This is a genomic window from Rhizobium sp. FY34, from assembly GCF_005222845.1.
GTDB lineage: Bacteria > Pseudomonadota > Alphaproteobacteria > Rhizobiales > Rhizobiaceae > Neorhizobium.
Window position 1 is genome coordinate 173,015 of the sequence record NZ_STFZ01000001.1, and the last position, 57,066, is coordinate 230,080.

The 57,066-nt window shown below is 60.5% G+C and carries 52 protein-coding genes (2 of these 52 only partly in view); 21 read left to right on the forward strand and 31 right to left on the reverse strand.

Translation table 11 applies throughout. The features are described 5' to 3' along the window. From E8M77_RS00730 to E8M77_RS00745, 4 genes are all read left to right on the forward strand, one after another. Nucleotides 1-681: the 3' portion of an ABC transporter substrate-binding protein gene (locus E8M77_RS00730; RefSeq protein WP_137128687.1), read on the forward strand. The gene continues 507 nt to the left of window position 1, outside the view; 681 of the gene's 1,188 nt are visible here — the last part of the coding sequence; its start codon lies off the left edge, out of view; it ends in the stop codon at nt 679-681. Between the two features lie 114 nt (nt 682-795). Continuing rightward, on the forward strand, nt 796-2,691 hold the full coding sequence (locus E8M77_RS00735) for an ABC transporter permease (RefSeq protein ID WP_137128688.1): 1,896 nt from the start codon (nt 796-798) through the stop codon (nt 2,689-2,691). Next, nucleotides 2,688-3,464 carry an ABC transporter ATP-binding protein gene (locus E8M77_RS00740; RefSeq protein ID WP_137128689.1) on the forward strand — a complete coding sequence of 259 codons (777 nt, stop codon included), beginning with the start codon at nt 2,688-2,690 and terminating at the stop codon, nt 3,462-3,464. Before E8M77_RS00735 ends, E8M77_RS00740 begins: the two co-directional genes overlap by 4 nt. Before the next feature lie 3 nt (nt 3,465-3,467). Continuing rightward, complete coding sequence (locus E8M77_RS00745; RefSeq protein WP_137128690.1) at nt 3,468-4,169, forward strand: ABC transporter ATP-binding protein; 702 nt, start codon at nt 3,468-3,470, stop codon at nt 4,167-4,169. Nucleotides 4,170-4,219: 50 nt separating this feature from the next. On the opposite strand, the gene E8M77_RS00750 is transcribed toward E8M77_RS00745, so the two are convergent. Both E8M77_RS00750 and E8M77_RS00755 read right to left on the reverse strand, forming a co-directional pair. Further along, the gene (locus E8M77_RS00750) at nt 4,220-5,863 is read right to left on the reverse strand and encodes a sensor histidine kinase (protein ID WP_170975693.1); all 1,644 of its coding nucleotides are present in this window, start codon (nt 5,861-5,863) and stop codon (nt 4,220-4,222) included. 132 nt (nt 5,864-5,995) lie between these two features. After that, nucleotides 5,996-7,540 carry a gamma-glutamyltransferase gene (locus E8M77_RS00755; protein WP_137128754.1) on the reverse strand — a complete coding sequence of 515 codons (1,545 nt, stop codon included), beginning with the start codon at nt 7,538-7,540 and terminating at the stop codon, nt 5,996-5,998. A 272-nt stretch (nt 7,541-7,812) separates the two neighbouring features. Between E8M77_RS00755 and E8M77_RS00760 the strand changes: the two genes are divergently transcribed. Further along, a complete protein-coding gene (locus E8M77_RS00760; RefSeq protein WP_137128692.1) occupies nt 7,813-8,523 on the forward strand; it encodes a GntR family transcriptional regulator in 711 nt (236 codons plus the stop codon). On the opposite strand, the gene E8M77_RS00765 is transcribed toward E8M77_RS00760, so the two are convergent. Then, complete coding sequence (locus tag E8M77_RS00765; protein WP_137128693.1) at nt 8,505-8,918, reverse strand: nuclear transport factor 2 family protein; 414 nt, start codon at nt 8,916-8,918, stop codon at nt 8,505-8,507. The genes E8M77_RS00760 and E8M77_RS00765 overlap by 19 nt on opposite strands. Nucleotides 8,919-8,997: 79 nt before the next feature. On the opposite strand from E8M77_RS00765, the gene E8M77_RS00770 reads away from it, so the two are divergent. From E8M77_RS00770 to secD, 3 genes are all read left to right on the forward strand, one after another. Further along, on the forward strand, nt 8,998-10,239 hold the full coding sequence (locus tag E8M77_RS00770) for an amidohydrolase family protein (protein ID WP_137128694.1): 1,242 nt from the start codon (nt 8,998-9,000) through the stop codon (nt 10,237-10,239). An 85-nt stretch (nt 10,240-10,324) separates the two neighbouring features. Next, nucleotides 10,325-10,726, forward strand: a complete 402-nt coding sequence (locus E8M77_RS00775) for a hypothetical protein (RefSeq protein WP_170975694.1) — start codon at nt 10,325-10,327, stop codon at nt 10,724-10,726. Between the two features lie 87 nt (nt 10,727-10,813). Next, nucleotides 10,814-13,333, forward strand: coding sequence for a protein translocase subunit SecD (gene secD, locus E8M77_RS00780; RefSeq protein WP_137128696.1), 2,520 nt, complete (start codon nt 10,814-10,816; stop codon nt 13,331-13,333). A gap of 42 nt (nt 13,334-13,375) precedes the next feature. Here secD and E8M77_RS00785 read toward each other — a convergent pair whose 3' ends face one another. Then, complete coding sequence (locus tag E8M77_RS00785; protein WP_137128697.1) at nt 13,376-13,675, reverse strand: helix-turn-helix transcriptional regulator; 300 nt, start codon at nt 13,673-13,675, stop codon at nt 13,376-13,378. A 91-nt stretch (nt 13,676-13,766) separates the two neighbouring features. On the opposite strand from E8M77_RS00785, the gene E8M77_RS00790 reads away from it, so the two are divergent. The 6 genes from E8M77_RS00790 to mnhG are packed head-to-tail and all read left to right on the forward strand — an operon-like array spanning nt 13,767 to nt 19,752. Continuing rightward, nucleotides 13,767-16,688 (forward strand): monovalent cation/H+ antiporter subunit A, encoded by a 2,922-nt coding sequence (locus E8M77_RS00790; RefSeq protein ID WP_137128698.1) that lies wholly within the window; start codon nt 13,767-13,769, stop codon nt 16,686-16,688. Further along, the gene (locus tag E8M77_RS00795) at nt 16,688-17,026 is read left to right on the forward strand and encodes a Na+/H+ antiporter subunit C (protein ID WP_137128699.1); all 339 of its coding nucleotides are present in this window, start codon (nt 16,688-16,690) and stop codon (nt 17,024-17,026) included. Before E8M77_RS00790 ends, E8M77_RS00795 begins: the two co-directional genes overlap by 1 nt. Further along, nucleotides 17,023-18,648 (forward strand): monovalent cation/H+ antiporter subunit D, encoded by a 1,626-nt coding sequence (locus tag E8M77_RS00800; protein WP_137128700.1) that lies wholly within the window; start codon nt 17,023-17,025, stop codon nt 18,646-18,648. The genes E8M77_RS00795 and E8M77_RS00800 overlap by 4 nt, the downstream gene beginning before the upstream one ends. Then, the gene (locus E8M77_RS00805) at nt 18,648-19,124 is read left to right on the forward strand and encodes a Na+/H+ antiporter subunit E (RefSeq protein ID WP_137128755.1); all 477 of its coding nucleotides are present in this window, start codon (nt 18,648-18,650) and stop codon (nt 19,122-19,124) included. Before E8M77_RS00800 ends, E8M77_RS00805 begins: the two co-directional genes overlap by 1 nt. Beyond that, on the forward strand, nt 19,121-19,402 hold the full coding sequence (locus tag E8M77_RS00810; RefSeq protein WP_137128701.1) for a K+/H+ antiporter subunit F: 282 nt from the start codon (nt 19,121-19,123) through the stop codon (nt 19,400-19,402). The genes E8M77_RS00805 and E8M77_RS00810 overlap by 4 nt, the downstream gene beginning before the upstream one ends. Next, nucleotides 19,399-19,752 carry a monovalent cation/H(+) antiporter subunit G gene (gene mnhG, locus E8M77_RS00815; RefSeq protein ID WP_137128756.1) on the forward strand — a complete coding sequence of 118 codons (354 nt, stop codon included), beginning with the start codon at nt 19,399-19,401 and terminating at the stop codon, nt 19,750-19,752. Before E8M77_RS00810 ends, mnhG begins: the two co-directional genes overlap by 4 nt. Nucleotides 19,753-19,776: 24 nt before the next feature. On the opposite strand, the gene E8M77_RS00820 is transcribed toward mnhG, so the two are convergent. From E8M77_RS00820 to leuC, 13 genes are all read right to left on the reverse strand, one after another. Next, a complete protein-coding gene (locus E8M77_RS00820; RefSeq protein WP_137128702.1) occupies nt 19,777-20,385 on the reverse strand; it encodes a cysteine hydrolase in 609 nt (202 codons plus the stop codon). Beyond that, nucleotides 20,385-22,457 carry a hydantoinase/oxoprolinase family protein gene (locus E8M77_RS00825; RefSeq protein ID WP_246659075.1) on the reverse strand — a complete coding sequence of 691 codons (2,073 nt, stop codon included), beginning with the start codon at nt 22,455-22,457 and terminating at the stop codon, nt 20,385-20,387. Before E8M77_RS00825 ends, E8M77_RS00820 begins: the two co-directional genes overlap by 1 nt. Continuing rightward, nucleotides 22,454-24,190 (reverse strand): hydantoinase B/oxoprolinase family protein, encoded by a 1,737-nt coding sequence (locus E8M77_RS00830; RefSeq protein ID WP_137128703.1) that lies wholly within the window; start codon nt 24,188-24,190, stop codon nt 22,454-22,456. Before E8M77_RS00830 ends, E8M77_RS00825 begins: the two co-directional genes overlap by 4 nt. Then, nucleotides 24,187-25,101 carry an oxaloacetate decarboxylase gene (locus tag E8M77_RS00835; RefSeq protein WP_137128704.1) on the reverse strand — a complete coding sequence of 305 codons (915 nt, stop codon included), beginning with the start codon at nt 25,099-25,101 and terminating at the stop codon, nt 24,187-24,189. The genes E8M77_RS00830 and E8M77_RS00835 overlap by 4 nt, the downstream gene beginning before the upstream one ends. After that, on the reverse strand, nt 25,101-25,238 hold the full coding sequence (locus E8M77_RS23775) for a hypothetical protein (RefSeq protein WP_170975695.1): 138 nt from the start codon (nt 25,236-25,238) through the stop codon (nt 25,101-25,103). The genes E8M77_RS00835 and E8M77_RS23775 overlap by 1 nt, the downstream gene beginning before the upstream one ends. An 11-nt stretch (nt 25,239-25,249) precedes the next feature. Continuing rightward, nucleotides 25,250-25,948 (reverse strand): ABC transporter ATP-binding protein, encoded by a 699-nt coding sequence (locus E8M77_RS00840; protein ID WP_137128705.1) that lies wholly within the window; start codon nt 25,946-25,948, stop codon nt 25,250-25,252. Beyond that, nucleotides 25,941-26,687 (reverse strand): ABC transporter ATP-binding protein, encoded by a 747-nt coding sequence (locus tag E8M77_RS00845; protein ID WP_137128758.1) that lies wholly within the window; start codon nt 26,685-26,687, stop codon nt 25,941-25,943. The genes E8M77_RS00840 and E8M77_RS00845 overlap by 8 nt, the downstream gene beginning before the upstream one ends. Beyond that, nucleotides 26,687-27,655: a branched-chain amino acid ABC transporter permease gene (locus E8M77_RS00850; RefSeq protein ID WP_137128706.1), complete on the reverse strand. Its 969-nt coding sequence runs from the start codon at nt 27,653-27,655 to the stop codon at nt 26,687-26,689. Before E8M77_RS00850 ends, E8M77_RS00845 begins: the two co-directional genes overlap by 1 nt. Further along, on the reverse strand, nt 27,652-28,524 hold the full coding sequence (locus E8M77_RS00855) for a branched-chain amino acid ABC transporter permease (RefSeq protein WP_137128759.1): 873 nt from the start codon (nt 28,522-28,524) through the stop codon (nt 27,652-27,654). Before E8M77_RS00855 ends, E8M77_RS00850 begins: the two co-directional genes overlap by 4 nt. Before the next feature lie 71 nt (nt 28,525-28,595). After that, complete coding sequence (locus E8M77_RS00860; protein WP_137128707.1) at nt 28,596-29,819, reverse strand: ABC transporter substrate-binding protein; 1,224 nt, start codon at nt 29,817-29,819, stop codon at nt 28,596-28,598. Next, nucleotides 29,788-30,672, reverse strand: a complete 885-nt coding sequence (locus E8M77_RS00865) for a GntR family transcriptional regulator (protein WP_137128708.1) — start codon at nt 30,670-30,672, stop codon at nt 29,788-29,790. Before E8M77_RS00865 ends, E8M77_RS00860 begins: the two co-directional genes overlap by 32 nt. A 70-nt stretch (nt 30,673-30,742) precedes the next feature. Further along, nucleotides 30,743-31,390, reverse strand: coding sequence for a 3-isopropylmalate dehydratase small subunit (gene leuD, locus E8M77_RS00870; protein ID WP_137128709.1), 648 nt, complete (start codon nt 31,388-31,390; stop codon nt 30,743-30,745). Between the two features lie 16 nt (nt 31,391-31,406). Next, nucleotides 31,407-32,837: a 3-isopropylmalate dehydratase large subunit gene (leuC, locus tag E8M77_RS00875; protein WP_137128710.1), complete on the reverse strand. Its 1,431-nt coding sequence runs from the start codon at nt 32,835-32,837 to the stop codon at nt 31,407-31,409. Between the two features lie 136 nt (nt 32,838-32,973). Between leuC and E8M77_RS00880 the strand changes: the two genes are divergently transcribed. Then, a complete protein-coding gene (locus E8M77_RS00880) occupies nt 32,974-34,374 on the forward strand; it encodes an FAD-dependent oxidoreductase (protein WP_137128711.1) in 1,401 nt (466 codons plus the stop codon). A gap of 10 nt (nt 34,375-34,384) precedes the next feature. Here the strand turns inward: E8M77_RS00880 and E8M77_RS00885 are convergent, their stop codons facing one another. Both E8M77_RS00885 and E8M77_RS00890 read right to left on the reverse strand, forming a co-directional pair. Then, nucleotides 34,385-35,731 (reverse strand): sensor histidine kinase, encoded by a 1,347-nt coding sequence (locus E8M77_RS00885; protein WP_137128712.1) that lies wholly within the window; start codon nt 35,729-35,731, stop codon nt 34,385-34,387. Then, nucleotides 35,712-36,389, reverse strand: a complete 678-nt coding sequence (locus E8M77_RS00890) for a response regulator transcription factor (protein WP_137128713.1) — start codon at nt 36,387-36,389, stop codon at nt 35,712-35,714. Before E8M77_RS00890 ends, E8M77_RS00885 begins: the two co-directional genes overlap by 20 nt. A 153-nt stretch (nt 36,390-36,542) precedes the next feature. Here E8M77_RS00890 and E8M77_RS00895 point away from each other — a divergent pair, with 153 nt between their 5' ends. After that, the gene (locus E8M77_RS00895) at nt 36,543-36,809 is read left to right on the forward strand and encodes a PepSY domain-containing protein (RefSeq protein WP_137128714.1); all 267 of its coding nucleotides are present in this window, start codon (nt 36,543-36,545) and stop codon (nt 36,807-36,809) included. 84 nt (nt 36,810-36,893) lie between these two features. Here the strand turns inward: E8M77_RS00895 and E8M77_RS00900 are convergent, their stop codons facing one another. The 7 genes from E8M77_RS00900 to E8M77_RS00935 all read right to left on the reverse strand — a co-directional run bounded on the left by E8M77_RS00900 (nt 36,894) and on the right by E8M77_RS00935 (nt 46,891). Next, nucleotides 36,894-38,555: a phosphoethanolamine--lipid A transferase gene (locus tag E8M77_RS00900; protein ID WP_137128715.1), complete on the reverse strand. Its 1,662-nt coding sequence runs from the start codon at nt 38,553-38,555 to the stop codon at nt 36,894-36,896. A gap of 103 nt (nt 38,556-38,658) precedes the next feature. Continuing rightward, the gene (locus E8M77_RS00905; protein ID WP_137128716.1) at nt 38,659-39,351 is read right to left on the reverse strand and encodes a response regulator; all 693 of its coding nucleotides are present in this window, start codon (nt 39,349-39,351) and stop codon (nt 38,659-38,661) included. Then, nucleotides 39,348-42,044 (reverse strand): sensor histidine kinase KdpD, encoded by a 2,697-nt coding sequence (locus tag E8M77_RS00910; RefSeq protein ID WP_137128717.1) that lies wholly within the window; start codon nt 42,042-42,044, stop codon nt 39,348-39,350. The genes E8M77_RS00905 and E8M77_RS00910 overlap by 4 nt, the downstream gene beginning before the upstream one ends. A gap of 7 nt (nt 42,045-42,051) precedes the next feature. Beyond that, complete coding sequence (gene kdpC / locus E8M77_RS00915) at nt 42,052-42,621, reverse strand: potassium-transporting ATPase subunit KdpC (protein WP_137128718.1); 570 nt, start codon at nt 42,619-42,621, stop codon at nt 42,052-42,054. A gap of 2 nt (nt 42,622-42,623) precedes the next feature. Continuing rightward, on the reverse strand, nt 42,624-44,660 hold the full coding sequence (kdpB, locus tag E8M77_RS00920) for a potassium-transporting ATPase subunit KdpB (RefSeq protein WP_137128719.1): 2,037 nt from the start codon (nt 44,658-44,660) through the stop codon (nt 42,624-42,626). An 11-nt stretch (nt 44,661-44,671) separates the two neighbouring features. Next, nucleotides 44,672-46,381, reverse strand: a complete 1,710-nt coding sequence (gene kdpA, locus E8M77_RS00925; RefSeq protein ID WP_137128720.1) for a potassium-transporting ATPase subunit KdpA — start codon at nt 46,379-46,381, stop codon at nt 44,672-44,674. 114 nt (nt 46,382-46,495) lie between these two features. Then, nucleotides 46,496-46,891 (reverse strand): hypothetical protein, encoded by a 396-nt coding sequence (locus E8M77_RS00935; protein ID WP_170975681.1) that lies wholly within the window; start codon nt 46,889-46,891, stop codon nt 46,496-46,498. Between the two features lie 9 nt (nt 46,892-46,900). Between E8M77_RS00935 and E8M77_RS23780 the strand changes: the two genes are divergently transcribed. Together E8M77_RS23780 and E8M77_RS00945 are read left to right on the forward strand one after the other, a co-directional pair. Continuing rightward, a complete protein-coding gene (locus tag E8M77_RS23780) occupies nt 46,901-47,971 on the forward strand; it encodes an HWE histidine kinase domain-containing protein (protein WP_246659077.1) in 1,071 nt (356 codons plus the stop codon). 1 nt (nt 47,972) lies between these two features. After that, entirely contained in the window at nt 47,973-48,317 is a 345-nt protein-coding gene (locus tag E8M77_RS00945; RefSeq protein ID WP_137128722.1) for a response regulator, read from the forward strand. A gap of 55 nt (nt 48,318-48,372) precedes the next feature. Here E8M77_RS00945 and E8M77_RS00950 read toward each other — a convergent pair whose 3' ends face one another. From E8M77_RS00950 to E8M77_RS00970, 5 genes are all read right to left on the reverse strand, one after another. Next, complete coding sequence (locus tag E8M77_RS00950) at nt 48,373-49,434, reverse strand: ABC transporter ATP-binding protein (protein WP_137128723.1); 1,062 nt, start codon at nt 49,432-49,434, stop codon at nt 48,373-48,375. Nucleotides 49,435-49,447: 13 nt separating this feature from the next. Beyond that, entirely contained in the window at nt 49,448-50,230 is a 783-nt protein-coding gene (locus E8M77_RS00955; protein ID WP_137128724.1) for an ABC transporter permease, read from the reverse strand. Continuing rightward, complete coding sequence (locus tag E8M77_RS00960; protein ID WP_137128725.1) at nt 50,227-51,117, reverse strand: ABC transporter permease subunit; 891 nt, start codon at nt 51,115-51,117, stop codon at nt 50,227-50,229. The genes E8M77_RS00955 and E8M77_RS00960 overlap by 4 nt, the downstream gene beginning before the upstream one ends. 104 nt (nt 51,118-51,221) lie before the next feature. Beyond that, nucleotides 51,222-52,328 (reverse strand): ABC transporter substrate-binding protein, encoded by a 1,107-nt coding sequence (locus E8M77_RS00965; protein ID WP_137128726.1) that lies wholly within the window; start codon nt 52,326-52,328, stop codon nt 51,222-51,224. A 134-nt stretch (nt 52,329-52,462) separates the two neighbouring features. Then, entirely contained in the window at nt 52,463-53,353 is an 891-nt protein-coding gene (locus E8M77_RS00970) for a MurR/RpiR family transcriptional regulator (RefSeq protein WP_137128727.1), read from the reverse strand. Between the two features lie 176 nt (nt 53,354-53,529). Between E8M77_RS00970 and E8M77_RS00975 the strand changes: the two genes are divergently transcribed. From E8M77_RS00975 to E8M77_RS00985, 3 genes are all read left to right on the forward strand, one after another. Then, on the forward strand, nt 53,530-54,306 hold the full coding sequence (locus E8M77_RS00975) for an N-formylglutamate amidohydrolase (RefSeq protein ID WP_137128761.1): 777 nt from the start codon (nt 53,530-53,532) through the stop codon (nt 54,304-54,306). A 103-nt stretch (nt 54,307-54,409) separates the two neighbouring features. Further along, a complete protein-coding gene (locus E8M77_RS00980; RefSeq protein WP_137128728.1) occupies nt 54,410-55,960 on the forward strand; it encodes an amino acid permease in 1,551 nt (516 codons plus the stop codon). A 72-nt stretch (nt 55,961-56,032) separates the two neighbouring features. Next, a protein-coding gene (locus E8M77_RS00985; protein WP_137128729.1) for a glutamine synthetase family protein crosses the window boundary here: on the forward strand, nt 56,033-57,066 show its 5' portion. 337 nt of this gene lie beyond the right edge of the window; only the first 1,034 of its 1,371 coding nucleotides appear in the window; it begins with the start codon at nt 56,033-56,035; its stop codon lies beyond the right edge, outside the window.

Consider the following 57,066-nt stretch of genomic DNA (forward strand, 5'->3'; position numbering starts at 1 on the left):
TACGAATATGGCCAGAGCGCCGTCGCCGTCTTCAAGGAACTGTTACAGAAGGCCCGCCCGGATGTGGAGTTTGTAGCTGAGCAATGGCCGCCGCAGGGCAAGATCGACGCAGGCTCCGTGGCTCAGGCCATCGAAGCTGCCAAGCCCGAGGCCATTTTGAATGTCACCTTTGGCGCCGACCTGGTTAAGCTGGTGCGCGAAGGCACGACCCGCGAACTGTTCAAGGATCGCTCCGTCGTGTCCTTCCTGACGGGTGAGCCGGAATACCTCGATCCCTTGCAGGCCGATGCACCTGTGGGTTGGATCGTCACCGGCTATCCCTGGTCGTCGATCGATACGGCTGACCACAAGAAGTTCCTCGACGCCTATATGGCACGCTACAAGGATTACCCGCGTCTCGGTTCGGTTGTCGGCTATTCGCTGATCAAGTCGGCCGCGGCAATCCTCGAACGCTCCAAATCCACGCAGGTCGATGATCTGATCACCGCTGCCAAAGGCGTAACCTTCGATACGCCCTTTGGCCCTGCATCCTTCCGCGCCGCTGATCATCAGTCGACGCTCGGTGCCTTTGTCGGCAAAACGGCGGTGAAGGACGGAAAAGGCGTGATGGTGGATTTCAAGTACCAGAGCGGCAGCGACTTCCTGCCCAGCGAAGCGGAAGCAGCAAAGCTTCGCCCCTGAAAACGGCTGAAGGCGCCGTGGCCCGTGTCGCGTCGCCTTTGCCTGCCGTTTCGTCCAGCGCCCGGCAATACCAGCTGTTTGACAGCTGAGGTTTAGGCGCCCCAGGAGATATGCATGGATCTTTATGTTGTTCAATTTCTGACGGGATTGGCAAACGCAGCCTCGTTGTTTCTCGTTGCCTCCGGGCTTTCCCTGATTTTCGGCGTGACGCGTATCGTCAATTTCGCCCATGGCGCCTTCTATATGCTGGGCGCTTACATCGCCTACAGCCTGACGGTCCGTTGGCAAACGCCTTTGGGGTTCTGGGCAGCGCTTCTGGTTGCATCAGCTGCCGTTGCCGTTGTCGGCGTCATTATCGAAACGCTGCTGCTGCGGCGTATCTACAATGCCCCGGAATTGCTCCAACTGCTGGCAACCTTCGGCATCACGCTGATTGCCGAAGATGCGGTTCGCCTGATCTGGGGGCCGGAAGATCTGGTCGGGCCGCGGGCTGCGGGCCTGTCGGGCGCCGTCTCTATTCTCGGCAACGCCATGCCGATCTATGATTTTGTGCTCATCCTGCTTGGGCCTCTCGTTTTCGGCCTGCTCTGGCTGTTGTTGCACCGTTCCCGCTGGGGGCTTCTGGTACGGGCCGCCACGCAGGACCGCGACATGGTCAATGCGCTCGGCGTCAACCAGAAATGGCTTTTTACCGGCGTCTTTGCGCTCGGCGTCTTTCTCGCAGCCTTTGGCGGCGGGCTGCAGATCCCGCGCGATGCGGTCACGCATTTCATGGATCTGTCGATTATTACTGAAGTCTTCGTCATCGTCGTCATCGGCGGTCTGGGCAGTATTGGCGGCGCCTTTCTGGCGGCCATTATCGTGTCGCAGCTCAACGCCTTTGGCATTCTCATCCTGCCCGGCATTTCGCTGGTTCTGATGTTTGCCGTCATGGCCGTTGTGCTCGTGCTGCGCCCCTGGGGATTACTCGGCAAACAGGTCGTGCGGTCGCGCATCGCGGCCTTGCCGGATGTTGGCGCCTGGAAGCCGTTTGACAGAACGGGTCGCCTGGCCGTTTCGCTTGCAGTTTTCCTGGCTGTCCTCTTGCCTTTCCTTCTCGGAGATTATGGCATCAGCGTCGCCTCGGAAGTGATGATCGCGATTATCTTTGCCATCAGCCTGCAGTTCCTGATGTCGGTCGGCGGTCTCGATTCATTCGGCCACGCAGCAAATCTCGGGCTTGGCGCCTATGGTGCCGCACTCTGCGTCCAGTATTTCGGCATGTCGATGGAACTGGCCATGCTGACCGGACCGCTGATTGCCGCTGCCTTTGCGGTCGTTGCCGGCTGGTTCTGTGTTCGGCTGTCCAACATCTATTTTGCCATGCTGACGCTTGCCTATGCGCAGATCCTCTGGTCCATCGTGTTCCAATGGGTGGATCTGACGGGCGGAGACAACGGCATTGTCGGTGTCTGGCCGTCGGAATGGGCTGCAAGCCCGAATGCTTATTACTGGCTGACGACCGCCTGTGCCGTCGGTGTCGTGCTGGCCATCCGTTATCTGACCTTTTCGCCCTTCGGCTACAGCCTGCGCGCCTTGCGGGACAGTCCTATGCGCTCGGCAACGATCGGCATTTCGCAGCGCCATATCCAGCATGTGGCTTTCGTCATCAGTGCCTTCTTTGCTGGTCTCGCCGGCGTGCTGTTTGCCTTTCAGAAGGGCAGCATCTTTCCCGATGCTCTGGGAATTTCCACCTCGGTCGATGGGTTGATCATGGTTCTCCTGGGCGGCTTCAATACCGTCTCGGGCAGTGTGGTCGGCGCCGTCGTCTACAAGGTGTCCTCCATCTGGCTGATGAGCAATACGGATTTCCCGCGCCTCATCCTCGGTTCGGTCATTGTCGTGCTCGTCGTGCTTTTCCCGCAGGGCATTGTCGGCACCAGCCAGCGCCTGCTCGAAACATGGAGGACGAGGCGAAGGCTTGGCGAGGCTAATGTCGGCGCACCGGCGCAAAAGGGAGGCGTGGCATGAGCGATGCTTTGCTGACAGTCGAGAACCTCTCGAAGAGCTATCAGGGTGTGAAGGCCGTGCAGGGCGTTTCCTTGGCGGTGGCTCCCGGCGAGCTTCTGGCTATGATCGGGCCGAACGGGGCTGGAAAGAGCAGTTGCTTCAATATGCTGAACGGCCAGATCAAGCCGGATACCGGCCGCATCCGCATCTGCGGCAAGGATACGACGGGGCTTTCGCCGGAGCGGATTTCACGGCTCGGTGTCGGGCGCACCTTCCAGGTGGCTGAAACCTTCCTGTCGATGACGGTGCGCGAAAATGTGCAACTGGCAATCCAGAGCGCCCGGCACGGAACGCTGTCGCTGCAATCGTTTTTCGGCAATCTGGGGCGCAAGTCCGCTGCCGAGGCCGATGATATCCTCGATCTGATCGGGCTTTTGGGCGAGGCCGGGCGGTCCTGTCGGGAACTGCCCTATGGCGATATCAAGCGGCTGGAACTGGCCATTGCGCTTGCCGGCGATCCGAAGCTTCTGCTGATGGATGAGCCGGCGGCCGGCATGGCCACGCGCGAGCGCATGCTGTTGATGCGCCTGACATCGCGCATCGCCAAGGAAAGGCAATTGGCGGTGCTGTTTACCGAGCATGACATGGACATTGTCTTCGAGCATGCGGATCGGATCATCGTTCTCAATCGCGGTCAGGTGATCGCGGAAGGTCCGCCCGTCGATGTGCGCATGAATGCCGATGTCCAGGCTGTCTATCTGGGCTCGGGCGCCCTTTACAAGCAGGAGCATTGAGCCATGCTGGAAGTTGCAAAGCTGAATAGCTGGTATGGTCCGGCCCATATTCTGTTTGATGTGAACCTCAATGTCATGGCAGGCGAGGTCGTGGCATTGCTGGGGCGAAACGGCGCTGGCAAGTCAACGACGATGAAATCGATCATCGGGCTGGTAAACCGCCGCGAGGGCCGGCTTGTGTTTCGCAATGACGAGATTTCGAATCTGGCGCCTTTCGAAATTTCCCGCAAAGGCTTGGGCTATGTGCCCGAGGATCGACGCATTTTCACGGAATTGACCGTCGAGGAAAATCTCGAGGTCGGGCGCCAGCCGGCACGCGAGGGCGGCAATGCCTGGACGCCGGATCGGATCTATACGCTGTTTCCCAATCTGGCCGAAATGCGCAAGCGACCGGCCGGGCGCATGAGCGGCGGCGAACAGCAGATGCTGACCATTGGCCGCACGCTGATGGGCAATCCCTATCTTGTCCTTCTGGACGAGCCTTCGGAAGGTATCGCGCCGAAAATCGTCGAGCAGATGGCCGAGGCGATTATTCTCCTGAAGCGGGAAGGTGTTTCCGTCCTGTTGTCGGAGCAGAATCTGCATTTTGCCCGGCTGATCAGCGACCGCTGCTACATTCTCGAAAAGGGCATCACCCAGTTTTCCGGTACTGTCGCTGAACTCGACAGCCGTCCGGATCTGCGCGAAACCTATCTGGCGCTATAGGATAGACCGCGACCATACAGCCAATGCCGGCGATGGGGCGCAGAGCCGCCCTATTGTCCGGCACGCGTGAGGGTGCAAAAGCTGATCTGGAATTCCAGGCCCTCCGGGGCAAATGTCTTACTGATCTGCGGGTCATAACAGCCTGGGAAGGCATTTCGGATCAGCTTTGAACCAAAGCCTTCGCGCTCCGGTGCGCTGACCGGCGGGCCGCCGCGCTCCTGCCAGATCAGCGAAATCCGATCCGCGTTCTTTTGCCAGCCGATGGTGAGATGCCCACCCGGCGTAGAAAGGCATCCGTATTTCAGGGCATTGGTCCCAAGTTCATGCAGGATGAGTGAAAGAGCGACAGCGACGTCTGGCTCCAGTTGCAAGGGTGGCCCGTCCAGTGTGATTGGTCCACCATCTGCCGCACCATAGGGCTTCATCACGCGTGCGATGACTTCTGAGAGGTCCGCACGCTGTCCGTCTTCCGAAAGCAGCGCATCGTAACCGCCGGCCAACGCACTCACACGGCTTTGGAAACTGGCGATTTCCTGCTCCTGGCCGCGAAATGTCTGGCGCGCAATGGCTTGCAGCACCGCCAGCGTGTTCTTGATTCGGTGTGAGAGTTCACGCGCCATCAGCCTGCGCTTTTCCTCGGCCGTCATAGACGCCTGCCGGCGCAACTCCAACTCATCGAGAAGACCATCGACGGAGGCACCAACCACGCCAAGTTCACCGTAAAGTCCCGCCATTCCGGTGCGGGCCATATAGTCGCCCTCGCGCCAACGACTGACCACATTCACGACCTGATGGATCGGCTCGACAACGAAGCGGCGCCCCAGATAGGTGGCGGCCAGGAAGGCAAACAGACCGCCCGAAACCAACATGATGAGCCCTGTGATCGTCGCTTGGTTGACCGGTTTGAGAGCTACGTCCTTTGAGATTCCGGTGCTGACGTAAAACGGATTGTCCTGTTTTACGGGCTGGTATCCGATAATGCGCTCCGTCCCGTCGTCGTCAGTTTCCTCCAGCGTGCCGGGACCTGCAGCGTTTATCAGATGGCTATATTGGCTGGGGATCGTGTTTCCGACAAAGCGCTGTGGATCGGGATTGCGGGCGATGATGACGCCCTTGCGATCGGTAACGGTGATGAAGCTGCTTTCCGGCAGTGTTCGCTGTGAAATTCTGCTTTGCAGCCATTCAAGGCGCATGCCTGTGGCAATGACGCCAATCACCTCGTCGCCGCGCTTCAGCCGAAGCGCCAAAGGCAGGATCGGTTGGCTGGAGACCCGTGCAACCGTATATTCGCCGACAACGACTTGATCGGTCTGAAATGCCTCGCGCACATAGTCGCGGTCGGAAAAATCCATGCCGCTCGCCCAGCCCATATTGTCGCAGATCAGCTTGCCATGTGTGTCGAGCACGATGATGTTGCGCACAAGCGTGAGCCTGGTCGCTACCGTCTCCAGCGCTGCGTCGCAGGCTGCGTGGTCATTGCCGGATATCGCGGGAATGGCGGCGGTTGCATTCAAAATGCCGCGCAAGCCCTCCAATGCCGTCGAAATTTCAGACGCGATCTGTTGTGCCGAGCGGGTGGTCTGACGGTGTATTTCCCCGTGGCGTATCTTACGGGCTTGTACCTCGTTGTAACCCACCATGCCAAGCGCTGGCAGCAGAGCCGTAAGCGTAATTGCAACCAGGCGAGTCTTCATGATCCTACCCCAGCGCAAATCAAGCAGCGCGATATCATGCCCACAACTATAACGTATATCTGGCTGGCAAAAGTACCAAATTAGCGAGCATGAATAAGTCATGCCTGAAGGTTAGGTCGCAGGTCAAGATGGTCACACGTTGCCGACGATTCCGGCAAGGCCTTCGCCACGTGGATCGTGCGCGCCAGTAATAGTGCCATCGGTATCGATCCGGATGACGCCGGCCTGGCCAAAGAGCGGCGAAAGGGCGGGAAGTTCGGCCACTTCATGGCCAAGCGTCTGCAGCCGAGCCATCGCCTCACCCCCAAGCGATCCTTCCAGTTTCAGGCTGTCACGGCTGTCCGAAAAGGTACGCCCCAACAGGAAACGCGGCTGGGCAAGCGCCTCTTGCGGGCTGAGGTCAAGATCGATGAGGCCGGTGAGAAGAACCGCAAGCGTCTGCGGCTGTCCGTCGGCACCCTGTGTGCCGTAGAGCAGGTGAGGGTGCCCGTCTTTGAGCGCCATGCCAGGATTGAGCGTATAGAACGGCCGTTTGCCCGGTGCCAGGCCGTTGGGATGGTTTGCATCGGTCGAAAAGGCCGCCCCGCGGTTTTGCCAGAGAATGCCGGTATCGCCCACCATGACGCCGCTTCCCCAGTCGAAATAGGTGCTTTGAAGCACGCTGGCAGAGCGCCCTTCCTTGTCTGTCACGGCAAAGAAAACCGTGTCGCCATGCTGGTAGGTTACTGGCCAGGCAAGGGCATGGCCCGGATCGATTGCCGCTGCCTTGCCGGCTAGACGCTCGGGGTCGAGAAGGTTGTCCAAGTCTTGGCTTGCCCAGTCCGGGTCGGCAATCTGGCCACGATCGAGAAAGGCCTGCTTTACGGCCTCCACCAGAAGGTGGTAGCGCGCAGCGTCGCCGGCCTGCAAAGCGGCAAGGTTAAAATGGTTGAGAATGCCCATGATGGACAGTGTTGACGCACCTTGCGTGGGTGCCGGTGGGGCAAGCAGTGTGAGGTCCCGGTAGTGGATCGAGATTGGATCGACCTCACGCGTGCGGGTGGCCGCCAGATCTTCTGCTGTAAGAGGCGAACCAACGGTCTGTAGTCCGTCCGCAATCCGTTGCGCAAGTCGGCCCTGGTAGAAGGATCTGGGTCCGTCGCTTGCCAGCATGGACAGGCTATAGGCAAGCTGCGGCTGACGAAACGGCTTATCTGCGCTGACCGAGCCGAAATTTTCGGAAAAGCCGGGCCAATCGGCACATTCCTTTGCGCGAAAATCCAGCCAGAATGCTTGAGATGCGCTTGCGGCAAAGCCCTTGCTTGCATGCCCGATTGCGGGCTGCAAAAGGTTTGAGAAGGCGATGCGTCCGTCCCAGTGCTCTTTCGCATAGGCCAGCGCGTGGCCCCAGCTATCGACAACGCAGGCCGAGGTGAGCGTCGATTGCGGTCCGCGAAGGGGGACGGATCCCGAAAACACCGGCAGGTTTTGCGCCGCTTGGCCAATGCCGAGAAAGCATGAACGCCTGCCCTCGCGGTCTGCGACGAGCCAAACGGCATCGCCGCCCAAACCGCAGAAATGAGGCATGGTGACGCAAAGCGCAGCCGCCGTGGCAATGGCGGCCTCGATAGCATTGCCGCCGGAGCGCAGAACGGCAAGTCCGGCCTGAGTGGCTAGCGGATGGGGGCTGGTGACCATGCCGTCCCGAAGGCTGTCTTCCTGCCGTGTCTCGTCTGTCATGCCTGTCATCCCTTGTCATGCCGTGCTGTGCTTATGCAGCCAGCAAGCCCTATGCCACGATCTTCAAGGCCGGTGACTCGGCGGCGCCTGTTTATCATGCATCGCTCGGCATCAATTGCATGCACTTTTCTTGCGCAACATGCCGCAGATCAGGCTTGCTGTCGATACTTGCTGCACATGGACGGTCCACTGTCTTGTGGTGTCGAGCAAGTGTCGTGTAAGGCATTGGCATGGGTGACGGACAAAAAACCAAACGTGGACAGGGTGATCGCCTGGCGCAGATCTGCACGGCCATTCGCCGGGCCATTCTGGATCGCGCACTGCGCCCCGGAGACCGGTTGCCGGAAGATACGCTTGGCGAGCGCTTCGGCGCGAGCCGCACGATCGCCCGGCATGCGCTCGGTCAGTTGGCGGCTGAAGGTCTTGTCGATCTGCGGCGCAACCGCATGGCGGTCGTGGCCATCCCATCACTTGATGAGGCGCGCGACATTTTTGACCTGCGTGTGGTGCTGGAGCGGCAGGTTGTGCTCAATCTGGCAGGACGGTTGACCGCCCAGCAGATGCGCCAGTTGCAGGCGCTGGTGGATGCCGAGCACAAGGCCCGACATGGCGAGGATGGCATGTCGATCCGGCTGGCGACCGAGTTCCACGTCAAGCTGGCGGAAATGACCGGGAAGTCTATCCTCATCCGCTATGTAACCGAGATATGTTACCGCGCTGGCCTTGCTCTGTCGGCATTTGGCCGGCCTCACTCGTCCGATTGCGCCGTCAGCGAGCATCTTGATCTGATCGAGGCCATCCGCACCGGCCCGCCGGAAAAGGCCGCCGATCTGATGGAGGCGCATCTTGAAGCGGTGGCGGGCAGGGCTTTGCTTCACGCCGCCGATGCCCGCAATCGCGACCTGATGGAAATACTCGCGCCCTATGCGGAGCCGGGCTGACGGGCGATGTACGGGTCGAGGATCCATTCGGCGCTGTCATTCCAAACATCTGTCTCGACAATCAGTCCATCCCGAACCACAAAGCGGTCAACATAGCGATTGTGGTCGAAGGCCGTGCCATCCGGCCAGGCGCCGTATAGATAGCCGAGGCTGTAGATGATTGTTTCCGTATCGCCCGGCACCACATCATATCGCTCGATCCGCTTCTTCACCCATTGATAACGCGCGGCATTGAAACCGGTCGGGCCGCTAGGCGTGTCAAAATGCCGGTTGCCGGTGAACCGGCAGAGAAAATCTTGGGCGACGTGGCGGGCGGCGCGCACCGGGTCTGGCGCCATGGAGGCTTCGAGATAATCCTTCACGGTCTGGAGGTCGCGGTCGGCTTGCTGCGGCATGGAGGCAAATCCCTGTTGTCTGTTGATCGCAAAAGTGCATACACTTCTGCTTAACCGAATTGACGCCGGAGTGACAAGCATGGAGCCACAGCCGTCCTATGATCTCATCCTGCGCCGGGTGCGGCTATGGGGTGATCCCGATCCGATGGATGTGGCGGTGCATCAGGGGCGCATCGCCTGCATCGGCGTAGAGGCCGGCCAGGTAGGGCGCGTGGAAGAAGACTGCGACGGTCGGCTGCTGCTGCCGGGCCTGGTCGATAGCCATGTGCATCTCGACAAGGCCTGCCTTCTCTGTCGCTGCCGGGAGGCAGGCGGCGGCCTGAAAGGGGCCATTGCCGCGGTCTCGCAGCTCAAGCGAAGCTTTACGGTTGAAGATGTCTATGCGCGCGGCGCGCGTGTCATCGAGCAGGCGATTGCCTCTGGCACAATGCATATGCGAACGCATGTGGAGGTCGATCCACGTGCCGGTCTTCGCAGCTTTGACGCCATGAAGGCTCTGAAGCGCGATTACGCCTTTGGCCTTGATCTGACGATCTGCGTCTTTCCCCAGGAAGGGCTGACCAATGATCCGGGCACGCTGGAGCTTCTGGAGGAGGCGCTGGGTGACGGTGCCGATCTTCTGGGCGGCTGCCCCTATACCGATAGCGATCCATCCGGCCAGATGGAAACGCTGTTTGCCATGGCTGTCGCCCATCAGGTGGATCTCGATTTCCATCTGGATTTCGATCTCGATCCTTCCTGGTCGCATTTGGAGGAGATCTGCCGGCGAACGCAGGCAGCCGGCTGGCAGGGCCGCGTGACCGTTGGCCATGTGACCAAGCTCGCGGCCATGGATGATGCCGCTTTCGAGCGCCATGCAGCGATGCTTTTGGATTGCGGTGTCGGTGTGACCGCGCTGCCCTCGACGGATGTCTATCTCAACGGGCGTGATGCGGGCTACCGGGCGGTGCGCGGCGTGGCGCCGGTTCATCTGTTGGCCGCACGCGGAATTGCTGCGTCGATTGCCACCAACAATGTGCTGAACCCGTTCACGCCCTATGGCGATGCTTCGCTCATCCGAATGGCGAATTTCTATGCCAATGTTATGCAGATCGGTCCGGAAGGTTTCTCTGCCTGCCTTGAACTTGTGAGCCAGCAGCCGGCGCGGATGCTGCGTCTCACCGACTATGGCATTGCTGTCGGCAACCCGGCCAATCTCGTTCTTCTGGATGCCCGTGAGGAGACGGAAGCCTTTGGCGGCTTGGCGCAGCCATTGATGGGCTTTTATCGCGGCCGCAAAAGTTTCGCGCGGCCGGCCGCAAGTATCTTCAGGCCTACATAGTCACCCGCGCCGCGCCGGTTCTGTCTCTTTTTCATGGCCATCCTGCGATTTTGCTGTAAGGAAAAAGTGGCGCAAGGGAGTGATGGTGAAGAGCAGGGTCGATAATTCAGCCGAAAGCCGGCCGATGATCGTGGCAATGGCCGCGCTGCAAAGCGTGTTCATGCTCGCCCTGTTGATGCTGTCTGCCTATGACGGCGGGCGCCAGCCGCTTTGCGGGTCGCGTCTCGCCGTCTCGACGGGCACCACTGGCGTGGAGCCCGGCGCCATCGGCAAGCCGGACGGACTTCGTCAGCTGTTCGCTGCCGATCAGGCAGGCCGCAGCAAGGCGCGGCTGATCGATCCGCCGGATTTTTCTCTGTGCCGAACCTCCTGCCTAACCCTTCCCCGCTATAGCGCCGATCTTTCGGGGCAGCTTGCCCAGTTGCCGCTGGCCGGAGATGGATGCTGCGCCTTTGAGGCGCGCGCGCCGCCGGCCACGATCGCCTGACGATCACCGCCGAAGCCTCTTCGGCTTATCTGATTGCGCAGCTGCGGTACCTCATGCCCGCGCTGGCACTTATGCTGGAACATCATCTTGAAAAACTCCCCATGGAAGGTGGCGGGCTATCTGCTCGTCATCATCATTGGCATGCTCGTGGCCTTGCCCAACCTGTTGTCCGACAAGACACTGGCGCAGTGGCCGTCCTTTTTGCCCAGCCACAAGGTCTCGCTCGGGCTTGACCTTCGCGGCGGCTCGCATCTGGTTCTGGAAGTCGACCGCCCGTCGCTGGAAAGCGAATGGCTGCAAAGCTTGACGCAGGAGGCCCGCACCAGTCTGCGGGAGGCCAGCATCGAAACGCGTTCCATTCAGCGCCAGTCCGGCGCCGTGGTGGTGTCGCTTGCCGATCCGGCTAAGCGCGACAGCGCCCGTGACGTGCTGGCCAAGCTCAGCAGCCCGGTGTCTTCGGGCCTTGGTGCCGGCAGCGCCGAACTGGACATCACGACACGCGGCACGGATGCGATCCTTCTTGCGCCTTCGCAGGCGGGCATCGCCTACCGCATGAGCAATGCCGTTGATCAGAGCCTGGAAATCATTCGCCAGCGCGTCGATCAGGTTGGCGTGGCAGAGCCGACGATCCAGCGTGTCGGCGGTGACCGCGTGCTCGTGCAGCTGCCGGGCGAGCAGGACCCGTCCAACCTACGGGCGCTGCTGGGCTCCACAGCCAAGATGAGCTTCCATCTGCTGGGCCGCGAGGGCGAAGCTGGCGTGCGCGTCATGCAGGATGATCGCGGCCAATCCTATCCCGTCCAGGAGCGCGTGCTTCTGTCCGGTGACCGGCTGACCGATGCGCGCGTGGCCTTCGAGCCGCAGACCAATCAGCCGGTTGTCAGTTTCCGATTCGACCAGACTGGAGCGGCACGCTTTGCCGAAGTGACGAAGCAGAATGTCGGACAGCCCTTCGCCATCGTGCTCGACGGCAAGGTGCTGAGTGCGCCCGTCATCCGCGAGCCTATCACCGGCGGCGCTGGCCAGATTTCCGGTTCCTTCTCGGTGTCCGAGGCCAATACGCTTTCGGCGCTCTTGCGCGCCGGCGCGCTTCCGGCAAAGCTTACGGTGATCGAGGAGCGCACGGTGGGTGCTGACCTCGGCGGCGATGCCATCCAGATGGGCATTACCTCGGGCTTTATCGGCTTTGCGCTGGTGGTTGGTTTCATCATCGCGCTCTATGGTCGCTGGGGTATCCTCGCGGTCGTCGCGCTGACGCTCAATGTCATCCTCACCTTTGCGGGCCTCAGCATTGTTGGTGCAACGCTGACTTTGCCGGGTATTGCCGGTATCGTTCTCGGCATCGGTCTTGCGGTGGATGCCAATGTCCTTATCAACGAGCGCATCCGTGAGGAAAGCCGCAAGGGCAAGGGCGCCTTTGCGGCCATCGATCTCGGCTTCAGCAAGGCCTATTCGACCATCATCGACAGCAATGTCACGGCACTCATTGCCACAGTGTTGCTGTTCTGGTTCGGCTCCGGGCCTGTGCGCGGCTTTGCCGTCACAATGGGGCTTGGCATTGCCATTTCGATGTTCACGGCCGTCTCTGTTGTGCGGGTTGTCATGGTGGCGATTGCGAGGCGTCGCAAACTGAAGACGATCGATATTCGGCCGTTGATTTCGCTCGGTGTGATCCGTGACGGTACGAAAATCGATTTCATGAAGGCGCGTCTCGTCGGCATCGGCATTTCCGCTGTTCTATCGGTCTCCTCGATCATCCTGTTCATCACACCCGGCCTGAATTACGGGGTCGATTTCAAGGGCGGCATCCAGATCGAGGTCTCGACTGCAGCGCCGGCGGATCTCGGTCGATTCCGCTCGGGGCTGGAGAGCCTGGGACTGGGTGACGTGGCGCTGCAGGAATTCGGCGACCAGAATCATATCCTGCTGCGGCTTGAGCGTCAGCCGGGGCCGGAAACGGCGCAGACGGAGGCGGTTGAGCGCTTGCGCACTGAAATCGTCAAGATCGACCCTAGTTCCAAGATCGAGCGGACCGAAGTGGTCGGCCCGAAGGTGAGCGGCGAGCTTGCAGCCGCAGGTATCACCTCCGTGGTGCTCGCAAGCCTTGCCATGCTGATCTATATCTGGGTTCGCTTCGAATGGCCGTTTGCGGTAGGTGCCATCGTCACGCTCATCCTCGATGTGACGAAGACGGTCGGCTTCTTTGCGCTGACTGGCCTTGATTTCAACCTCACGGCCATCGCCGCTTTGCTAACGCTCGTCGGCTATTCGGTGAATGACAAGGTGGTCGTCTATGACCGCATGCGCGAAAACATGCGGCTCTATAAGTCCATGCCCTTCCGCGATCTGATCAACCTGTCGATTAACGAGACGCTGGCCCGCAGCCTCTACACCTCGGCGACGGCCTTTCTCGCCATGGTGCCGATGGCGATCTGGGGTGGCAGTGCGGTGGAAAGCTTTGCCGTGCCAATGGTGTTCGGCATCTTCATTGCCGCATCCTCGTCGGTCTTCATCGCCGCACCGATCCTGCTGTTTCTCGGCGATTGGCGTAACCGTCGGCGCGCAGAGCGCAAGGATGAGGCAGTGCTGCAGGCGGAAACAACCTGAGTATATCGGGCGGGCCGCGTTTGGCGCAGCCCGCCCTCTCGACTAGTTTGACGGTTTTGTGCTGGGACAGATGCCGATCGTATCGGCGTCGCTGCGCATGAAGGTCAGGCCCGCGCGCTCGAAAGATTGACGCAACTGGGCTTCCGTGGCCCGGTGAACCTCGTGCCGACTGCCCTCATAATCACGGATTGTGCTGCGCGAAACGCCGGACTGTTCAGCAAGGTCCGATTGTGTCCAATCGAGAAAGCCACGCGCCGCCCGGCACAGCGCCGGTGTCAATATCTTTGGGTTTTCGGGTTGACCCATTGGTCGAAGCTGCCCATATTGGTCGATATTGATCATATATGTGGTTTGAATCGCATTTGCTAGAGGGTGGGTTTACGACCTTCGGTGCAGGCATTCCTTCCCATGCAAAAGGGAAACGCGTGTTGGGATAACGTTTGAAGCCAATCTTCTCGTCGTTCTCCTGGCGCTGCCCTTTCTGGGCAGCCTTCTGTCGGGCCTGATCCTCAAGACCACCTCACGGGATTTGCCTGTTCTTGTAGGTGGTATTGTCACGCTTCTCACGCTCAGCCTGACCACCTACGCCTATTGGCTCATCGGCAGCGGCAATGTGTTGCGCTTCGAGGCCGAATGGCTTCCCCAATTTGGCTTAAACTTTACCCTGCGTATGGATGGCTTTGCCTGGATCTTTTCCATGCTGGTCACCTCGATCGGCTTTCTGGTGGTTGTCTATGCCCGCTATTACATGGGCGACGATGATCCCATTCCGCGCTTCTTTTCGTTCCTGCTTGCCTTCATGGGGGCTATGCTGGGCATCATCATGTCCGGCAATATCATCCTCCTGTCGATCTTCTGGGAACTGACCAGCATCTTTTCCTTCCTGCTGATCAGCTACTGGCACCATAATCCTGCCGCGCGCGATGGGGCGCGCATGGCGTTGACGATCACCGGTATTGGCGGCTTCTGCCTGCTGATCGGCATGTTGCTGATCGGCAATATCGTCGGCAGCTATGATCTCGACAAGGTTCTGGCCTCCGGCGATATCATCCGCGCCCATGCGCTTTATCTGCCGGCGCTCATCTTCATCCTTCTTGGGGCGCTGACCAAGAGCGCGCAGTTTCCATTCCATTTCTGGCTGCCCAATGCGATGTCGGCCCCCACGCCGGTCTCGGCCTTCCTGCATTCCGCGACCATGGTGAAAGCCGGTGTCTTCCTGCTGGTCCGCTTCTGGCCGGTGCTGTCCGGCACCTATGAATGGTTCTATCTTGTCGGCCTGTCCGGCATGCTAACACTGCTGCTCGGTGCCTATTTCGCCATGTTCCAGCGCGACCTGAAGGGCTTGCTGGCCTATTCCACCATCAGCCATCTCGGTCTCATCACCACACTGCTCAGCCTTGGCAGTCCGCTGGCGACCGTCGCTGCGATCTTTCATATGCTGAATCATGCGACCTTCAAGGCGTCGCTGTTCATGGCGGCCGGCATTATCGACCACGAAACCGGCACGCGCGACATGCAGCGCCTCAGCGGTCTCTTTCGCTTCCTGCCCTACACGGCAACCCTTGCCATGGTCGCGAGTGCAGCCATGGCTGGCGTGCCGCTGCTCAACGGCTTTCTTTCCAAGGAAATGTTCTTTGCCGAAGCGGTGGAAACCCATGCGGATTCCATTCTCGATACGGCATTGCCCTATGTCGCAACGCTTGCCGGCGCCTTTAGCGTCACCTATTCGCTGCGCTTCATCCACACGGTGTTTTTCGGGCCGGCGCCGGTTGGCCTGCCCAGGGAAAAACCACATGAACCGCCGCGCTGGATGCGCTTTCCGATCGAATTTCTGGTGGTCGTCTGCCTCATCATCGGCATAGTCCCGTCGCTTTCGATCGGCCCTTTCCTGCATGTGGCGGTGGAAAGCGTGCTTGGGGCCGACACGCCGCCCTATAGCCTTGCCATCTGGCATGGCTTCAACCTGCCTTTGGTGATGAGCCTGATTGCGCTTGCTGGCGGCACCCTCCTTTACATCCTGTTGAAGGACTATTTTGCGCGCTGCGAGGATGGAACACCTCTGTTTCGGCGCTTGCGTGGTCAGCGCATTTTTGAGCGCGTGCTCGTCACCGTTTCCTGGCGCTGGGCCCGCATGGCGGAAGCCCGGCTCGGCACGCGCAACCTGCAACCGCAACTGCGCTGGGTGGTGGCTTGCGGGTTTCTTGCTGGTCTGATGCCGCTCTATCTCTCAGGCTTCGAGCCACGGCCTTTCCGCTTTTCCGGCATCGATCCGGCCTTCGCCATTCTGTGGCTGATCGGCGCAAGCCTTGCGCTTGGCGCGGCCTTTTTCGCCAAATATCACCGGCTGGCCGCCCTTATCATGCTGGGCGGCGTCGGGCTTGTTGTTTGCATCACCTTCGTGTGGTTATCGGCCCCGGATCTCGCCATCACCCAGTTGCTGGTCGAAATTGTCACGACCGTGCTCATTCTCCTGGGCCTGCGCTGGCTGCCCAAGCGCAACCTCGATCTGGGCGACAATATCACGTTGCGCGGCCGTTTTCGTCGCTTCCGCGATCTCGTTCTGGCAATTGCCTGCGGTACAGGCATGTCCTTCATTGCCTTTGCCGTCATGACCATGCCGGTGCCGGATACGATCGCCACCTATTTCCTCCACCATGCTTATGATCAGGGTGGTGGCCGCAATGTCGTCAACGTCATTCTGGTGGATTTTCGGGGCTTCGACACGCTGGGTGAAATCGCCGTTCTCGGCGTCGTGGCGCTCACCGTCTATGCGCTTCTGCGGCGTTTCCGTCCGGCCGCCGATAGTTTTGCCATGCCTGAGCAACAGCGCATTCAGAACCGGTTCGATGAGGAACAGCCCGAACGTGCTCCCGGTGATACGGTGCGCGATTACCTGCTCATTCCCATGGTCATCATGCAATGGCTCTTCCCGGTCATCCTCACCCTGTCGGTCTACCTGTTCATGCGCGGTCATGACATGCCGGGCGGCGGCTTTTCGGCGGGCCTGACGCTTTCGATTGCCTTTCTGCTGCAATATCTGGCAGGTGGAACACGTTGGGCGGAAGACCGCATCCGCATCCTGCCGCTGCGCTGGATGGGGGCCGGGATCCTGGTTGCAGCTTTGGCAGGAATCGGCTCCTGGCTTCTGGGCTATCCCTTCCTCACCTCGCATTCCCGCTATCTCGACCTGCCGCTGATCGGCAAGGTGCCGGCCTCCAGTGCGCTTCTGTTCGATCTCGGGGTGTTTTCGCTGGTGGTCGGATCGACAGTGCTGATCCTTGTGGCGCTTGCCCACCAGTCCATCCGCATCAATCGGTTGCGGGCCATTGATGCAGCGCGCGGGGAGGAGGGCTGATGGAACTGGTTCTTTCGATTGCCATCGGCCTCATGACCGGCTGCGGCGTCTGGCTGATCCTGCGCCCGCGCACCTATCAGGTTATCGTCGGGCTTTCGCTTCTGTCCTATGCGGTCAACCTGTTCATCTTCGGTGTGGGCGGTGTGAAGAGTAATCTTCCGCCGATCCTGGAGGATGGCGTCGATCCGGCTAGCCTTGCCGATCCCGTGCCGCAGGCGCTGGTGTTGACGGCCATCGTCATTGGCTTTGCCACCACGGCTCTCTTCCTCGTCGTGCTTCTCGCCTCGCGCGGCTTGACCGGCAACGACCATGTGGATGGGAGGAACGAGCCGAAATGAACGACTGGAGCCACCATCTGATCATTGCGCCGATCCTGATCCCGTTGATGGCTGCCGCCCTGCTGCTGTTCTTCGATGAGCGCAAGCGCACCTTGAAGGCGATGATCAGCCTTGCCTCGACCGCCATTCTGTTGCTTGTCGCCTTGCTGCTGTTTCGCATCGAGAGCGCACCGCACAGCTTTGAAGGTGTCTATCTGCTCGGCAACTGGGCAGCGCCCTTCGGCATTGTTCTTGTACTGGACGGGCTCTCGGCGCTGATGCTGCTCTTGGCGGCGCTGCTTGCGATCGCAACACTCGTCTTTTCGCTCGCCCGATGGCATGCGGTCGGTGCGCATTTTCACAGCATGTTCCAGATCCTGCTGGTCGGGCTGAATGGTGCCTTCCTGACCGGCGATCTCTTCAATCTCTTCGTCTTTTTCGAAGTTATGCTGGCGGCATCCTATGGCTTGATGCTGCACGGTTCGGGCCCGCTGCGGGTCAAGGCCGGCATGCACTACATCGCCGTCAACCTGGTGGCTGCGCTGTTCTTTCTCATCGGCGTCAGCCTGATCTATGGCACGACGGGCACCCTCAATATGGCTGACCTTGCCGCCCGTATTCCGCAGATCGAGCCGGATCGGCGCATGCTGATGGAGGCGGGGGCGGGGGTTCTGGGCGTGGCCTTCCTCATCAAGGCGGGCATGTGGCCGCTCTGCTTCTGGCTGCCTACGGCCTATAGTGCCGCGTCGGCCCCTGTTGCCGGTATCTTTGCCATTTTGAGCAAGCTTGGCATCTACGTGATCCTGCGCCTGACAATGCTGCTGTTCAGCGATGGACCCTCGGCAGGGTTCGGATCCGATGTCCTGCTGTTTGGCGGCATGGCAACGCTCGTCTTTGGCACGATTGGCGTTCTCGCTTCCCAGGCGCTTGGCAGGCTTGCCGGCTATTCGGTGCTCGTTTCATCCGGCACCATGCTGATGGTGCTCGGCATCAGCGAGGGAACCGTATCATCTGGCGCTCTGCTTTATCTGATCAGTTCCACCTTCACGCTCAGCGCATTCTTCATGCTGATCGAACTGGTGGAACGCGGTCAGGATGCTGGAGCCAATGTTCTGGCCGTGACGATGGAAGCCTATGGCGAAGGCGAGGATAGTCCGGAAGACGATGAGGATGGCGTGACCATGCCCGGCACCCTGGCCATTCTGGGCACGTGCTTTGCCGCCTGCGGCATTCTTCTGTCCGGTCTGCCGCCGCTTTCCGGTTTCATCAGTAAATTTGCCATGCTGTCTGCCATGATGGGCACCGGCGCCATCGGTACGCCGCCGGACGGCGCCATCTGGACGCTGATTGTACTCGTCATTCTGTCGGGTGTCGCTTCGCTGATTGCCATGACTCGCGTCGGCATCCGCACCTTTTGGAGTTCGTTGGAAGGCACTGTGCCGCGTGTGCTGGTGATCGAGCTTGTGCCGGTGATGTTCCTGCTGTCGCTGACCCTGTCGCTCACGATTCAGGCGGGACCTGCCATGCGCTATATGGACACGACCATCCGCACGCTGTCCACGCCGTCGATCTATATCGATGCAGTGCGTAACGCCACCGTGGTGGAAGGCTGGAAGGCAAAGTCGCAGGAGGCAAGCCCGTGATGCTGCCCTATCCGATCCTCTCCTTCTTCCTCGTCATCATGTGGCTGCTTCTCAATGAGTTCGGCCTGGGTCACCTTGTTCTCGGCGCGCTGGTGGCGATGTTTGCCGGCTGGGCGCTGGCATCACTGCGGCCCGACAAGCCGAAGCTCAAGAAGTGGTATCTGCTGCCAAAGCTGCTTTGGGTGATCCTGATCGATATCGGTCGCTCCAACCTGGCAGTAGCGCGTCTCATTCTGCAGGGGACACGCGGTAGTCGCCGCTCCGGCTTCCTGCTTGTGCCGCTCGACATCGAAGACCCAACGGCGCTGGCGATCCTTGCTATCATCCTGACCAGCATGCCGGGTTCCGCCTGGCTGGAATATGACAGTGGCGACAAGACGGTGCTGATCCATGTTTTCGATCTGATCGACGAGGCCGAGTGGATTTCGACGATCAAACAACGTTATGAGGCCCCGCTGATGGAGATTTTTGCATGAGCGCCATCATTCTGTTTACCGCCGTGTCCATCGCCCAACTCCTGCTATCCCTGTCTATGGCGATAGCTTCGGTGCGCATCGTCATCGGCCCGCGGGCGCAGGACCGCATCATCAGCCTCGATACGCTCTATATCTGCGCCATGCTGCTGCTGGTCACTTTCGGCATCGGTACGGGCCGCACGGTGTATTTCGAGGCAGCGCTTGTCATCGGTCTCCTGGGTTTCGTGGCAACGGTTGCGCTCGCCAAATTCCTGATGCGCGGAGAGGTGATCGAATAATGCAGGCCGTTGTCGATCTACCCATCTGGGCCGCCATCATCGTCTCGCTTTTCCTGTTGCTCGGTGCCGGGCTGACACTGGTCGGTGCGATCGGTTTCCTGCGTCTTCCGAGCTTTTACGAGCGGCTGCATGCCCCGGCGCTGGTAACAAGCTGGGGCGTGGGGGCAATCATGCTTGCCTCCATCCTGTATTTCTCGATCACGCAGCAGCGACTTGTCCTGCATGAGATCCTGATCGGGCTGTTCGTTACCGTCACGACGCCGGTCACTTTCATGCTGCTGGCGCGCGCAGCACTGCACAGAGATCGTGTGGAAGGCAACCCGGACGTACCCGCAAAGGCGCCAGATTGAGATAGAGCCCCAAGAGCCACGACGTCAGGCGTACAATTCAGCTGCCACTTCGGAGATCGTCGCCACCCGGCATACCGGTTTCAGCGCGGCAATGGCCGTGTCATGGGTTTGCGGCGAAAAGGCAGCACAGCCGTCCGATAGAACGGTCACGTCGAAATCACGCACATGCGCGTCGCGCACGGTGGATGCCACGCCACCATTGGTGACGATGCCGCAGACGATCAGCTTGCGGATATCGCATTTGCGCAGGATCCATTCGAGCCTTGTCATGTAAAAGGCCGAGTAGGCGACCTTTTCGATCGAGATATCTGCTGGCGCCAGCCTGTCCACGAGACTATGTCCCCAGGAGCCGGGCAGGAAATCGCCCTTGGCAAGAAAGGGCCGCAGCGTTTTCAAATGCGGTGAGATCAGCGGCTCGCCGCCCTTCAGCGGCAGGAGCGTGAACTGCGTCGAGATGATCCAGCCGCCGGCCTTGCGCAGGCTGTCGGCCAGCGGCGCAAGCTTTTCCGGCAAAGCGGCGATTTCGGGCGCCGATTGCCCGGCGCGGCCATAGGCACCTTTCGGATCGAGGAAATCATTCTGCAGGTCGACGATGAGAAGGCCGGTCTGCGCTGGTGTCACATTATCCTGCATCACTGCCTCTCGATGATGACATTGCCGAATTCATCCACCCGCGCCTTGAGGTCCGGATCGACAAGCACGGTGGCATCCGGCTGTTCGAGAATAGCCGGGCCACGGATTTCGGCGCCGACAGGCAGTTCCAGCCGGGCAAAGATTGCCGTGTCATGCCAGGCACCACCGAAGAAGACCGGCCTTGTTCCGCGTTGGGCCTTTTCCACCGAGCAGCCGGCATCCGGAGCCAGTGCCTTCAGGCTGAAATGCGGACGCCTGCCGATGGCCGACACCCGCAGGTTGACGATCTTTGCCTGCAGCCCCGGCAGAAGCCGGCTGAAGGAGGCGCGGTAGGCGGCATCGAAGGCGGCCTGCACCTTGTCGCGCGTCACCCCGGTCGAGCCATTTTCGATGGGTAGTGCCAGCGGCACGGAGACCGTATGCGTCTGGCCAATATAGTGCATGTCGAGTTCAAACAGCACGTCGATCCGGTCCATCTGAAGGCCGGCCTCTTCCACGACAAGCCGTGCCGCTTGCGCTTCCGTCACCATGCGGGCATCGAGCACGGCTTCGTCGAGTGCGGCAACGGTGAGGTTCACCGTCTGCACCTGATCGTGGCGGATATCGGCGATGACGCAGCCGAGCGCCGAGGTGACGCCCGGATAGCGGGGCACGAGTGCGGCCTGAAGCCCGACATCCTTGATCAGCGCACCGGCATGCAATGCGCCGCCGCCGCCAAACGGCACCGCGACAAACTTTGCCGGATCATGGCCGCGTTCGATTGACACGAGCCGGATGGCGCCGGCCATGCGCCCGTCGGCAACCCGCACGATGGCTTCGGCAGCTTCCATGACAGAGAGACCGCAGGGCCTGCCGACATGCGTGTCGATGGCGGCCTTTGCCGCTTCCACATCCAGCCGTGCCAGTTTGCCGCCGATTGGGCGCTCGGCATTGATACGGCCCAGCACGATATTGGCATCGGTCAGCGTCGGGCGTGTATTGCCCTGTCCATAGGCGACGGGGCCGGGGCGTGAACCGGCACTTTCCGGGCCGACCTGCAATAGCCCGCCCGCATCCACATGGGCAATCGAGCCGCCGCCGGCACCAATTGTTGTGATCTCGATCATGGGCGTGCGCACCACAAGACCGAAATCAATGGTGGTCTGTGCGGCAAGCGATGTCTTGCCATCGACGACCAGCGAGACGTCGAAGGAGGTGCCGCCCAGATCGCCGGTGATGATATTCGGATAGCCGGCAGCGTTCGAGATGGCGGCTGCGGCAATCACGCCGGCTGCCGGGCCAGATAGCGCGGTCCGAACCGGCAGACGGCTGGCGGTATCGGTTGACATCACGCCGCCGTTCGACTGCACGATGTGAAATGGCCCGGTGAAATGCTCGGCCTTCAACGCTGCCTGCAGCTTGCCGAGATAACCGCCGACGACCGGCTGGAGATAGGCATTCAGAGCGGTCGTAGACGTGCGTTCGAATTCACGGATTTCCGGCAGGATCTGCGCCGAGCAGGCCAGATTGGCATTGGGCCAGACGGAGCGCACGGCCTCCAGTGCGGCAAATTCGTTGACCGGATTGGCATAGGCATTGATGAAGACGATGGCGAGCGCTTCTGCGCCGGCTTCCAGAGCCTTGCGGGCCGCTTCGCGCACCTCGTCAACGTCAAGCGCCTGTCGCACCGTGCCGTCCGATAGCACGCGCTCATTCACCTCGAAACGCATGTCGCGTTCGATGACGGGGGTGAAATCGCCCCAGAGCCCCCAGGTGTTGAGGCGGTCGCGGCGGCGCATTTCCAGCACGTCGCGAAAGCCCATGGTGGTAATCAGCGCCGTGCGGGCGCCCTTGCGCTCCAGAAGCGCATTGGTGCCGACCGTCGTGCCATGCACGATCGAGCCGAGATCGGCAATCGCACCGAAGCTCTTCAGGCCTTCGATGAAGCCTGTCGCCTCATCGCCACGGTTGGAGGAGACTTTTGCGGTCGCAAATCGCCCGCTTTCCTCTTCATAATAGAACAGATCGGTAAATGTGCCGCCGACATCGACGCCGACAACGGCGCCCTTCAGGCTCTTGATGGGAGTATTCACGCGGCGTTTCCTTTCCGCAATTCTTCAGTTGCCCTGGTGTCGACAAGGCCTGTCTGGTCGAGCACGACGCCATAGGTTTCGCGCGCTGTGTCCAGGTTCACAAAGCCCAGCCGCACATCGCGCGCGACGCGCTCTGGCGGCCTTGTCTTCGGATCGCCATATCCGCCGCCGCCGGGCGATTCGATGCGCACCTTCTGCCCGGCCCTGACCCGCACATCGGCAACCTTGGAGGCGAGCGGCGGGGATTTATCACCCTCGTCGCTCTGCCAGACAAAGCGGTTGAGCGCGCCGGGTCCGCCACCGGCAACACCCGGTGGCGGGTAGACGCCACGCTCACCGAGCAGGAAGACATCGGCATCGGTCAGCGTTTCCAGTTCATAGACGGCGCCAACGCCGCCGCGATGAAAGCCAGGCCCTGCCGAATCCGGTCTCAGCGCCCATTGGGAAAACACGACAGGATAGGAGGCCTCGAGAATTTCGGCTGGCGGAATGGTCGCCATGGAAATCGGGTTATTAGCGTGGTTCAGTCCATCGCTTTCCGGATTGCCGCCGAGACCACCGCCGAAGAAGGAGAACATCACATAACGCGAACCGTCTGGCCGATCTCCGGCGATCGAGAGCGCGTTGATCGTGCCGAAGGGCGCAGCCGTTGCCCGCGAGGGATCGGCCTTGGCCAGTGCGCCGAAGACGACGCCGATAACGCGCAGGATGGTTTCCGTATAGCCGCCGACCGGCTTTGGCGGCTTGACGCCGAGCAGCGTCGTATCAGGAATAATGAAGGTGATTGGCCGCAGGCAGCCGGCATTGGCCGGCACGGCTGTGAAGACATGTTTCAGCGCCACGTAGCAGCAGGCAGCCGCCGTGGAATAGGCAATGTTGAGCGGGCCGGCGCAAGGGGCGGACGAGCGGGAGAAATCCAGCACCATTTCCTCGCCCTTGATGGTGAGGTCGAGCGCGATCGTCAGGCGCTCGGGCGTGATGCCGTCATTGTCGAGATAGTCTTCAAAGCTGTACTGACCATCCAGCAGGGCAGCGATTGCCTCGCGCATCATCGCCTCGGCGCGGTCGGAAAATACCTCGAAGGCGGATGCGACCGTGTCGTCGCCATAGGCATCCAGAAGCTCCGCCAATCGCCGCTCACCCAGATCCAGCGCATTCAACTGGCCGTTCAGGTCGCCGTAATTGGAGACAGGCACGCGGGAATTGGCCGCCAGAATGTCGAGAAGGTCGCGGTTCATCACGCCCTGGCGGATGAGCTTGACGGGCGGAAAGCGCACGCCCTCCTGGAAGGTCTCGGTCGCCTTGGCGTTGAAGCCGCCCGGCACATTGCCGCCAATATCCAGCCAGTGGCCGACAGAGGCAATCCAGCAATAGAGCTTGTCGTCGCGAAACACCGGCCGTACCAGCCGGAAGTCGTTCAAATGCGTGCCGCCCGCATAAGGGTCGTTGAAAATATAGGTGTCGCCGGGGCTGAGATCGCCATCCACGTCCACCTTGTCGATCACGGCCTTCACCGCAAAGGCCATGGCGCCGACGAAGATCGGCAGGCCGCGCGTGCCCTGGACAAGCGTTGCCCCTGTCTGCGCATGGTAAAGGCCGTGGCAGGCATCGCGGGCCTCGGCAATGATGGGGTTGAAAGCGGAGCGATAGAGCGTGGCATCCATCTCGTCGGCAATCTGCTCGAGACGTCCGTTGAGGATGGCAAGCATGACGGGGTCGGTTACGCGTTTCATGCGGCGTCATCCTTGCGCTTGGTGCTTGCGGCAGTGCCGTTGCTGCGCACCTCGAACTGTTCGTAATCCTTGCCCAGATCCAGCATGGCGGGCGTGCCGATCAAGGCGTTCAGATCGCCGAAATTGAACATGCGCTCGGAAAACGGGGTGTTTGTGCCGTGCTGGCGTAGCGATCCGTAATAGTCCTGCGCAGTGCGGGCGAGTGCCCGAACGATGCCGCCGGGAAAGATGACGATGCGATAGCCCATGGCGCCAAGCTCATCGGCGGTAAACATCGGCGTATCGCCGCCCTCGACCATATTGGCGACCAGCGGCCGGCTTGACCCAAGCGCCGTGCTGACGGCCGACAGCTGGTCTGCCGAGCGCGGCGCCTCGACGAACAGGATGTCAGCGCCGGCTTCGGCGTAAAGCGCAGCACGTTCCAGCGCGGCATCCAGTCCCTCGACGGCCACCGCATCGGTGCGGGCAATGATCAATGTATCTTGCGAATGCCGTGCATCGACGGCGGCCTTTACCTTGCCGGCCATCTCGGTCGCGGAAATCAGCGTCTTGTCCTGAAGGTGGCCGCAGCGTTTCGGCAGCGTCTGGTCTTCCAGCTGGATGGCGCTTGCGCCGGCACGCTCGAAGCTGCGAACCGTGCGCTGCACGTTGAGCGCATTGCCATAGCCATTGTCGGCATCGACGATCAGTGGCGTATCGACCCGCTGGCGCACCAGCCCGATCACGTCTGCCACTTCCGTCATGGAGACAAGGCCGATATCCGGGCGCCCGAGCCGCGTATAGGCGATGGCCGCACCCGACAGATAGAGCGCCGAGAAACCGGCATCTGTGGCAATCGAGGCAGTCAGCGCATCATATATGCCTGGGGCGATGATCGTCCCGCTGCCGGAGAGTTGATCTCGTAGGGTCATCATAGTGTGTCCTTCATCACGGGCAGAGCCAGATGGCTGTTGGCGCCCGACAGATTGGCGGCGGTCGTTTGGGGATCGACCGCGATAAAAATCTTGCAGATAAGGCCCTGCCAAAGGCGCAAGGGTGCGTTCGTCATGCGTGTCGTCCTCAAAGGCCCAGATAGGCGCGCTTGAGTTCCGGGTCGGCGGAAATGACAGCGGCGGTGCCCGACATGGTCACCAGCCCGTTTTCGATAATGTAGGCGCGGCTTGCGATCTCCAGCGATTGCACGACATTCTGTTCGACCAGCATGATCGGCAAGCCTTCGGCATTCAGGCGCTTCACCAGATCGAACATTTCCTCGACCAGCAGCGGCGAGAGACCGAGTGACGGCTCATCGAGGATCAGCAGTTTCGGCTCGGCCATCATGCCGCGACCGATTGCCAGCATCTGCTGTTCGCCGCCGGATAGCGTGCCGGCCATCTGCTCGATGCGCTGGCGCAGCTTGGGAAAGGTGGAGAATACCAGTTCCAGATTGCGCGCCCGGTTCGCCCGTCCCCGCCGATAGCTGCCAAGCTCGAGGTTTTCCAGAATGCTCATGTTGGGAAAGATCTTGCGACCTTCCGGTACCTGTATGAGGCCGGCTTCGACAGCTGCAATCGGCGAGCCATCAAGCGGCTTGCCATCGAATGTGATCGATCCGCCGGTCAGTTTCAGAAGGCCGGACAGAGCCTTGTTCAAGGTTGTCTTGCCAACGCCATTGGCGCCGAGAACAGCGACGATCTCGCCCTTGCCGACCGTGATGTCGATGCCGCGCAAGACTTCAACACCGCCATAGCCGGTGCGCAGATTTTTGACGTCAAGCATGTGCGCCTCCCGTTTGGGCCATGCGGGCAGCCGCACCCTTGCCGAGATAGGCCTCGATGACGGCCGGATCATTGCAGACGGATGCGGGTGTTCCGTGAGCGATCATCTGGCCCTGCGCCAGCACATAGACCTGTTCGCAAAGGTTCATCACCGCCTGCATCACATGTTCGATCATCAGGATGGTGACGCCATCATCGCGAATGGCGCGGATGACGGGAATGATATCGCGGATTTCCGATGGATTGAGGCCGGCCAGAACCTCATCGAGAAGGAGCAGTTTCGGCTCTGTGGCCAGCGCGCGGGCAAGCTCCAGCCGTTTGCGGCCGGCAACCGTGAGGCTGGAGGCCGGTAGGTCGATATCCTTCTCAAGCCCGACACGAATTGCCACGGCGCGTGCTTTTTCAATCGCATCCTGCGCCCGGTGGTGGCGCAGATAGGCGCCGACCGTGATGTTTTCGAGCACGTTCAGGCCCTGGAATGGCTGGACGATCTGGAAGGTGCGGGCAATGCCAAGTTCGGCCCGCTGATGCGGCTTCAAGTCCGTGATATCCTGGCTCTGCCAGATCACCCGGCCCTGCGTGGGCTTCAAGAAGCCGGCGATGACGCCAAACAGCGTGGTCTTGCCGGCGCCATTCGGGCCTATCAGCCCGGTAATTGAGCCCTTTTCAACGTGAAGCGAGGCGCGATCAACTGCCACAAGGCCGCCAAACCGCATGGTGATGTCTGCTATCTCAAGCATCATAGCGCGATCCTTTTTGCCAGCCGTGGGGCAAAGCGGCGCAGCAGACCCAGCATGCCATCCGAGGCAAAGGCCACGACGCAGATGAGAACGACGGCAAACACCATGAGGTCGATGCCCGGCACGCGTCCTGCAAAGGTTTTTGTCAACTCGCCCAGGCCATGCAGGGTGAATGTGCCGATCAGCGGCCCCAGCACCAGGCCACGCCCGCCGACCAGGGGTGCCAAGAGCGCTTCGATGGAAATCCAGGCGCCAAAGCCGATATTGGCGTCGATATAGAGAAAGTTCTGCACGTAGAGCACGCCGGCTGCCGCCGTCATGGCGCCGGACAGGCTGATCGCCTTCAGCTTGACCGTCAGGACATCGACGCCGAGCGCGCGTGCGGCATCCTCGTTTTCTCGCACGGCAACCAGATGTGCGCCAAAGCGTGAACCGGCAATCGCCCGGCTGATCAGAAGGCCGACAAATACGAAGGCGAGCGCCAGCCACATGAAGGAGGCGCGGCTGGCAAACTGCATATTGGCAAAGCCCGGATCAAGCTTCAGCAGCAGGCCGGCAGCGCCGCCCGTCCATTCCGAGGCATTGGCAAGGATGCGCATGAGTTCGGCAAAGGCGAGTGTAATGAGGGCGAAATAGGAGCCGCGCAATCCGGCCCGAAAGCTCAGAAAGCCGACTATGAAACCGGCACCGGCACCGGCGGCCAAGGCCATGAGGAAGGCAAGCCAGGCATTGATGCCGAAATGGAATTGCAGCATGGCAGCCGTGTAGCAGCCGACGCCGAAAAACAGCGCGTGCCCGAAGGATGTCTGGCCGGCCACGCCACCCAGAATGTTCCAGCCCTGTGCCGCAAGCGCGATGATCAGCGATGTGACCATGAAATTGTAGAGCGTGTTTGAATTGGACAGGAAGGGCACAACGGCCAGCAGTGCCGTGACGACGAGGATGGGAAGATAGCCTTGCAGCTTCATGCCTTTGCTCCGAACAGGCCGGTCGGCTTCAAGAGCAGGACCAGGATGAAGATGATGAATATGCCGATCTGGCCGAGGCTTTCGCCGAGCAGCAGCCCGCTTAGGCTTTCGACGATACCGATCAGAAGGCCGCCGATCATGGCGCCGGGAATGGACCCCATGCCGCCCAGAACGACAATGGTGAAGGCGATGTTGACGAAGGCGCCGCCCACGCGGGGATTGACGTAGAAGCTTGGCATCAGCAGGCCGGCCGCGACCGCCAGTGCTGCACAGCCGATGCCGAAGGTGAGCGCATAGACATGCGCGACATTGATGCCCATCAGGCTCGCGCCGAGCTTTTCCTTGGCTACGGCCCGGATCGCCTTGCCGGCATCGGTGCGGGTCATGACGAACCACAGGATGACGGTGACGATAAGCGAGCCGGCAAAGCCGATCAGGCGCGGCGTGGAGATGAGGAAAGGCCCGAGTTCCACGACGGAAAACGACAGATCCGAGGTGATGGCGCGCGTATCGGAGCCGAAACTCGCCAGGAGCGCGTTTTCAATGAAGATCGACAGGCCGAGGGTGATCAGCAGGATATTGCCATCATCGCCGCCGGCGGCCGGGCCGATGATGAAACGCTGTACGCCATAGCCCAGCGCAAAGAACACAGGTGCCAGCAGGAGGATCGACAGATAGGGGTCGATGCCGGCTGCGATATTGAGGCCCCAGACGGCAAACATCGCCACGGCAAGCGTTGCGCCATGGGCAAAGTTGATGATGTGAAGCACGCCATAGACGAGCGTCAGCCCGAGCGCGATCAGCGCGTAGATCGATCCGGTCAGCAGACCGTTGATCATCGCCTCGATGAGAATTATGGGGGAATACATGATCCAGTCGCTCTTCCAGTTGCGCTGCATGCGGGTCCCGTTGCATCGGGACCCGCCTTTGTGCGGCAACGTCAGCCGTTGGCCGGGAAAACTGGCTTGGCGTCAGCAAAATCCTGCGGGAAGACGACCTTGATTGCGCCCTTCTGTACCTGGGTCGAGACCGGCGCGGCGCCGGTGTTCTGGCCATTGACGAATTTCGTTTCGCCATAGGGCATCAGGTGACCCTTGAAGCTTGACGTGCCGAGCGCCTCGATGATCTTGCCGCGGTCCGCGGATGCCGCACGCTCGATGGCATCGGCAAGCAGCGCCACGCTCGAGTAGTTGAGCGGGATATTGTAGTTATAGGGCTTGCCGAGAGCTTCGACGCGCGCCTGAACATTCTTCGACTTTTCGTTGCGCGGATCGTACCAGTGGTTGCAGTCCATCACGCCTTCGGCAGCTTCGGGGAATTCCGCCACGAAGCGGCGGTTGGACGCGGCACCGTTCAACACGGCATAGACGGCCTTCGGGCGCACGCGCTGCTGCTGCATGGTGCGGGCAAGCAGAACCGTCTCACCATAATAGGTGGACGGGATGATCAGGTCCGGGTTGAGGCTGCGCAGGCGCAGGACGACGTTGGAGAGGTCACGCGAGGGTGTGGGAACCGCGATCTGCTCGAGGATCTCGAAACCGTATTTCGGCAGTTCCGTGGCCATCAGCTTGGCAAGGCCGGAGCCGAACAGGCCATCTTCGTGAACGAGCACAACGGTCTTTGCCGGCTTGCCGGCTTCTTCGTTGATGCGCACGAGGTTCTGGATGGCAGCGGCCGTGCAGAGCGAAAAACCCGGCGCGAAGCGGAAGGTGTTCTTCAGGCCTCGGCTGACGATCTGGTCTGATACGCCGACATCCACCAGATAGGGCAGATCATAGCGGGAGGCTGCCTGTGAGCTGGCAAGGCAGATGGGGCTTGCAAAGCCGCCGACGATGGCGGCCACGCCGGCTTCCTGCATGCGTTCGACTTCCTGCGTGCCGGCTTCCGGGTTGGAACGGGCATCGCCGAAGACCATTTCCAGCTTGGCGCCGCCAAGCGACTTGATGCCGCCGGCCTTGTTGATATCCTCGAGCGCCAGTTCGGCGCCAAGGCGGCCGTATTCGCCGTCCTGCGCCAGAGCGCCGGTGACCGGCTGCAGGATGCCGATCTTGATGGAGGCCGGTGCCTGCGCCCGCAAGACTGATGGGGCAGACAGGACGCCTAGCACGGCAGCGCCGGTTTTCAGGATGGTTCTACGGTTTGGATGGGTCTCTACCAGTTTCATTTTTTGTTCTCCTCTTGAGGGGTGGCCGCTTGTCGCGGGCATTCTTTTTTTCAGTGTCTTGGTTGTTTTCATTGGCCTGCGTCAGGCCACGGCTGTCGGCAGCCGTCCAGCGGCGCGCACCGGTATCGCCGGTGCGTGCAAGTTCCATGTGGAAGGAATAGCGGTCGGGGCGATAGAGTGCCTGCAGATGTTCTATGCCACGCCCGGAGGCTTCAAACACAACGCGTGACATCGACAGGAGGGCCGCGCCGATCTCGACATCGAGGGCGGCGGCCACATCCGGGCCGGCAAGCGTTGCGCCGATGATCTGCTGTGCCTTGTCGGCGACCAGGCCCGAACGCTCCAGAAGTTCCAGAAGCGGTGTCGAGGCCAGATCGGCCTCCGAATAGGAAATGCCGATACGCTCCGGCACATGGGTGATGAGATAGGAAAACGGCTGACCGTCGATGAGGCGCACGCGGATGGAGCGTTGCAGCTTTTCGCCGGGATCGAGCTTTAATTCCTCGGCAAGCGCCGGGGTCGCATTGACATAGGAGAAGGAGATCAACCGCACGCCGGTCTTGCGGCCCATTTCCACCAGATGGGTGAAGGCATTGGCAAGATCGGCCACCACCGGCATATGCGCCTGGCCGGCGCTGACGAAGGTGCCTGAACCCGGCCTGCGCTCGATCATGCCGTCGCTTGCAAGTTTGTCGAGCGCCCGCCGCACGGTAACGCGCGATACGCCATGTTCCTGCGCCAGGGCCGGTTCGCTTGGCAGGCGAGCCGCATCCTGCACCTCGCCGCTCAGGATCTGTTCCCGAAGCAGGAGATACAGCCGGCGCGCCTTCATCGGCTCCATGGCTGCGGACATGTCGTAACCCCTTCTGTCTCTTTTAAAAGACATTTAGCTGTCTTAATTTGCATACAGCTTTGTTTGTTTGTCAATCGTGTTTTTGCGTAAGGGTTGTAAATCCCGGCGCAGCTACCGGCTCCAGCCAGGGGCGGGCAATCCGGTCTTCTTCCTGGAAGCGTTCGATGGCTTGCGCATGGCTTCTGGTCAGGTCGATATCGTCCCAGCCATTGATAAGCTTGGTGCGCCAGACGGGATCGACATCAAACCGGATGACGAGGTTTGCGGCGCGGATCTCCTGCCGTTCCAGATCCACCAGGGCCGTCAAAGCGCCGTCTTCCAGACCCGCCAGAAGCGCTTCGCAATCGGCCTCGCTGACACGTGCCGGCAGTACGCCATTGTTGACGGCGTTGCTGGCAAATATGTCACCGAAAGACGGGGCAATCACGCAGGCAATGCCATAATCGGCCAGCGCATAGACGGCTGCCTCCCGCGAGGAACCGCTGCCGAAATTGCGCCGCGTCACGAGAATGCGGGCGCCCGCCCGCGCTGGGTCGTTCAGCGGGCAATCGCTGATTCTGGCGCCACTCTCGTCGAACCGAAGATCATAGAGCAGGTAATCGCCATAGCCTTCGGCGCGCGAACGCTTCATGAAACGGGCCGGGATCAACTGGTCCGTGTCGATATTGGAAAGGGGCAGGGGGCAGGCAATGGCGTCCAGCGTCTTGAAGGGTTTCATGATCCGTCTCTCCGCCTTAAGCGCTCGTGCCGTGGTCTAGGAACAGGCGCATGTCCGCCAGATGCCCGCTGACGGCGGCGGCGGCGGCCATGGCCGGTGACATCAGATGCGTTCGGCTACCCGGCCCCTGGCGACCGCGAAAATTGCGGTTGGTGGTCGAGGCACAGCGTTCGCCGGGCGGCACCAGATCGCCGTTCATGCCAACGCACATGGAACAGCCGGCCTCCACCCATTCAAGCCCCGCCTGCCGGAAAATCGCGTCCAGACCTTCCTGTTCGGCCTGCCGCTTCACCACCGCAGATCCCGGCGAAACGAGCCCCGGCACTTTGGAGCGACGGCCGGCGAAAATGGCTGCCGCTGCCCGCAGATCCTCGATCCGGCTATTGGTGCAGGAGCCGATGAACACCCGGTCGATGCGGATCTCGGTCAGCGCCTGTCCCGGTCGCAAGCCCATATAATCCAGCGCTTCGCGGATCTGCGCTGCGCGTGCTTCATCGGCAACCGCATCCGGGTCGGGCACGCAATCGGTGATCGGGCTTGCGTCTTCCGGCGTAATGCCCCAGGTGACGACCGGCGCGATATCGCCGGCATCCATGTGAACCTCGCGATCAAACAGCGCATCCGCATCGCTGCTCAAGGTCAGCCAGTCTTGCACGGCGCGTTCAAAAAGCTCGCCCTTCGGCGCATAGATGCGGTCACGCAGGTAGTCGATTGTCGTTTCGTCCGGTGCCACCATGCCGCAGCGGCCGCCGGCCTCAATCGACAGATTGCAGAGCGTCATGCGCCCTTCCATCGACAGGCTGCGAATGGCGCTGCCGGCATATTCAATTGCATGGCCGGCTGCGCCATCGGCACCGATCCGTGCGATCATGGACAGCGCGATATCCTTGGCGGAAACGCCCGGCGCCAGCCTTCCGTCGACGGTTACCCGCATGCGCTTCGGCTTTCGCTGCCACAGGGTCTGCGTCATCAGTACATGCGCGACTTCCGATGCGCCAATGCCAAAGGCCAGCGCCCCGAAGGCACCATGCGTGGCGGTATGGCTATCGCCGCAAACAATGGTGAAACCCGGCAGTGTCAGGCCCTGTTCGGGACCAACGACATGCACGATGCCCTGGCCGGGATCGCCCATGTCGAATAGTCGCACCCGGTGTTGGCTCGTGTTGTCGCGCAACTGGCGGATCATCCGCTGGATCGCCGGCTCGACGGAGGAGAGATCGCGGCTGCGCGTCGGAACATAATGGTCCTCGATGCCGAAGGTGAGGTCAGGCCTATAGACCGAAGCTTCCCTTGCTTTCAGCTTGTCGAATGCGTGGAACGAGCCCTCATGCAGGAGGTGGCGATCGATCCACAGCAGGCATTCGCCATCCTGTCTTTGTGTGACCACATGACGGTCGAACACCTTGTCAAACAGGGCTTTCGCTTGCGGTGCAATTTGCGCGACCATGCCGTTCATCCTCGAAATGATGCGGTGAATTTACGCATGCCTTGCCGTCGGAATCAAATATTGTTTTATAAATAATACAGGTTAATGTTCGCTCGAAAATTCAGTTAGCTGTCTGGACGGAAGGATTCGGCAGGACATGTCACAGGTGATCCGAAGCGCGCACAAGCAGTTCGACCTGACGGTGGATGTGGTGATTGTCGGCGCCGGTGCCGCAGGCCTGGTGGCCGCATTGTCCGCGCATGAGGCCGGCGCCGAGGTGCTGTTGCTGGAACGCGATCCGCTGCCGCGCGGCTCGACGGCCCTGTCGGCTGGGCTCATCCCGGCGGCTGGCACACGCTGGCAAAAGGCGGCCGGCATTGTCGATAGTTCGGCGCAGTTTGCTGGCGATATCATGGAAAAGGCACATGGCGAGCCGGATGCCGCAATCGTCGAGCATGTGGTGGGCCAATCCGCCGCGACGCTGGAATGGCTCTGTGATCGCTACGGGCTGAGCTTCTCCGTCATCGAGGACTTCAGCTATCCGGGGCATTCGGCGCGGCGCATGCACGGGCTTGCCTCGCGCTCCGGCGAGGAACTGGTGGATGCCTTGCGCCAGGCCGTCGAAGAGGCCGACATTCCCCTTCTCTGCGAAGCGCAGGTGACTGCGCTGCATGCGACGGAAGATGGCTGTGTCACGGGTCTCATCTATAGCCGTCCGGATGGCAGTGTCGAAGAGGTTGGCTGTCGCCAGCTCATCCTTGCCTGCAACGGTTATGGCGGCAACCGGCAGCTTGTGGCCGAGCATATTCCATCTCTGTCGGATGCCACCTATTTCGGCCATACGGGAAACCAAGGTGATGCGCTTGTGTGGGGAGAGGCGCTGGGTGCCGCACCCCGGCACCTGAATGGTCACCAGGGGCATGGGTCGGTGGCGCATCCGACCGGCATTCTCATTTCGTGGGCAACGATCACCGAAGGCGGCTTTCAGGTGAATGCCAGGGGTGAGCGCTTTTCCAATGAAGCCAAGGGCTATTCGGAACAGGCGGCAGAGGTGCTGCGCCAGCCGGACGGGCTTGCCTGGACGGTGTTTGATGCGCGGATCGCGGCAATCACGCGCCAATTCGAGGATTTCCGCAAGGCCGAAGCCATGGGCGCCATCCTGAGTGCCGAAACGATCGAGGAGCTTGCCGACAAGGCAGGCCTTCCCGTCGATGCTCTCTTGCTCACGTTTGAACAGGTGCGAGCCTGCAAGGCGGGGGGAACTGTCGATCCCTTCGGGCGCAGTTTCAATGGCGTCGCGCCGCTTCAGTCGCCCTATTCTATCGTGCGGGTCACCGGCGCGCTGTTTCACACACAGGGCGGTCTTGCCATCGATAGCTCGGCGCGGGTGCTGCGTGAGGATGGATCGGCCCTGCCCAACCTGTTTGCCGCCGGTGGGGCGGCCTGCGGCGTCTCCGGCAATCAGGCCTCCGGCTATCTGTCGGGCAACGGGCTTCTGACAGCCGTTACCCTTGGCCGCACGGCGGGAACCAAGGCTGGCCTCAACTGCCGATCCTGACGGCGCAAGCCTATGGCCCGGTGTTCATCACCATGCTGGCCTGCAACACGGTCTCACCATTCGCGCGCGTCAGGCTCTGCAGGTCGAGCCTGCCGCCCATCTGGTCCATCAGCCGGTCGGCAATCGCAAGGCCGAGGCCGGAGCCGGGGGCCCGATCATTGGCGCGGGCAAAGCGCTTGCGGATTTCGCTGAGTTTTTCCGGCGAGAGCAACTCGGCCCGGTTCGTCACCCGGCATCCCTTGGCGTCAATCTCGACGTCGACCATGGCGCCCTGCAGGCCGTGCAGCAGGGCGTTTTCCACAAGATTGCGTAGCACAATGGCAAAGGCATCCGGATCGACCGGCCAGTTTGGAGCCTTACCGCCATCACAATAGAGCCGGATGCGGTCTCGGGCGATTGAGGAACGGTTGAATTCCTCGACCAGCAGCCGGGCAACAGGGGTAAGATCGGACGGTTCTGCCGCAAGGCCGATGCCCGCTTCGGCGCGAGCCAGTTGCAGCAGCTTTTCATTGAGTGCCGAGAGTTTCTTCAGAGCGCGTTCCACTTCGCGCGCCCGTGCCGCTTGTGGGGCATCGTCCAGTTCATCGAGCAGCAATTGCACCTGGGCTGCGGCGCCGGCAATCGGCGTGCGCAATTCATGGGCGCTGTTGGCCGTCAGCTGGCGTTCCGCTTCCAGGGCCGAGGTCAGCCGTCCCATCAGCGAGTTTACCGAATGCAGGATCGGTTGAAGCTCGCGCGGCAGGTCGATGAGGGCAATGGCGGAGAGATTGCCTTCGTCCTTTTCGGCAATGGCAAGGCGCAACTGGTCCACGGGCGCCAGCACGCGCCGGACGATCCACCAGATTGCCGCGATGCTGAGCGGCAAAAGTACGAGGATGGGCAAAAGCAGTGCCGTTCCGCCTTCAAGCGCCGCTTCGCGCCGGTGATCGAGCGAATCGGCGACCTGCACGAAGACAGAACCGCTGACCGCCGAAACCGTGAATATGCGGTGTTTCTCGTCGCTCCAGAAACCGGGAACCAGCGGTGCATCATAAGCCTCTGGCGAGACATTATGGGAATGGATCAGCACCCGGCCATCGGCGCCGCGCACCTGATAGGTCAGGTATTCGTCCGGCGCGCTTTCCACCAGCGCCGTCACCCGCCGTGGCCCCGGCTGGTCTTCGCGCAGATAGAGATCATCGACCACAAGCGGCACCAGCCGCTCGGCGGTTTCCTGAAGCGAGCTGTCGAAAATCTCGCCGAATTCCTCGCGCATGACGGACAGCCCGAGCCCGACGGCCAGCAGCCAGAACAGGCAAAGGCCGGCCGAAAGCCAGAGGATGAAAGTGGTGGATATGCTACGGGCGCTGCTGGTCATCGATGGCGATCCGATATCCTATTCCGCGGACTGTCTGAATGATGGAATGGCCAAGCTTGCGGCGCAGGCGGCTGACATAGACCTCGACGGTATTGCTTTCGATTTCCGCGCCAAAGGCATAGAGCGCCTCTTCGATCTGCGTCTTGGCGACGATTGCCTGTGGCCTGGCGCAGAGAGCATCGAGCACCGCCCATTCGCGCGATGACAGCGAGAGTTCGCCGCCCTCGTCCTTTTCGATCCGCCGTTCTGAGGGGAAGACTTGCAGGTTCTGCAAGCGGATCATTGGCACCTGATGGGCGGTGTAGCGACGCGCGACCGCGTGAACCCGCGCTTCCAGCTCGCCAAGGTCGAAGGGTTTCACCAGATAGTCATCGGCACCGGCATTCAGCCCGGCGATCCGATCGGAAATCTGGTCATGGGCGGTGAGGATGATGACCGGTACGGCCTCTCGCTTTGCGCGCAACTCCTTCAAAAGGTCGATGCCGCGACCATCGGGCAGGCGAAGATCAAGCAGGATGAGGCCATACTGCACCGTGCCAAGGCAGGCCCTGGCATTTTCCAGGTCTTTGGCCCAATCCACCGCATGGCCCTGACGGCTTGTGTGGGTGCGCACGGCATCCCCGAGCGTCAGGTCATCCTCGACGAGCAGTATTCTCAATGCGCAGCGCTCCTTGGTCAGGCGTCAGTATCTGCTCTTTGTCACTGACCGTCAGCTGAACGACAAAGTAAGCCTGCGTGATCTTTGGGCCTTCAGCTGTCCGTCAGCAAGTCTCTTCACTGATGTGTTATCATCAAGCCCAAGGAGCAGACGATGAAAACCCTGTTGACCGCTCTTGCTGCCAGCTTGACCCTTGCCGGTGCGGCCAGTGCCAAGGACAAGTGCAACGTACCGGTTGCGGACTGGCAGCCACGCGCCTTGCTGAGGATCAAGCTTGAAGGCGAAGGCTGGAGGATACGCTCCATCCGGCCGGAAGACGGCTGTTACGAAGCCAATGCGGTCAACGACAAGGGCCAGACGCTCGACGCGTTTTTCGATCCGAAGAATTTCAGGCCCGTCGAGGTTACGATCGAGCCGTGACTATAGCGGCATGTGCCTGATCGTCAAAACACCCGCTGCGGCCTGTGCAGCGGGTGTTTTCATGTGGGCTGCGTTCCTTTGTCTTCAGCTCTCGACCTTGACGCAGCTGGAATAGAGATCCTTGGTCTTGTCATGCACCTTGGTTTCCACCTGCATCAGGCCAAGCACGGTGTGAAACAGATTGTCATGCGATTGCGGCTCGGTTGCCTGGTGTGACCAGCAGCCTCTGGCAGTCTTGGCGCGCGCTTCTTGTCCCAGCCACAGCACGAAGGGAATATGGGTCTGCTGTGCAGGCGCCACGATCCACGGAGCGCCATGCAGGAAGAGGCCCTTTTCGCCAAGCGATTCGCCGTGGTCCGACATATAGATCATCGATGGCGCTATGCGGGTCTCCTGCGCCTTCAGCTTGTGAATGATCGTTGCCAGTACGTGATCGGTATAGAGGATCGAATTGTCATAGGCATTGATGATCTCCTGACGATGGCAGGCGGAGAATTCCGACGACCGACAATCCGGCGTGAACCGGCGATAGGCATCCGGATAGCGCGCATAATAAGCCGGTCCATGACTGCCCAGCTGGTGAAGCACGAGAACGGCATCATGATCGACCGAATTCAGCCAGTTATCCAGCTGATCGAGAAGGATCTCGTCCTTGCATTCGCCATTCTCACAAAAGCGCGGATCATTCGTCCGGTAGAGTTCCTTGTAGGGAATGCGCAGCGCCATGCCCTTGCTTCCGGTATTATTGTCCCACCATTCGGTGCGAATGCCGGCATGGCTCAGCACATCCATCAGGTTTTCCGAGGCAAGGCCCTTGGTATGCGAATAATTGCTGCGGCCTAGGCCTGAAAACATGCAGGGAACGGAAACGGCCGTTGCGGTGCCGCAACTCGTCGTATCCTTGAAGTAGACGATATCCTCCTGGCTCAGCTCCGGGTTTGTCGGCTGTTCATAGCCGCCGAGCTGGAAGCTGGAGGCTCTGGCCGTTTCACCGACCACGACGATCGTGACACGCGGCTTGCGCAGACCTTTGATGTCGGCTTCTGCATCGCTGACGCGTGCGTCGAGACCCAGCGGCTGTGCGACAATGCCATGTTCTTCGCCGGCCCCGATTGCATAGAGGATCGTGCTACCGATGGGAAAGAGCGGGTTCAGCGTCTCGAACCAGTCGCGGTGCTGGCGAATCGTGAAGGCGAAGGTTCCGGCCTGGGAATAGGCGGCCCCGGTAAAGACCAGGACGCTGGGGATGATCACCGCCATATTGTATCCGACCTTATGCAGGAAGGGCCGGTGGCTGATCTTCACCCAGGCAATCAGCAGGCAGGGCAGGATGCCGACGAGGAAGATATGCAAGACGAAGGCCGACGTCAGCAGATGGCCGGCTTCCGGGCCAGACGTCTCGGCCGCATTGCGGATCATCTCCTTGTCGATGACCACGCCGAATTGATCCATGAACCAGCCGGATGCGGCACCCGCCAGAACGAAAATCATCAGCACGGGCTTGGTCAGATACTTGACCGACAGCGTCACGAAGATTGCGATGAAGGCGGCAGCCAGGCCGATCGCGAGCGTGACCAGCACGGTCGTCTGCCCGGCAAGATTGGTCGCGGCCTTGGCCCAGAATGTCTGGTTGAGGATCGCCAGCGCATAAAGCGCCGTCAGAATGCTCAAGGTGACGCTGCCGATGCGTGGTCTGAAGAATAGAAATGGTCGTCTCGTCAATGCACTGCCCTTTCCGCACGGCATGCCCCCGCTAGTCGTACATGGGGACTTGCCGCATAAGGCAATGGAAGAAGAAGCTGACAGTAACCTGAACGGTGGGAATTGATACGTTGGAGCTATCTTGGACCTAGGCCTGCTCGGTCACAAGCCGATAGCCCACGCCGGGTTCCGTGCGCACGATCTTCGGCTGGGTCGGGTCCTGCTCGATCTTCTGGCGCAACTGGCCGATGAAGACCCGCAGGTAATGCAGGTCTTCGCCATGCGCCGGCCCCCAGACGGAGGTGAGCAGGGTCTTGTGCGTCACCACGCGTCCGGCATGGCGGGCAAGCAGTGTCAAAAGATCATATTCCTTCGGCGTCAAGCGCACGGGCTCATCCTGGCGGCTCACCAGCCGGCGGACCATGTCGATGGTCAGCCCATCGATTGTGATCACCGTGGGTGCTGCATCGCTCTTGCCGCGATGACGCAGGGCATTGCGGATGCGCGCTGTCAGTTCGCCGATGCCGAAGGGTTTTTCCACATAATCATCGGCACCGAGATCCAGCGCCGCAATCTTTTCGCTTTCGCGGTCGCGGGCCGATAGAATGACGATCGGCAGATCCGACCAGCCGCGCAGATTGGCAATCACCTCCTTGCCATCCATGTCCGGCAGGCCGAGATCAAGAATGATGAGGTCCGGGGCAAGCGTTGCAACCGCCTTCAAGGCATCGGCGCCAGTGCCGGCCTCGATGACCTCATAGCCGGCAGCTGTCAGTGCGGGTTTCAGAAAACGCTGGATCTGCGGCTCGTCGTCAACGACGAGAATGCGGCCCTGGCTCATGAAGGGGCGCCTGTTTTGGCCCGATCATTGGCCGGAAACCGCATGACGATGCGCGTGCCCTTTTTCTTCAGGGCCGGACTTTCCGCCTGTATGCGCCCACCCATGGCATCGATAAAGCCGCGGGCGATGGACAGGCCAAGGCCGGTGCCGGGCGCGCGGCCATCCGGCTTGCCGCGCCGATAGAATTTGTCGAACACGCGTTCCAGATCCTCCGGCGGTATGCCTCTGCCCATGTCGGTGACCGAGATCAGCACATCGCTGCCATCGCGTCTGGCATAGACATGGATCGGCTCCTCGCCGCCATATTTAACCGCATTGTCGAGAAGGTTGAAGAGCACCTGGCCCAAAAGCACGCTATCGCCTTCGATCAGCGGCAGGTCGGCGGCAAGACCCGCCTCGATCCGGTGGCCAGGCGCATATTTGCGGGTCCGCTCCACGGTCGAATGGACGATATCGGCCACATCCACCCAATCGCGCTTGGGCTTCAGCATGCCGGCTTCGATGCGTGTCATATCGAGGAGATTGGCGACAAAGCGGCTCATGCGGCCGGCTTCCTCCTCGATCGACTGGAGAAGATCGTCGCGGCTTTCTGCGCTCATACGCTGGCCCAGTTCGCGAAGACTGGTCACGGAACCGGTAATGGTGGCAAGCGGCGTGCGTAGATCATGTGATATGGAGGATAGTAGCGCCTCGCGGTAGCGCTCGCCTTCCAGCCGTGCTGCCTGTTGCAGGCTTTCCTGCGACAGGCGCGCCCGGTCAAGCGCAATGGCCGTCTGGTCGAGAATGGCCGTCAGCGCCCGCTCGGCATTCAGATCCAGCGGCTCGCTGGTTTGCTGCACGCCGCACACGCCGACCACGCCATGCGGACCGAGGAGCGGACGGAATTCGAACCGGCTGCTGGGCAGAGTGCCGGTGCCATGGCCGGCACGTTCCTGTCTTTCCTGCGCCCAGCGCGCGGCGGTCAGGTCCGTTACATCCAGTTCGGTATCTGGCGGCCAGGCGGCCGACATCTTCAGCTCGTCCTTGTCCGGCAGGAGCAGCACGACATTGCGCTTCAGGCTGCTTTGCAACTGCGATACCGCCACCCAGATGGCGTCATCCGCCTTGCCGGTTGTCGAAAGCTTGCGTGAAAAATCATAGAGCGATTGTAGGGCAGCGGCGCGTACGCGTGCCACCTCCGCCTGTTCGCGGATGCGTGAGGCAAATCCGCCGGCAATCATGGCGACGGCCAGAAACACGAAGAGCGCAAACACTTCATGCGGTGCGGCAATGGTGAAGGTGTGGATCGGATCGATGAAGAAGAAATTATAGGCAAGTGTCGAGAGGATTGCGGCCAGCGAAGCCGAAAGATAGCCGCCCATCACCGAGGCGCCGAGCACGGCCAGCAGGAACATCAGCGAGATATTGGGTAGGTCAACCATGCGGTCGACGACCATGGCTATGGCCGTGGTCACCGTGACAAAGCCGATGGCAATGAGTGCGGACTGGCGCACCGATGTGAGGTTTGGCGGTGACCATCTCCTGCGCTGGCGGGTGTTATCGGCCTTGCGGTCGGGGGTTACGAGATAGACGCCAAGGCCTGCGGCCCGCCTTGCGATGGCGTCCGGAAGCGTTCGCTCAAAACGCTGCAGCCAGCCGCGCGGCTTGCGCGCCCCGATAACGATCTGCGTGGCATGTTCGCGGCGGGCCAGTTTCAGGATCTCGTCAACGAAATCATTGCCGATGATGCGCTGCGTATGTGCGCCCAACTGTTCGGCCAGCCTAAACAGATGCTCGATACGTTGCAGGCGCTCCGGCGTTTCGACCTCCCGATCGGCGCGTTCCACCGAAACGACGATCCAGGGGGCATTGAGGCCGGAGGCCATGCGGCTTGCCACCCGCACGACCTTTTCCGACAGATCATCCGGGCCCACACAGACGAGCAGCCTTTCGCTGGTGGCCCAGGGCCCTTCGATGGCATTCTGCTTCAGGTAATCGACCATCTGGTCATCGACGCGATCGGCCGTGCGGCGCAAGGCAAGCTCGCGCAATGCCGTCAGGTTGCCAAGCCGGAAGAAGCGGTCGGCAGCGCGGCTGGCACTTTCCGGCAAGTAGACCTTGCCTTCCTTCAGCCGCTCGATCAGTTCGCTGGGGGGCAGATCGACGAGCAGGACCTCATCGGCACGTTTCAACACGACATCCGGCACCCGCTCGCGAACCGTCACGCCGGTGATCTCGGCCACGAGGTCTGCGAGACTTTCGAGATGCTGAATATTCAGCGCCGTCCACACGTCGATGCCGGCGCCGATCAGTTCCTCGATATCCTGGTGGCGCTTGGGATGCCGGCAGGCTTCCGGATTGCTGTGCGCCAGTTCATCGACGATAATGATACGCGGCTGGCGCTCAAGCGCGCCATCCAGGTCGAATTCCTCCAGCATGCGACCGCGATGGGCCATGCGCATGCGCGGCAAGACTTCAAGACCCTCCAGAAGGGCTGCCGTCTCGCTGCGGCCATGGGTTTCGACAAGCCCGACGACGAGATCGACGCCCTCCGCCCGCAGGCGCCTTGCCCTTTGCAGCATGGCAAATGTTTTGCCGACGCCGGGTGCCGCGCCGAGAAACACCGTCAGCTTGCCGCGACGGTCCCGTTTTGCAAGGGCCAGAAGCGCATCGGGATCTGGCCTGCGTTTCTCGTCGCGGTCGTCATCTGCCATTCGTGTCTCACGTCTTCAGGCGGTCTAGCGCCAGATTGAGCTCAAGCACGTTAACCGCGGGTTCGCCAATCAGGCCAAGAACGCGCTGTTCCACATGCTGTTCAAGCACATCCGATACGTCTTTCTCGCTCATTTGACGTGCAGCGGCAACCCGCGCCACCTGCGCCTGCGCATAGGCCGGCGAGATATGCGGATCGAGACCGGAGCCAGACGTTGTCACGGCGTCGCCGGGCACGGGCGTTGCAATGCCTGCTGCCTTTAGCTTGTCCACATCGCCGGCCACCCGGTCGCGTAGCTTCACCGAGGTTGTGCCAAGGTTGGAGCCTGATGAGGCATTGGCCGCATAAGGATCAGGCGAGGTTGCCGAGGGACGCGGCCAGAAATAGCGCTCGGTTGCAAAATTCTGGCCGATGAGGCTGGAGCCAATCACGGTGTCGCCGGACTTGATCAGGCTGCCATTGGCCTGTTGCGGCATGACGGCCTGGGCGATGCCCGTGACCGCCAGCGGATAGGCAAGGCCGGTGATGACCGTCATGGCGACAATCATGGTAAGCGCGGGGCGTATTTGGTTGAGCATGGTTACACCAGATGAAGAGCGCTGACGGCAAGATCGATGACCTTGATGCCGGCAAAGGGAAGGACAAGGCCGCCTAGGCCATAGACGAGAAGATTGCGGCGCAGCAGGGCCGCAGCACCGGACGGCGTATAGGCAACGCCCTTCAGCGCCAGCGGAATGAGCGCCACGATGATCAGCGCATTGAAGATGACGGCAGACAGGATGGCCGATTGCGGTGAGGCAAGCCCCATGACGTTGAGCGCCTGCAGCGCCGGATAGGTGGCGACGAACATGGCCGGGATGATGGCGAAATACTTGGCCACATCATTGGCAATCGAAAACGTCGTCAGCGAACCGCGCGTCATCAGCAGCTGCTTGCCGATCTCGACGATCTCGATGAGCTTGGTCGGGCTGGAATCAAGGTCCACCATATTTGCAGCTTCGCGGGCGGCCTGCGTGCCGGTCTGCATGGCAACGCCAACATCCGCCTGGGCAAGTGCCGGCGCATCATTGGTGCCGTCGCCGCACATGGCGATCAGTCGACCACCCTGCTGTTCGCGGCGAATGAAGGCCAGTTTGTCTTCCGGGGTTGCCTGGGCCAGAAAGTCATCGACGCCGGCTTCCGAGGCAATGGCTGCGGCCGTGACCGGATTGTCGCCGGTCACCATGACCGTGCGGATACCCATGGCACGAAGCGCTGCAAAACGCTCCTTGATGCCGGGCTTGACGACATCCTTGAGGTGGATGGCGCCGATCAGACGGTGGCCATCGGCAACACCCAGCGGTGTGCCGCCGCTGCGGGCAATCTGGTCCACTGCCCGGCGAAACTCGGTCGGTGCATCCTGTTCGGTGAGGCCTGCGAATTTCAGCACCGCATCGACCGCGCCCTTGCGCAACCGGCGGCCACCGATATCGACGCCCGACAGGCGTGTTTCGGCGGTAAAACCGATCACGGCATCAAACTGAGCCTGTGGCATGGCAATGCCGAAGTCTCCGGTGGCAAGCGCCACGACCGAGCGACCTTCCGGCGTCTCGTCGGCAAGGCTTGCGACAAGGGCTGCTTCTGCAAGTTCCGAAGCGGTCACGCCGGGGGCGGGCAGGAAGTCACTTGCCATGCGGTTGCCGAAGGTGATCGTGCCGGTCTTGTCGAGGAGGAGCGTATCGACATCGCCTGCCGCTTCCACCGCACGGCCAGAGGTGGCAATCACGTTGAAGCGCACGAGACGGTCCATGCCGGCAATGCCGATGGCCGAGAGAAGGCCGCCGATGGTCGTCGGTATGAGGGTGACAAGAAGTGCGGCCAGAACCGTGACGGAGAGTATGGTCCCGGAATAGCCGGCGAGACCCCAAATGGCGACACAGACGAACAGAAAGATGAGCGTCAGGCCCGAGAGCAGGATCGACAGCGCGATTTCGTTCGGTGTCTTCTGGCGCTGGGCGCCTTCAATCAGCGCGATCATGCGATCGACAAACGAAGAGCCGGGCGCAACGGTGATCTTCACCTTGATTTCGTCCGACAGAACCTGCGTGCCGCCGGTGACGGCGGAACGGTCGCCGCCGGATTCGCGGATCACGGGGGCGGATTCGCCGGTAATCGCGCTTTCATTCACCGAGGCGACGCCCTCTATCACTTCGCCATCGCCGGGAATGAGTTCTCCGGCGGTGACGACGACGATATCGCCGATCTTAAGGTCTGGTGCAGCGATGGTGTCGATGCGGCCATCGGCATTCAGCCGGCGGGCGACGAGTTCGGATTTCGTCTTCTTCAGGCTGTCGGCCTGGGCGCGACCCCGGCCTTCGGCGACCGCTTCGGCAAAGGTGGCAAACAGGACGGTGAACCAGAGCCAGGCTGCAATCTGGCCGGAAAACGCAGCTTCTGCCGGATTGGAGATCAGGTCACGCAGGAAAAGCAGCGTTACAACAGCTGCCACGACTTCCGTGACGAAGATGACCGGATTGCGCAGGAGATAGCGCGGATTGAGTTTGACGAACGCATCGCGCACAGCCGGTACCAGGATTGCCGGATCCAGAAGGCTCGATGATGAATGTGCCTTTGACATGGAGTGTTCCTTCAGAAGGTCTGCCCGGCCAGCATGGCCAGATGTTCGACGATGGGGCCGAGTGCCAGCGCCGGGAAGAATTGCAGGCCGCCGAGAATGAGGATGATGCCGATGAGCAGGCCGATGAACAGGCCGCCATCCGTGGGGAAAGTGCCGGAAGAGGCGGGGACCTTCACCTTGGCTGCCAGCGATCCGGCAATCGCCATGACCGGAATGACATAGGCAAAGCGGCCAAGCAGCATGGCGATGCCAAGTGTCGTATTGTACCAGAGCGTATTGCCGGACAGTCCACCAAAGGCTGACCCATTATTGCCGGCAGCCGACGTATAGGCATAGAGAATTTCCGACAGCCCATGCGGGCCGGCCGTTCCGATGCTGGCGACGGCAGACGGCAGAAGTGCTGAGATCGCCGTAAAGCCGAGAATGGCCAGCGGCAGGATGAGAACTGCCAGCATGGCGAATTTCATCTCACGGCCTTCGATCTTCTTGCCGAGGAATTCCGGCGTGCGACCAACCATCAGGCCGGCGACAAACACCGCCAGAAGCGCAAAGACCAGCATGCCGTAAAGGCCGGAGCCTACCCCACCGGGCAGCACCTCACCCAACTGGATGAGGAACATTGGCACAAGGCCACCAAGGCCGGTGAACGAGCCGTGCATGCCGTTGACGCCGCCATTCGACAGGCCTGTGGTCACCGCTGCATAAAGGGCGGTCATCGCCTGGCCGAAGCGGACTTCCTTGCCTTCCATATTGCCAAGCGAGGGATCGACGCCAAGCGTGGTGAGGATCGGGTTGCCCTGGGCTTCCGCCCAATAGGTGACGGCAACGCCGGCCACCAGCAACAGCGTCATGGCGGCAATGATTGCCCAGCCCTGTCGGCGGTTTCCGACCATCTGGCCGAACGTGTAGACGAGGGCTGTCGAGATCGCCAGCATGGCAAACATGTTGAGATAGTTGGAAAGCGCCGTCGGGTTCTCGAACGGGTGGGCGGCATTGACGTTGAAGAAGCCGCCGCCATTGGTGCCGACCTGCTTGATGGCTTCCTGGCTGGCGACGGGGCCGAGCGAGATGACCTGGTTGACGCCTTCGAGCGTGGTTGCACTGACGGATGCCTGCAGCGTCTGCGGCAGGCCCATGGCGACAAAGGCAAGGGCGACGACCAGCGACAGCGGCAGGAGCACAAATAGCGTGGCGCGCGTCATATCGACCCAGAAATTGCCGAGCGTCGAGACCTTGGAGCGGGCCAGTGCGCGAGTGAAGGCGATGGCAAGCGCCATGCCGGTGGCAGCCGACAGGAAATTATGCACGGTGAGGCCAGCCATCTGGCTGAAATGGCTCATCATCGATTCACCGGCATAGTTCTGCCAGTTGGTATTGGTGACGAAGGAAATGGCCGTGTTGAAGGCAAGGTCCGGCGGCACGGCCGCAAAGCCCTGCGGATTAAGCGGCAGGAAGGCCTGCAGTCGCAGGATTGCATAGAGCGTGACGAAGCCTGCCAGCGAGAAGGCGAGCATGGACATTGTATAGGCAAGCCAGCCCTGTTCCTTGTCCGGCTTGATGCCGCTCAGCCGGTAAAGGTCGCTCTCGACCCGGCCGAGGATCGGCGACAGGAAGGTGCGCTCTCCGGAAAAAACCTTTGCCATGTAAAGCCCGAGTGGCTTGATGACCACGAGCACGGCAAGGAAGAGGAGGCTGATCTGCAGCCACCCGATAATGGTCATGATGTTCTCCTTGAACGATCAGAAACGCTCGGGCCGCAGAAGCGTAACCACGAGGTAAATGCCAAGCGCGATGGCAACGAGAAGGCCGAAAATGGGTTCAAGCATGGGAATGCCTCACAGCCGGTCGAGGGCGTGGGCATAGAGCGCCAGCATGCAGAGCATGCCGCATCCAAGCGCCAGAAAGATGAGGTCGGACATTGCCGTTTCTCCTGTTGGGTGAGCCAGGAGATTACGTCGCCGCCGCGTCAGGTTTCGATTGCGAAGGTTGAGCGGGCGCATAAGGAAAACATAAAGACGGGTCTGTAACGTGACTCGGTAGACGTCGATGGCAAAATCAGGCGGCTCCTGTGTCGGGGCCACAGATTTGATCATGGCTATGGGCAATAATGTCTGGCGAGTGCCCTTGTTCGACGGCAATGCCGCCATATGTTCCAGTGCGATGATCCAGACACGCAGGATATGATGCACACGCAACCAGACTCGGGCGATCCTTTCGGCTTTCTCGGCCATTCGGGGGAAATGGCATCGCTGATCCGTGGCTTCGATTGGTCGAAAACCACGCTCGGGGCGGTGGAGACCTGGCCTGCTTGCGTCAAGTTTACGACAGCTATGCTGCTACAGTCGCCGGTGCCGATCGTGACGCTCTGGGGTGAAGCCGGCGTGATGATCTACAATGATGCCTATTCGGCATTTGCCGGCTTTCGGCACCCCCAGCTTCTGGGCGCCAATGTACGCGAAGGCTGGCCGGAAGTGGCCGACTTCAACGATCACGTGATGAAGGTTGGCCTGGCGGGCAATACCTTGGCCTATTCCGACCAGGAACTGACCCTTTATCGCAAGGGAACGCCCGAACAGGTGTGGATGGATCTCTATTACTCACCGGTACCCGATGAGACCGGCAAGGCCGCCGGCGTGATCGCAATGGTCGTCGAGACCACCGAACGCGTGCGTGCGGAGAAGCATCAGAAAATGCTGATCAACGAGTTGAACCACAGGGTGAAGAACACGCTCGCCTCCATTCAGGCGATCGTATCGCAGACACTGCGAGGTGTGGACACGAAAGAGGAAGCCTCAGCCGCGATCAGTCAGCGGATCATGGCCCTGTCGCGTGCGCATGATGTGCTGACCGACGAGAATTGGGATGGCGCCGACCTGCATACCATGGCGCAATATGCGCTTGATGCATTTCAGCCAGCCGGTCGTGAAGCCATCAGCATAGAGGGCCCGAAGATCCGCGTTGGGCCACATGCGGCCCTTTCCATTGCGCTTGCTTTGCATGAATTGGCCACAAACGCTTCGAAATATGGAGCGCTGTCCACCAGGACTGGTACGGTTGCCATATCATGGTCGATTGAGCCTTCGCAGACGGACGACGATGAGGTGTTCAAATTGTCGTGGGAAGAGCAGGGCGGCCCGCTTGTTCGGCAGCCCGACCGGCGCGGCTTCGGAACGCGTCTGATCCTTGGCGTTCTGCCGCAGGAATTGCGGGGAACAGCGGAAATCGACTACCAGCCGCAGGGCCTGCGCTTTGTGCTGCGCAGTTCACGTGTTGCCGTCAGCGATACGCCGCTTGTCGCGCAAGGTGGCTAGCATGAAGATCCTTGTGGTCGAAGACGAGATGCTGGTGGCGATGCTGATTGAGGATCTCGTGTCCGATCTTGGCCACCAGATCGTCGGTCCAGCCATGCGGCTGGAAACGGCATTGGAACTTGCCGAGACCATCGATCTCGACTTTGCCATCCTCGACATCAACCTTGCGGGAAAACAGTCGTTTCCGGTTGCCCACCGTCTCACCGAGCGGGGCATACCCTTCATGTTTGCCAGTGGTTATGGAGCCGCTGGCCTGATGGAGCCGTATCTGGCCGCACCCATCGTACAAAAGCCGTTCGACGCAAAAGCTGTGGCCAGCATGCTGGCCAAAGTCGGGATGGAATGAAGCCTGACTTACAATGGCAGGCCAGCAGCCTGCCGTTTTGATCGGTTGTTCTGCGTCAATCCGCCAGAACCATCAGGCTTTCCGGTGTCAGGGCAAGCGATACCTGCTGGCCAGCGACCGGCGCTGCGGCACTCGGATCATTGAAGGTGTCATAGGAAATCATGCTTCCGCCGATATCCACCTTGGTGCGTACGACCGAGCCGAGGAAATGCGAGGAGATGACGGTGCCATTCAGCGCCGATGTGTCCGATACGCCGGGCAGCAAGGATCCGGCCTCCGGACGGAAGGCAAGGGGAATGGTCGAGCCTTTTTCGCGCCCTGCAAGCGAGCCGTACACGCCGAGCAGCTTTCCGCCAACCTCGACGGTGGAGGCTGCCGGATCGACGACCTTTGCCTCGATGACATTCAGCGTGCCGACGAAATTGGCGACAAACCGCGTCGTCGGGCGGTTATAAATTTCAGCCGGCGTGCCGATCTGATCGGCCTTGCCGCCATTCATCACGACGATACGGTCTGAAATCGACAGCGCCTCTTCCTGGTCATGCGTCACGAAGACGGTGGTGATGCCAAGCTGGCGCTGGATCTGACGGATTTCCTCGCGCAGCGACACGCGGATCTTGGCGTCCAACGCCGACAGAGGTTCGTCGAGCAGAAGCACCTGCGGGGCGGGTGCGAGCGCTCGCGCCAGCGCCACGCGTTGCTGCTGGCCACCGGACATCTGGTAGGGATAGCGGTCGGCGAGATGCTCAAGATGGATGAGCTTCAGCATTTCCTTGACGCGCGCTTCAATCTCGCTCTTCGGCTTTCCAGCCACTTTCAGACCGAAGGCGACATTGTCGAAGACGTTCATATTGGGAAACAGCGCATAGGCCTGGAAAACCATGCCGATATTGCGCTGGTTCGGCTTCAGGCTCGTCTGGTCCTTGCCGTTGATGGTGATTTCGCCACCGGTCGGCGTCTCGAAGCCGGCGATCATGCGCAGCACTGTCGTCTTGCCGCAGCCCGATGGCCCGAGGAAGGAGACGAATTCGCCCTTGTCGATCGCCATGTTGAAATCATGCACGACCTTGGTCGGGCCGAAGGATTTCTGCAGATGGGTGAGTGTCAAAAAGCTCATGGATGGAATGTCCTCAAACCGGGCGCTGCGCGGATTTCTGGAAGCGCGAGACAAGCTGGATCAGGCCCAGGCAGCCCCAGGTGATGGCAAAGGCAATGACGGCAAGCGCTGCCGGCTCATAGGCGCGGTTGGCGCCGAGAACCTGCATATAGGGACCGAATGCCGGTCGGTTGAGCAGCGCTGCCATGGTGAATTCGCCGATGACGATGGCAAAGGTGAGAAAGGCGCCAGACAACACGGCCACCAGAACGTTGGGCAGGATGATGCGGGCAATGATGGTGATCCAGCCAGCGCCAAGGCTTTGTGCGGCTTCCGTCAGCGTTGTCACGTCGATGGTGCGAAGCCCCGTATCGACGGCGCGGTACATATAGGGAAGCGCCAGCATCGTATAGCCGGCTACGAGCAGAATGTCCGTGCCTAAGGCCGTGCCCGTCAAAGGCAGCCAGCTCGACGTGTTGTAGAGCCGGATATAGCCGAACACCACGACGATGGCCGGGATGACTAGCGGCAGAAGCGTGACGAATTCGATATAGGGCCTCAGGAATGGCAGCTTCAGCCGCACCCAATAGGCCGTCGGCACCACGAGGAAGACACCAACGAGAATGGTGCACAGCGCAAGCGTGACCGAATAGGTGAACGTGTCCTGGAAACGGGTATCGGCCAGTACCTTGACATAGGCATCGAAGGAATATTCGCCGCGCCGCATTTTCAGCGAGAAATTCGTCATGCCGATCAGCGGCAGGAAGAAATAGAGGAGGCCGATCGTCAGCGCTCCCCAGGCCCAGAGACGTTTCATCGCATCCACCTTTCACTGCGCGCCCGCAGCCAGATGTAGACCGTATTGGCAGCACCGGTGACGACGATCATGCCGAAGGCCAGTGCGTAACCCAGATGCGGATCGCCCAGCACGTCGCCGCGGATCTGCGCAAACAGGAGGATCGGCACGATGCTGAGCGACGAGCCGGTCAGCGCAATGGCAGTCGCCACCGCGCCAAAGGAATTGGCAAACAGAAGCGCAAATGTTCCGAGGATCGAGGGTGTAAGGATCGGCAACGCTACCATGCGCCAGTATTGCGCATTCGTCGCACCAAGGATCGAGGCGGCTTCCCGCCATTCCTTTTTCAAACCGTCGAGCGCCGGCGTGATGATGAGGATCATCAGCGGAATCTGGAAAAACAGATAGGTGAGCGTCAGACCCCAGAAGGACAAGAGGTTGAAGCCCATCATGCGCAGGTTGATGCCAAGCTCAGTCTGCAGAAAGACGGTGATGAAGCCGACGGGGCCAAGCGTTGCCAGAAAGGCAAAGGCGAGCGGCACGCCGGCGAAATTGGACGCAACGCCCGAAAAGGTCATGATCGGGCCGCGAATGAAGCGCGGCAGACCACCCAGAACCACGGCTGCTGCGACGCCAAAGCCGATCAGGCAACCAAAGAAGGCCGAGGCAATGCTGATGCGGATGGAAATGCCATAGGCCGCCATGATGGAGGGGGTGAAGAGGTTCACCACATTATCGAATGTAAAACTGCCGTCAGGCCTCTGGAAGGCGCCGAGGACGATTTTCATCGTTGGCATGACGAGAAACAGAAGAATGAAAATGGCAAATGGCAAAATGCCGAGCCAATGCAACGGCAGACGCAAGCGCCTGGCCGGGGCTTGCCCGGTCGTTCGTGTCGATGACGTCATTCCCCTCGGTTCCGTTCTGGTTTTCTGGAACGCTCTTGTTCTTTTGGCAGAGTGCCCTTCCGCCCCGCCGATGACAACCGGGGCGGAAGGGTATCGTGTCTTGATTACTTGACGTTGGCGCCGACGAGCTTGTCCCAGCCGGCGGTTACAGCGGCCTTGTTGGCGTCGACTTCTTCCAGCGTCGGGAAGTAGGCCTTTTCATAGGAGGCAGCCGGCGGCAGCTTGTCGAGCAGGTCCTTCGGGATCTTGCCAGCCTTTGCCATCGCGTTGAAGCGGATCGGGTGGCAATAGCCCTTCAGCCAGCCGATCTGGCCTTCGTCGGAATAAAGGTGTTCCATCCACAGCTTTGCAGCGTTCGGGTGCGGCGCATAGGCCGAGATGCCCTGAACGTAGACGCCGGCGAGAACACCCTTGTCCGGAACGACGACTTCAACCGGCGGGTTGCCAGCCAGCGTGTCCTTGGCCGACAGCGCATTGTAATCCCACATCACGACGATCGGTGTTGCGCCCTGGGCAAGAGTGCCCGATTTGCCGATGACAGGCACGAAGTTACCGGCCTTATTGAGTTCGGCGAAATAGCCGAGACCTGCTTCGCCAGCGGCCTTGCCGGCCTTTGCGCCGGTTGCCATGCCAGCCGACAGAACGCCGAGAATGGCCTGGTTGGAGGCGCGCGGATCACCTGCAAGCGCCACCTGGCCTGCATATTCCGGCTTCTTCAGGTCAGCCCAGTCCTTCGGGGTATTCTTGACCAGGTCCTTGTTCACCAGGAAGGACATGACGCCGTAATAGTCGCCGTACCAGTAACCGTCGGCATCCTTGACGTTGTCAGGGATCTCGCTCCAGGTCGAGACCTTGTAAGGCTGCAGCAGGCCTTCCTTCTTCATCTGCGGGCCGAAAGCGAGGCCGACGTCGACAACGTCAGGAGCCTGCGGGCCCTTGTTGTCCTTGTTGGCCTTGATGGCTTCGACTTCGTCAGCCGAACCCGCATCCGGGTTCAGTTCGTTGACGGTGATTTCCGGATATTTCTTCTTGAAGGCGGCGATGACTTCGCCGTAGCCGCACCAGTCATGCGGAAGCGCGATGGTGGTCAGCATGCCTTCTTTCTTGGCGGCAGCGATGAGTTCGGCGCTCGGTTCAGCAAAGGCAAGGCTGGTGGATGCGACGACGAGTGCTGTCGTCAGGGATAGCAGTCTATGGGTCTTGGACATCACGATTTCCTCCTGAGGTTATGGTCGTGTTGGCGCGACAAGTAGAGCCAGTTGATGAATGGCATGTGACAGTGGCTGTTATGATCCGTGCTTGCGTTCTTGATGACGCTTGCGCAGTTGTTCCCCTATGTTTTCAGTCAGTTGGTTCTGTCTCCGGATTCTTGGCGGCGAAACAGCCGGCTGCGTTCGAAGAGTTTTTCCAGCGAATGCATGCGCTCCCTGGTTTTATCCCAGGTTGCATTCTGCACTGCTTCGATCAAGGCTTCCACGGTAAACAGGGTGACAACCGAGGAATCCCAGGCCGATGGTGCCTCGATCCGGACCTTGAACACATGGCGCGCATAGCGCGACACGGGCGAGGCCCAGATGTCGGTGAACAGGATGATAACAACACCGCTGGCGGCGGCCGCTTCTGCAAGCGTCGCCAACTCCTGCTCATAGCGACGTATGTCAAATATCACGATGACATCGCCAGCATTCATATTCAGCAGATATTGCGGCCAGGAACTGCGATTCGTGGAAATCAGCGTCGCTTTGGGCCGAATGACCTGCATATGGGTGAAGAAATACTCGGCAAGCGCACCGGTGATGCGTCCGCCGACGAAATAGATGCCGCGCTTTTCATCACGCAGCAGGTCGGCGGCACCATCGAAGGTCGCCACATCGATCGAGGATAGTGTTTCGCGCAGGTTCTCTGTGACGGCTTCGGCAAAGCGGTTGAGAATATGGCCGTTTGGCGCTCGGGCGGCCCAGCGGTCATGTTTGGTGATCGGGTTGGAAATCGTCGCTTCAAGCTCCTGGTGCAGATGCGCTTGGAATTCCGGATAGCCCTTATAGCCGAGCTTCTGCACCATGCGTGCCACCGTCGGCGTCGATACACCGGCATTTTCCGCGGTGATGGTGATGCTACCGAGACCAGACACAGGATAGTGGTCCAGCAGGCTGTCGGCCAGCTTCTTTTCTGCGGGCGTGAGCCCGTCATAGCGCAGACGGATCACATCCAGCACGGTGTGCGATGGTGACATCACTCTCGATCGTTCCCCTTCCGGTCTTTGCCGGTATTTGCGTGAAGTTAACAATTCAACGGCGGGTCGAGTCAATCCATGCGTTGAAAAGAATTTTTCAGTTCTCGGTTGACGAGCCGCGCCGGATGAAGAATTCTCTTCTATCAAGAGCTGACGACAACCTTTCCGGATCAGAGCCGATGCTGGCGCAAGCGGATTTTCTCAACAGTGCCGATGGCGAACCTGTGGTGGTGGACAATCGCCACGGCAATGGTGCTGTCCTGCTTGTCTGCGAGCATGCGTCGCGGCAGCTGCCGCAAAGTCTCGGTACAATGGGCCTGAGCGAAGAGGCGCTTTCCTCGCATATCGCCTGGGATCCCGGCGCACTGGCCGTGTCCCGCCTGATGGCGGAAAGTCTTGATGCGGTGCTGATATCCCAGCGCTTTTCAAGGCTTGTCTATGATTGCAACCGGCCGCCGGAATCTCCTGGCGCCATCCGCGATGTCAGTGAGGTCTTTCGCATTCCCGGCAATGAGAACCTGACCGATGCGGAAAAGCTGCTGCGGGCAAAGGCCATCTACCATCCTTTCCAGGGATATATTGGACAGGAGATCGCCGCGCGCCAGGCATTGGGACGGCAAACGGTTCTGGTGACCGTGCATTCCTTCACGCCGGTCTATTTTGGAGAAAAGCGGGCTGTCGAGATCGGTATCCTGCATGATGAAGATAGCCGTCTGGCAGATGCCATGCTGGAGGCCGCTTCTGAAAATACCGCGTTCCTTGTGGAGCGCAATGCCCCATACGGGCCGGCAGATGGGGTGACGCACACGCTTGTGTTGCATGCGCTGCCGGCTGGATTGTTGAACGTCATGATAGAGGTGAGAAACGATTTGATCGATACGGAAGCCGGGCAAAGGGTCGTTGCCGGTTTTCTCACGGGGTTGCTTGGAGAAAGCCTCAGCAACATCCAACGATAAAGACCCAAGGGAGCAGTTGGTTGGCATGCCCGCGGTGTTCAGCTGCGGGGGTTGAAACTGGATGGCCGCAATGAAGCGGTCAATCTGCTGAGAGGGGAATGTCGTGTCCGCTTATACAGAAAACGATAAAAAGCAGGATGTTCAGATCCTGCACTCCATGGGGTACGCACAGGAACTGGAGCGCCGCATGAGCTCCTTTTCCAATTTCGCAATTTCATTTTCCATTATCTGCATTCTGTCCGGTGGTATCAACTCGCTCGGGCAGGCGACATCGGGCGCTGGCGGCGCCGCAATCGGTATCGGCTGGCCGCTCGGCTGCCTGATTTCCTTCGTCTTTGCGCTTGGCCTGGCGCAGATCAGCTCCGCCTATCCGACGGCCGGCGGTCTCTATCACTGGGGCTCTATTCTCGGAAACCGCTTCACCGGCTGGCTGTCTGCCTGGCTGAACCTGCTCGGCCTCGTCACGGTTCTCGGCGCCATCAATGTCGGCACTTTCTATTTCTTCTTCGGCGCCTTCGGCCCGACCATCGGTCTTGAAGATACGCTGGCGCACCGGGTTCTGTTTGTGGCGGCTATCACGCTGGTGCAGGCGTTGATCAACCATCTGGGCATCGGGCTGACCGCAAAGCTCACCGATTTTTCCGGTTACCTGATCTTTGCAACCGCGCTTCTCCTCACGGTCGTATGCCTGTTTGCTGCGCCGAGCTGGGACGCGTCGCGCCTGTTCACCTTCGCCAATTACACCGGCACGGAAGGCGCTTCGCTTGTCTGGCCGATCACCGTATCGGGCGGCATGGCGTTCCTTCTCGGGCTTCTTCTGCCGATCTACACGATCACCGGCTATGATGCCTCTGCGCACACGTCCGAAGAAACGGTCAAGGCTGCCGAATCGGTGCCGCGCGGCATGGTGTCATCGGTTCTGTGGGCATCCCTCTTCGGTTACGTGATGCTCTGCGCTTTCGTTCTGATGCTGCCAAGCATGGAAGACGCCGCAAAGCAGGGCTGGAACGTGTTTTTCTGGGCGATGGACACCCAGGTGAATGCCACGCTGAAGACGGTGCTCTATTTCCTCATCTTCCTGTCGCAATTCCTCTGCGGCATGGCGACTGTGACTTCGCTCTCGCGGATGATCTATGCCTTCTCGCGTGACAAGGGCCTGCCGGCCTCATCGGCTCTGGCCAAGGTCAGCCCGAAATTCCGCACGCCGGTTGCGGCCATCTGGACCGGGTCGGTCCTGTCGGTTCTGTTCGTCTGGTTTACCTCGGCGATCACCATTGCCGGCACGCCCGCCTATTCGATCGTGGTATCCTGCACGGTCATCTTCCTGTTCCTCTCCTTCATGCTGCCGATTGCGCTGGGACTTGGTGCCATCGGCACGGCCAAATGGCCGACAATGGGGCCATGGAACATGGGTATCGGTGCCTATAAGGTTGTGGCCGTTCTTGCCATTCTCGCCATGATCCTGATCTTCTTCATCGGCGTGCAGCCGCCGAATGATTGGGCGCTGGAGATTACGCTCGGCTTCCTGGTTCTGACAGGGATCGTCTGGTTTGCCTTTGAAAACCGCCGCTTCCAGGGCCCGCCGATTGGCGATGCGATTGCCAAGCGCAAGGGTGAGATTGCCGCAGCGGAAGCCGCCGTGGGCGAGACCTGATGCACAGCATAGACCTGAATTCAATCGCCGCCGCATTCGTGCGGCGGCTCCCTCTTTGAAACGGAAACGTCCATGACCGCACCTTATACATTTGATGACCTAAAGATGGACGTCGCCGCCGGGCGCATCGACACAGTCATTGCAGCCCAGATCGATATGCAGGGCCGCCTGATGGGCAAGCGCTTCCAGGCGGAATATTTTATCGACAGCGCCTGGAAGGAAACTCATAGCTGCAACTATCTCATGGCAACCGACATGGAAATGGAAACCATTTCCGGCTACAAGGCGACCAGTTGGGAACAGGGCTATGGCGATTACACCATGCGGCCTGACCTTTCCACGCTGCGCAAGTGCCCTTGGCTGGAAGGCACGGCGCTGGTGCTGTGCGATGTTCTCGATCATCACACGCATGAGGAAGTGGCCCATTCGCCGCGCGCCATCCTGAAGAAACAGGTGCAGCGGCTGGAAGACATGGGCTTTGCCGCCTTCATGGCGACGGAATTGGAATTCTTCCTGTTCGACCAGACATTCGAATCTGCCCGCGAGGCCGGCTACCGCAATCTCAAGCTTTCAAGCGCCTATAACGAGGATTACCACATCTTCCAGACCACCAAGGAAGAAGATGTTATGCGGGCTATCCGCACCGGGCTGCAGGGCGCCTGCGTGCCGGTGGAAAACACCAAGGGCGAGGCATCGCCCGGACAGGCTGAGGTGAATGTGCGCTATGCCGAGGCGCTGACCATGGCCGACAGGCATGTGGTCATCAAGAATGCGGTCAAGGAAATCGCCTGGTCCAAGGGCAAGGCCGTCACGTTCCTGGCCAAATGGAACTACAATGCCGCCGGTTCCTCTTCGCATGTTCATCAGTCGCTGTGGAGCGGTGACGGCAAGCAGCCGCTGTTCTTCGACAAGGACGCAGCCCACGGTATTTCTGAAACCATGCAGCATTACATGGCCGGGCTTCTCGCTTACGCGTCGGAATACACCTATTTCCTCGCGCCCTACATCAATTCCTACAAGCGATTCGTGGCTGGCACATTCGCGCCGACAAAGATCGTCTGGAGCAAGGATAATCGCACGGCAGGCTTCCGGCTGTGTGGCGAGGG

Coding starts and splice junctions, on each gene's coding strand:
- E8M77_RS00800 (WP_137128700.1), top strand. CDS start 17,023: ATGAACGACTGGAGCCACCATCTGATCATTGCGCCGATCCTGATCCCG.
- E8M77_RS00805 (WP_137128755.1), top strand. CDS start 18,648: ATGCTGCCCTATCCGATCCTCTCCTTCTTCCTCGTCATCATGTGGCTG.
- E8M77_RS00840 (WP_137128705.1), bottom strand. CDS start 25,948: ATGCTTGACGTCAAAAATCTGCGCACCGGCTATGGCGGTGTTGAAGTC.
- E8M77_RS00745 (WP_137128690.1), top strand. CDS start 3,468: ATGCTGGAAGTTGCAAAGCTGAATAGCTGGTATGGTCCGGCCCATATT.
- E8M77_RS00975 (WP_137128761.1), top strand. CDS start 53,530: ATGCTGGCGCAAGCGGATTTTCTCAACAGTGCCGATGGCGAACCTGTG.
- E8M77_RS00880 (WP_137128711.1), top strand. CDS start 32,974: ATGTCACAGGTGATCCGAAGCGCGCACAAGCAGTTCGACCTGACGGTG.
- E8M77_RS00845 (WP_137128758.1), bottom strand. CDS start 26,687: ATGCTTGAGATAGCAGACATCACCATGCGGTTTGGCGGCCTTGTGGCA.
- E8M77_RS00885 (WP_137128712.1), bottom strand. CDS start 35,731: ATGACCAGCAGCGCCCGTAGCATATCCACCACTTTCATCCTCTGGCTT.
- E8M77_RS00935 (WP_170975681.1), bottom strand. CDS start 46,891: ATGGCCGAGAAAGCCGAAAGGATCGCCCGAGTCTGGTTGCGTGTGCAT.
- E8M77_RS00830 (WP_137128703.1), bottom strand. CDS start 24,190: ATGAAACGCGTAACCGACCCCGTCATGCTTGCCATCCTCAACGGACGT.
- leuC (WP_137128710.1), bottom strand. CDS start 32,837: ATGGTCGCGCAAATTGCACCGCAAGCGAAAGCCCTGTTTGACAAGGTG.
- kdpB (WP_137128719.1), bottom strand. CDS start 44,660: ATGTCAAAGGCACATTCATCATCGAGCCTTCTGGATCCGGCAATCCTG.
- E8M77_RS00900 (WP_137128715.1), bottom strand. CDS start 38,555: ATGCCGTGCGGAAAGGGCAGTGCATTGACGAGACGACCATTTCTATTC.
- E8M77_RS00740 (WP_137128689.1), top strand. CDS start 2,688: ATGAGCGATGCTTTGCTGACAGTCGAGAACCTCTCGAAGAGCTATCAG.
- E8M77_RS00860 (WP_137128707.1), bottom strand. CDS start 29,819: ATGAAACTGGTAGAGACCCATCCAAACCGTAGAACCATCCTGAAAACC.
- E8M77_RS00750 (WP_170975693.1), bottom strand. CDS start 5,863: ATGAAGACTCGCCTGGTTGCAATTACGCTTACGGCTCTGCTGCCAGCG.
- E8M77_RS00835 (WP_137128704.1), bottom strand. CDS start 25,101: ATGACCCTACGAGATCAACTCTCCGGCAGCGGGACGATCATCGCCCCA.
- E8M77_RS00795 (WP_137128699.1), top strand. CDS start 16,688: ATGGAACTGGTTCTTTCGATTGCCATCGGCCTCATGACCGGCTGCGGC.
- E8M77_RS00820 (WP_137128702.1), bottom strand. CDS start 20,385: ATGCAGGATAATGTGACACCAGCGCAGACCGGCCTTCTCATCGTCGAC.
- E8M77_RS00945 (WP_137128722.1), top strand. CDS start 47,973: ATGAAGATCCTTGTGGTCGAAGACGAGATGCTGGTGGCGATGCTGATT.
- E8M77_RS00785 (WP_137128697.1), bottom strand. CDS start 13,675: ATGATCAATATCGACCAATATGGGCAGCTTCGACCAATGGGTCAACCC.
- kdpA (WP_137128720.1), bottom strand. CDS start 46,381: ATGACCATTATCGGGTGGCTGCAGATCAGCCTCCTCTTCCTTGCCGTG.
- leuD (WP_137128709.1), bottom strand. CDS start 31,390: ATGAAACCCTTCAAGACGCTGGACGCCATTGCCTGCCCCCTGCCCCTT.
- E8M77_RS00855 (WP_137128759.1), bottom strand. CDS start 28,524: ATGTATTCCCCCATAATTCTCATCGAGGCGATGATCAACGGTCTGCTG.
- E8M77_RS00770 (WP_137128694.1), top strand. CDS start 8,998: ATGGAGCCACAGCCGTCCTATGATCTCATCCTGCGCCGGGTGCGGCTA.
- E8M77_RS00950 (WP_137128723.1), bottom strand. CDS start 49,434: ATGAGCTTTTTGACACTCACCCATCTGCAGAAATCCTTCGGCCCGACC.
- E8M77_RS23780 (WP_246659077.1), top strand. CDS start 46,901: ATGGCATCGCTGATCCGTGGCTTCGATTGGTCGAAAACCACGCTCGGG.
- E8M77_RS00735 (WP_137128688.1), top strand. CDS start 796: ATGGATCTTTATGTTGTTCAATTTCTGACGGGATTGGCAAACGCAGCC.
- E8M77_RS00910 (WP_137128717.1), bottom strand. CDS start 42,044: ATGGCAGATGACGACCGCGACGAGAAACGCAGGCCAGATCCCGATGCG.
- E8M77_RS23775 (WP_170975695.1), bottom strand. CDS start 25,238: ATGACGAACGCACCCTTGCGCCTTTGGCAGGGCCTTATCTGCAAGATT.
- kdpC (WP_137128718.1), bottom strand. CDS start 42,621: ATGCTCAACCAAATACGCCCCGCGCTTACCATGATTGTCGCCATGACG.
- E8M77_RS00760 (WP_137128692.1), top strand. CDS start 7,813: ATGGGTGACGGACAAAAAACCAAACGTGGACAGGGTGATCGCCTGGCG.
- E8M77_RS00895 (WP_137128714.1), top strand. CDS start 36,543: ATGAAAACCCTGTTGACCGCTCTTGCTGCCAGCTTGACCCTTGCCGGT.
- E8M77_RS00850 (WP_137128706.1), bottom strand. CDS start 27,655: ATGAAGCTGCAAGGCTATCTTCCCATCCTCGTCGTCACGGCACTGCTG.
- E8M77_RS00960 (WP_137128725.1), bottom strand. CDS start 51,117: ATGACGTCATCGACACGAACGACCGGGCAAGCCCCGGCCAGGCGCTTG.
- E8M77_RS00905 (WP_137128716.1), bottom strand. CDS start 39,351: ATGAGCCAGGGCCGCATTCTCGTCGTTGACGACGAGCCGCAGATCCAG.
- E8M77_RS00955 (WP_137128724.1), bottom strand. CDS start 50,230: ATGAAACGTCTCTGGGCCTGGGGAGCGCTGACGATCGGCCTCCTCTAT.
- E8M77_RS00755 (WP_137128754.1), bottom strand. CDS start 7,540: ATGGTCACCAGCCCCCATCCGCTAGCCACTCAGGCCGGACTTGCCGTT.
- E8M77_RS00765 (WP_137128693.1), bottom strand. CDS start 8,918: ATGCCGCAGCAAGCCGACCGCGACCTCCAGACCGTGAAGGATTATCTC.
- E8M77_RS00810 (WP_137128701.1), top strand. CDS start 19,121: ATGAGCGCCATCATTCTGTTTACCGCCGTGTCCATCGCCCAACTCCTG.
- E8M77_RS00865 (WP_137128708.1), bottom strand. CDS start 30,672: ATGTCCGCAGCCATGGAGCCGATGAAGGCGCGCCGGCTGTATCTCCTG.